Raw genomic sequence first — 56073 nt, 5'->3', positions numbered from 1 at the left:
GGAGGCCGGCTACCGCTACCTCCTCGACTGGTGCCACGACGACCAGCCGACCTGGTTCTCCACCCGTGGCGGCGGGCGCATCCTCTCGGTGCCCTATCCGCAGGAGCTGAACGACATCCCCTCCATCGTCGGGCGCAAGGATTCGGGCGCGCAATTCGCCGAGATGATCGTCGACACCTTCGAGGAGATGCGCGCCGCGGCGTCGGCCGCGCCGCTGGTGATGGGCATCGCGCTCCATCCCTACCTCGTCGGCCAGCCGCACCGGCTGCGGCCGCTGCGCCGGGCGCTGGCGCATATCGCGCAACACCGCGACGGGGTGTGGATCACCCGCGCCGGAGACATCGCGGAGCACGCCGCCGGGCTGCCGGAGGGGATCGTGCCGGGGTGAGGCGCGGCCGCCTTCGGTCGCGCGTCGCCCGCATCGCCGCTCGCACCGTGCGACCGGACCGCCATGGGGCGGAGCGGAGTCATTGAGGCGGGGTGGCGCCGGCTTCCCCTGACCACGGCAGCGTGATCGAAGTCGGGAACGTGCTCACAACCTGAAATTGCGGTATCCACGCCATCCGTCGTAGCGTTAAACGCCAGGTCATGTCTTAACCAGCAATTAGTAATATTTACATACACCACACGAATATAATTGCATTCGGGTAATGGTATGTTGCGCAGGCTGACCGTCCGATCCCGCCTCTACGTCGGGTTCGCGTCCTTGATGATCATCGCCGCCTCCTTGGGCGGCTTCTCGATCTACCAGCAGGCCGGCCTCACCGAGCAGTACGAGCGCCGGGCGCTGCTCGACGACCTGTCGCGCTCCGCCCTCGCCGTGACCGGGTCGACGAGCACGATGTCGGGCCTGGCCGAGCAGTACCGGCTCTCGCCGCGGCCGGAGCTGATCGCGGGCATCGACGGGGAGCGCCGCTCGATCGAGGAGGCCGGCGACCTCATGGCCAGCCGGGCGATCGCCGAGGACCGCCGCCGGCTCTACGGCGAGATCCGCGACCGGGCCCGCGACCTGAAGCCCGACCTGCAGCGCCTGGAGGCGGCGGGGCGCAGCATGGCCGAGGCCAAGGACAAGCTGTTCAAGGGCGGCGACGAGCTGACCCGCGCGAGCACCGCGATGGTGGCCGAGATGCGCGCCCGCGCGAGCGAGGCGCAGGTGCTCCAGGCCGCCGCGACCGAGAGCGCCGTGCTGCTGGTCCGGGTCGCCAACTGGCGCTTCCTGGCGACGCAGGACCCGAACGGCCCGGCGACCTTCGCGACCAATGCGGCCAAGGCCGAGGCCGCCCTCAAGACCCTGCGCGGCGGCGACGCCGCCGGCGCCTTCGCGCCGGCGATCCGGGCGACCGAGCAGGCGCTGGCCGCCTACGTCACCGCCTTCCAGGCCTATACCGCCGCCGCGGGCGAGAGCCGGCAGGCCTACGACGCCGGCATCAAGCCGCGGGTGACGGCGATCGACCAGGCCACCCGGACGGTGCGGGCCAAGGTCGAGGCCGCGGTCCGCGAGATCGCCGCCGAGACCCAGGCGATGACGGCCCGGACGCGGACGATTCAGCTCGTCCTGATCGCCGTCGCCCTGTCCCTCGGCGCCGGCCTCGCGATCCTGATCGCCCGCAGCATCGTCGGGCCGATCGGCGGGATGACCGCCGCGATGAAGCGGCTGGCGCAAGGAGAGACCGACCTCGCCGTGCCCTCCCGCGATTCCCGCGACGAGATGGGGGAGATGGCCGAAGCCGTCGAGATCTTCCGCCAGAACGCCATCGCCCGCGAGCAGCTGGAGGCGCAGCAGCGCGACGAGCAATCCGCCCGCCAGCGCCGCGCCGACCGGGTCGACCAGCTGGTGCGGGGCTTCCAGCACCGGGTGGCGGGCTCGCTCGAGATCGTCACCTCGGCCGCGACCGAACTCGACGTCACGGCCCGCACCATGACGGGCGTCGCCGACGCCACCAGCGCCCAGGCGCAGGCCTCCAGCGCAACCGCCGAGCAGACCTCGGCCAACGTCCAGATGGTCGCGGCCGCCGCCGAGGAGATGGTGAGTTCGCTCCAGGAGATCGAGCGGCAGGTGCTGCGCTCGAACGAGGTCGCGGGCAACGCCACCCGCGAGGCCGCGGCGACCGATGCCGCGATGACGAGCCTGAGCGCCGCCGCCACGCAGATCGGCGCCGCCGTCGCGACGATCACCGCCATCGCCGACCAGACCAACCTCCTGGCGCTGAACGCCACGATCGAGGCGGCCCGCGCCGGAGCCGCCGGCCGCGGCTTCGCGGTGGTCGCCGCCGAGGTGAAGGAGCTCGCCGCCCAGACCTCCCGGGCGACCGTGGAGATCGGCGGGCAGATCAACGCGATCCAGGCGGCCACCGGCCAGGCGGCGGGCGCCATCGGGCAGATCGGCCAGACCATCGCGACGATCAACGAGATCAGCGGCATGATCGCCGCGACGGTGACGGAGCAGACCGCCGCCACCGCCGAGATCTCGCGCAACGCCTCGCAGGCGGCGCGCAGCACCCAGGACGTGACCGCCGCGATGACCGACGTCCTCGGCTCCGCCGGCGAGACCGGCAGCGCCGCCTCCCAGGTGCTGATGGCCGCCGCCGACCTCGCCACGCAGTCCCTCACCGTGAAGCAGGAGGTCGACGGCTTCCTGCGCGACATCCAGGCGGCCTGACGCTGGCAGCGGTCGGCGAGCACCGATCCTTGATCACCGGCCCCGCCGCGGCGACGCGGCGGGGCCGTTTTTGCGTCCGCCTCCGGGCACGGCATCCCGCATCGGACGATGATCTCCGATCGATCCTCTCGGGTTGGCGGACCGAACTGCAACCCTCCGTGTCATCCCGGGGCCGCGCAGCGGAACCCGGGATCCATAACCGCTGACAGTGCAGGATGAAGAGGTAACCGAACTGACTTTTTCTCCAACGTCAACGGCTATGGATCCCGGGTTCTCGCCTTCGGCGAGCCCCGGGATGACGATGGAGAGCGTTGATACCGTTGGGGCAATCAGACAGGCTCTCAAGCGGCCGGCTCCAAACATCCATCCTTGCGGACACTCGGGACCCGCGCCGCATCGGGAGACGCGCCAGATGCAGGGATACATCGCCATCATCCAGCCGCCCGACAGCAGCGGGGAATATGCGGTCGTCTTCCCGGACGTACCGGGCTGTGCCAGTTGCGGAGAGACCTTCGCGTCAGCTGTCGAGGCGGGCCGGGAAGCTCTCTCGCTCCATCTCGGGTCCATGCGGGCGGACGGCGAGGCTCTCCCGGTCGCGCGCAGCTACGAGACCATCCTGGCCGATCCGGACTGGGCCGAGGAGCGGCAGGGAGCGACGCTCCAGCTCATCACCCCGCGCGCCCTGACGGGTGAGCGGGTGCGAGTCAACATCACGATCGACAAGGGCTTGCTGCGTCAGGCCGACGAGGCCGCCCAGGCACGGGGCCTGACCCGCTCGGGCCTGATCGAGGACGCGCTCGCGGCAACGATCGGGGCTTGATTATTTCTCTCGCGACAGATCGACGGCGGACGGCCCGTCGCCGGGACGTTCCGTCTGCGAGACCTGATGCGGGGGTCGGCAGGTGTCGAGACCCGCCGACCCGCGAGCCTCGGCAGCAATGGCGTCGAACCTCGGCCGTATCCGCCGCAACGTCACAGCGAAGAGTCCGATATTTCCGCCGCCGACCGGCTCCATGGACCAGCCCGGTGAGCGCCGCCGACATTCAAGAGCAAGAAATTGGAAAGATTTGAATACGAAACGACTTTGTGCGCTGGCGCACACCGGGCACCATCGGGGCGCTGCTGGCGAGTGACGAATGTTGACATTCATCACCCCTCCGGTAGGTTGCTGGACATGCGGCCGGGCCGGCCGCGACCTTGAGTTGAGCTCCGCCCCCTCGCTCCGCTCAAGGCCGTGGATCGGCCCGGCCGTACCTGTTTTCGCGGTGGCTGCGCGGACGGGTCGCTGCGAGGAGGCCGCTTTACGCCGGACGGCGTTTCTGGCACCCCCCCGCCATGTCCCCTTCCATGTCGCTGCGCGCCTGCCTCGTCCTCGCCATCCTCACCGGCCTCGCGGGCCTGGGTTTGCGGCTTGCCGTGCCGGTCGCGCCGGTCGATCAGGATTATCGCGACGTCGTCGCGTTCTACCGCGCGATGCCGGCGGGCAGCGGGCACTGACCGTTTAGCCGATCTCCCGCTCGGCCGCCTCGGCCAGCGCCCGGAACCGCTCCCCGGTCGGGCCGGCGCCCGAGGCTCCGTAGAGCAGCCGCCCGCCATTCGGCAGCACCCCGAACCCGCCCTCCGGCGCCTCGCGAAAACGTTCCAGCGCGATCGGGATCTGGTTCAGGGTCGCGGCCTGGCTGGCATGGGCGGCGAAGAGCGCGGCCTTGAAGGCGCAATCCTCCGGATCGAGATGGAGCGCGATCGCCCGGCGCGGCGGGTCGGTGGCCAAGAAGTCGGTGGCCAAGAAGTCGGTGACCAGGAAGCTGCCGGCGTCGAACCCGTCCGGGCCGGCATGGTAGAACGGCATCTCGATCACCGCGAGGCGCTCCGGCCCGACGAGCCGGCGGGCGCCCCTGAGACCGAGGGCCACGGCGTCGTGGTCCGGGTGGCCGCCCTCATGGGCGTGCGTCAGCGCCACGGTGATGCCGCGCGCCGCGAAGAGATCGGCCAGCTGCCGGGCGAGCGGCGCGATCGCCTCCGCCACGCCCCCGTCGGGGTAGCCCAGCGCGATGCGCCGCGCCGGCGGAATCCGCGCGAGGGTCAGGGCCGCGTCGAGTTCCCGGGCGCGGGCGGCCGCGTAGGCAGCGGGATCGGGAAAGCCGCGGCGCGCGGCGTCCCGCCCGTCGCGGGGCGCGCCGTCGGTGGCGTGGATCACCGTGAGGCCGGAGAGGCGCGGCAGCTGGGCGCCGCAGCCGATGCTCTCGTCGTCCGGGTGGGCGACGACGAGCGCGACGTGATCCGCCGGAACCGGCCCGCAGGCCGGATCGGCGAGGGCCGCCAGGAAGCTTTGAGCGGCCGGCGAGGTCGGGGCGAGGGCCGTCATCGCGGGTCAGATCGCCGGCTGCGGCCCAAGGGCCGGCCCGGGCCGGATCATCCCGGCATAGCGCCGGACCATCGCGGCGCAGAACTCGGCGAATTCCTCCTTCACCTGGGGCGGGCTGGTGTGGTGGGGGGCGATGCCCCGGTGCTCGGGGGTGAAGCAGAAGGTCACGGTCACGTCGAACTCCGCGAGGGCCTCCATCTGCCGGTCGAACCAGTCGAGGGCATCCGGCCGGAACGAATCGGCCCAGGACAGGCCGGTGCGCAAGTAGGTCACCCCGAGCCGCCGCATCCAGGCCACCGCCTCGTCGAGGCGGTGATCCTGGTAGTGGAACCACTGGCAGAGGCCCAGCGCCGGGGTGTGGCGGGCGAAATGCTCGAGCGCCGGCTTCGGCGTGCCGTCCTCGCGCAACAGCCCCATATAGAAGTGGCGGTAGTAGGAGGAGCCCTCCGCCTCCCGGTGCCGGGTGGTGGCGCCCCAGGCCTGCGGCAGGTCGTAGAGGCTGTACCAGTGGATCCGCGGCGCCCGGCCGACGAGCAATGCGGCGGTGCGGTCGAGCCCGAAGACCTGGACCTCCTCGGCCCCGAAGGTCGAGACGCCGACCTCGGTGACCCAGATCGGCTTGTCCGTCACCGCGCGGATCTCGGCGATCTTCTTCGGCCACTCGTCGATCTGCCAGAGGTTCCAGTCGAGGGGAAAGCCGTGCACCGCCACCACGTCGACGTGGTCGAGGGCACGCCGCTCGTCGAGCATCCGGATGAAGGTCGGGTCGATCGGCGAGATGCCGCCCAGCACCGTCGGCAGGTGCGCCGCCTCCGCCTTCACCGCCCGCGCCGCGCAAGCCAGCGTCTCGGAAAAGAGCGACCAGCCCGGATCGATCTCGGGATCCCAGTGCGACTTGTTGTTGGGCTCGTTCCAGATCATCGCCGCTTCGATCATGCCGGCCTCGCCGCAAAGAGGGGGTGGGGAGTATAGGCGCCCGTCATGGCGGCAGGCCGGTCGCGGTGCAAGCCGTCTGCCGCCGGGCGCCCGCGACCGGGACGGCGTGCATGCATCCCGGAGGTCTTGCCTGGCGCGAACACGCTGGAAGCATTCCGAAGAACAGCCGGTTGTCCCTGCGGCGTGACGGCCACGCAGACCTCGCTTGTGCGGCGACGCCTTGACGGCGATGCCGCACCTGCGAGATGACCTCTCCCAAATCGAGAACCGCCGACCCGTCGAACGCCTTCAGGATTCCTGGCACGATGAGCAACTTCAACGAGGAGCGCGTCCTGTCCGTCCATCACTGGACGGATTCGCTCTTCAGCTTCCGCACCACCCGCGACCCGTCGTTCCGTTTCCGCAACGGCGAGTTCACCATGATCGGCCTCAAGGGCGAGGGCGCGAAGCCCCTCCTGCGGGCCTACAGCGTGGTCAGCGCCAATTACGAGGACGAGCTGGAGTTCTTCTCCATCAAGGTGGCCAACGGCCCGCTCACCTCGAAGCTGCAGCACCTGAAGGTCGGCGACCCGATCGTGGTCAGCCGCAAGGCCACCGGCACCCTGGTGCTCGACAACCTGATGCCCGGCCGGCACCTCTACCTGCTCGGCACCGGCACCGGCCTCGCGCCGTTCCTGGCGATCATCAAGGACCCGGAAACCTACGAGCGCTTCGAGAAGGTGATCCTGGTTCATGGCTGCCGCCACGTCCAGGAGCTCGCCTACGGCGAGACGATCACCGAGACGCTGCCGAACCACGAGCTGATCGGCGACATGGTCCGCGACCAGCTGATCTACTACCCGACCGTGACCCGCGAGCCGTTCCGCAACCGCGGCCGCATCACCGACCTGATGACGTCCGGCAAGCTCTTCGCCGATATCGGCCTGCCGATGATGACGCGGGAGGCCGACCGCTTCATGCTCTGCGGCAGCCCCGACATGATCCGCGACACCCGCGACCTGCTGGCGGGCGCCGACTACGTCGAGGGCAACCACGGCGAGGCCGGCCACTACGTGATCGAGAAGGCCTTCGTCGAGAAGTAGCGGCGTGATAGGCGGGATGCGCCGGGAGACCGACCGCATGCGCATCCTGCTCATCAACCCCAACACCACCGAGGCCGTCACCGCGCAGGCGGCCGCGCATGTGCGGCGCCTGATCCCGGCCGAGATCGTGCCGGCCACCGGCCGGTTCGGCGCCCGCTATATTTCCAGCCGCGCCGCGGCGGCCATCGCCGGCCACGCCGCCCTCGACGCGCTGGCGGCGCATGTGACGGGGTGCGACGCGGTCTACCTCGCCTGCTTCGGCGATCCGGGCTTGCTCGCCCTCAAGGAGGTCTCGCCGGTGCCGGTCGTCGGCATGGCGGAGGGCGCGCTGCACCTCGCCTGCACCCGGGGCCGGCGCATCGGCATCGTCACCGGCGGCGTGCTGTGGAAGCCGATGCTGACCGAGTTCGTGGCGATGCTCGGCCTCACCGAGCGCCTCGCCGGCATCCGCACCGTGGCCCCGACCGGCGGCGAGATCGCCCGCGACCCCGACGCCGCCCTCGGCCGCCTGGCCGAGGCCTGCCGCTCCTCCGCCGAGATCGACGGCGCCGACGTGGTGGTGCTCGGCGGCGCGGCCTTGGCGGGCCTCGCCGAGCGGGTGCAGCCGCAAGTGGACGTGCCGGTGATCTGCTCGGTCGAGGCCGGGGCGCAGGCGGTGATGGCCGCGGCGGGCCTCGCCGGCGCGCGCGCGACGCTGCCGCGGACCGAAAGCGTGGGGCTGTCGGAGGAGCTGGCGGGGTTGCTGCGCGGGGTTTGAGGGGTGCGGGTCCTCGCCGCGCAGAGATGTCTGAAAAGATTGAAGCGCGGGCTTCTTCCCTCCCCTCTCTGCGGGGGAGGGTGCCCCGCGGATGCGGGGCGGGAGAGGGGCAGCGCGACGCTGATTCAGCCCGCGCGCTTCAAAACGGCTCAGTCCTCTCCGAAGCGGCGTCCCCTCTCCCGGCCTGCTCCGCAGGCCACCCTCCCCCGCAGAGGGGGGAGGGGAAAAGCCCGCGCCATTTCTTTCCCCGGACGGCCCTGGTCTGCACCGGCCGGAAGACCGAACCACCGTTCGCCCTGCCCTCACGCTTCCGACGGCGCCTCAGACAAATCCCCCACCGGCCGGAAGCATGGCACCGGCGTCCCGTTCTTCGACGCCGCGAAGACCAGCCGCACCGGCTGCCCGATCGCGAGCCCGTCCGCCTGGCACTCGACGAGGCTCGTCAGCAGCGTCGGCCCCTCCGCCAGGGTGACGTAGGCGATCGCGCGCGGCGGGTCCTCGCGGGCGAGGACCGTGTAGCTGTAGATCGTGCCCTCGCCCGAGGCCTCCTCCCAGGCGGTCTCGCCGAGGCAGAACGGGCAGAGCGTGCGCGGATACCAATGCGCCTTGCCGCAGGCCGTGCAGCGGCGCAGCAGGAACCGGCCTTCCTTCGCCGCCGCCACGAAGGGCGCGGCTTCGGGGCTGGCGGGCGGATCGGGCCAGTCGCCGTCGCGCAAGGGGATCAGGGTCATCGTCTCACTCCCTACCCAGCACCAGGGTCGCGGCGCCGTGGCGGCTGCCGAGCAGGCCGCCGATCCCAGTTGCGACGGCGAGGTCGCAGTTCTTCACCTGCACGGCCGGATGGGCCTCGCCGCGCAATTGGCGCACCGCCTCGATCACCTTGGTGATGCCGCCCCGGTTCGCCGGGTGGTTGTTGCACAGGCCGCCGCCATCGGTGTTGAACGGCAGCTTGCCGGTCCCGGAGATCAGGTTGCCGTCGGCGACGAAACGGCCCCCCTCCCCCTTCGCGCAGAAGCCCAGATCCTCGAGCTGCATCAGCACCGTGATGGTGAAACTGTCGTAGATCGAGGCGTACTTGATGTCGGCCGGCGTCACCCCGGCCTCCGCGAAGGCCGCGGGGCCCGAGTGGCGCGCCGCCGAATAGGTCAGGTCGACCTCGCCGCCGAGCTGGCCCTTATGGGCCTCGCCCGCCCCCATCACCCGCACCAGCGGGCGCTTCAGGCGCCGGGCGATCTCCGGCCGCACCACCACCAGCGCCCCGCCGCCGTCGCTGACGACGCAGCAATCGAGCCGGTGCAGCGGATCGGCGACCATCGGTGAGGCCAAGACATCCGCGACGCTCACCACGTCGCGCAGCATGGCGTGGGAATTGTGCTGCGCGTGGTGCGAGGCCGCGACTTTGATCCAGGCGAGCTGCTCGGACGTCGTGCCGAACTCATGCATGTGCCGGCGCGCGCACAAAGCGTAGAGGTTGACCGTGGTCGGGCCGAACGGGGTCTCCCACGGGCTGTCCGGCGCGTCGGCGATGACGGGCCGGGCGGCGGTGCCGGAATGCCCGGCGCTTCGCGGACGGCCGGCGAGGGTGATCAGCGCGACGTTGCACTTCCCCATCGCGATGGCCTGCGCCGCGTGGGCGACGTGGGCGATGTAGGAGGCGCCGCCCAGATCGGTGCTGTCGAGGTGGCGGAGCTTGAGGTTCATGTAGTCGGCCATCGCCAGCGGCCCGAGGCCCGGCGCATCGCCGGCGCAGAAATAGCCGTCGACGTCGTCCTTGGTGAGGCCGGCATCCGCCAGCGCGCCGGCGGCGGATTCGGCATGGAGCTGGGCCACGGACTTGTCCGGGGCCTTGCGCGTCGGGTGCTCGTAGGCCCCGGCGATGTGGGCGCGTCCGTTGATCGTCATGGTCACACCGGGTCCCAGGAAAACACGTCGGGGCTGCGGTCGAGGGGGGCGAGGTGGCCCGACAGCGCCGGCATGCCGTGCTCGGCGATGGTCTCCGGCGTCCAGCCCTCAGAGCGGTGCACGCCGCGCACCGGGCGGGGATGGTTGAAGACGAACAACTCGTTGTGGCGGGCGGCGAAGATCTGGCCGGTGACGTGGTTCGCCTCATCGGAGGCGAGGAAGACCGCGAGCGGCGCGTTCTTCTCCGGCCCCATCGCCTGGAGCTTGGCGACGCGGGCCTTCTGCTCCGGGGTCTCGGCGGGGATCGAGCTCGTCATCCGGCTCCAGGCGAAGGGCGCGATGCAGTTCGAGCGCACGCCGAACCGGCCCATGTCGAGGGCGATCGACTTCGACAGGGCGGCGACGCCGAGCTTGGCCGCGGAGTAATTCGCCTGTCCGATATTGCCGATCAGCCCCGAGGTCGAGGTCATGTGGACGTAAGCACCCCCGTTCTGGCGCCGGAAAATCTCGGCGGCGGCGCGGGAGACGAAGAAGCTGCCGTTGAGGTGGACGTTGATGACCGACAGCCACTCCTCGGGGGTCATCTTGTGGAAGATCTGGTCGCGCAGGATGCCGGCATTGTTGACCACGATGTCGAGGCGCCCGAAGGCGTCCAGCGCCGTGGCGACGATGCGTTGCGCGGCGTCCCACTCGGCCACCGTGTCGGTGTTGACCACGGCTTGCCCGCCGCGCTGCTCGATGATGGCTCGGGTCTGCTCGCCCGGCGTCGCCGAGGTCTCACCGAGGCCGCTCAAGCTGGCGCCGACGTCGTTGACCACCACCTTGGCGCCGGCGAGCGCCATGGCGAGCGCGATCTCCCGCCCGATGCCGCCGCCGGCCCCGGTGACGAGCGCGACCTTGCCGTCCAGCATGCCCATGGGGTTTCTCCCTTGCTTCACCGCCCCGTCCAACGCGGCGGGCGCTTCTCGACGAAGGCCCGCGGGCCCTCGCGATAATCCTCGGAGGCCTGGACCCGGGCGCGGGCGGCGGCGCTCGCGGCGCGCAATCCCGCCTCGTCGGTGTCGGGCGCCAGCCGCGCGACGGCGAGGCTCTCGCGCACGGCGAGCGGGGCGTTGCCGGCGATCGTGTGCGCCAGCGCCACCGCCTCGTCCCGGGCCGCGCCCGGCGCCGCCAGCCGGTTGACGAGGCCGAGCGCGTGGGCGCGGGCCGCCTCCAGCCGCCCGCCGGTCAGGATCAGTTCGAGGGCGACCGCCCGCGGCAGGGCCCGCGGCAGCCGGTAGAGGCCGCCCGCCGCCGCGACGAGGCCGCGGGTCACCTCCGGCAGGCCGAAGCTCGCCCCCTCCCCGGCGACGATCAGCTCGCAGGCGAGCGCGATCTCGCAGCCGCCGGCAAGCGCAGGCCCGTCCACGGCGGCGATCCAGGGCTTGGCCCGCGCCGCGTGGACGAAGCCGGCGAACCCGCCTGTCTCCGTCCAGAGATCGTCGGCGCCGCCCGCGGCGACGACCTTCAGGTCGGCCCCGGCGCAGAAGACGGGGCCTGACCCAGCGAGCACCACGGCGCGGACCGCGTCGTCGGCCTCGGTCTCGGCCACCGCCCGCGCGAGGGCACGGGCGAGGCCCGGGTCGACGGCGTTGCGGGCCGCCGGCCGGTTCAGCGTCACGACCGCGACGTGATCGCCGTCGCGCTCGACGAGGACCGGATCCGCCATCACGCCGCCTCCCATTCGAGGAGCCCGTCGGGGGCCGTGCGCAGGGTGCCCTCGCGCCCGACGGGAGAGCTTTCGAGGTCGGTCAGTAGGGCCAGGCTCGCGCGGTCGGCCGCGGGCACCCGGGCCAGCAGCCGCGCTTCGCCCTGGCGCAGCACCACGACGCCGCGATCGGGCGCGCCCGCGCGGTCGAACAGCACGGTGTGGGTCTCGACGATGGCGCGGCCCGTCGCCGCTTCGAGGACCGGCGGCACGGGCCCGCGGCGGCGATCCGCCTCATCCTGGACCGAGACCGGCGCCTCGTCGGGCGCGCGGGGAGGACCGCCGAGCACCAGGGCGTGGTGCTTGGTCACGAACTCGCCCTGGCCGTAGAGCAGCCCCGACGCCCCCGGCGCGTCACGCAGGCGGCGGACCATCGCGCAGGCGGCGTGCGCCATGTAGCCGTTGAGCGGCGCGCCGAAGAAGGTCAGCCCGCCCGCCACGGTCGGCACGGTCTCCGCCGGCAGACCGAGGCTGCGGCGTGCCATCTTGGGCACGCAGGGAAAGCAGCTGTAGAGCTCGATCGCCGCGAGGTCGGCGGGGGTGAGGCCGGCCCGGCGCAGGGTCTCGGCCAGCACCGCGTCCTGCGCCGGCGCGTGGTCGAAGCGGTCGCGCGACAGCCAGTCCCGCGGCTCGCTCGCAGAGGTTCCGGGGCCGATCGGGACCAGGCGGTGCTCGGGGAGGCCGGCGGCGCGGGCCAGCGCCAGGCTCGTGACGATCAGGGCGGCGGCCTGGTTCACCACGGGGTTCGCCACCATCAGCTTCGGATAGGGCCAGGCGATCGGCCGGTTGGCGGCGGACGGGGTCGCGATCTCGTCGGCCGTGAACGGGCGGCGCAGCCACCCGGACGGGTTCTCCGCCGCGACGCGGGACATCGCGGCGCCGAGAGACGCCGATTCGTCGCGGCCCTGGCGCGGGGTCTGGCCCCAGGCGGCCTGGAGCGCGGTCTCGTAGAGGGGATAGACGACCACCGGCTGCGACAGGCCGTGGCGCAGGGCCTGGGGATGGAGATAGTCGCGCGCCCGCGGGTTGGTCCAGGCGGGATCCGGCGCGGTCCAGGGCGGGGCGGCGTCCCGTTCGGGCTTCAGGCCGGCCCGGCGCGCGGCGCCCGCGCTGTGCTCCGCCTCGCCGCTGCACAGGGCCGCGACCTCGGCCTCGCCGCAGGCGATGCGCCGCGCCGCCTCGTGCAGGAAGCGCACCGGCGTCTCGCCGCCGACCGGGCCGTAGGCGAGGCGGGCCGGGCGGTGGCCGATCAATTCGGCGACGCGGGCGGGCAGGTCGGCATAGGGCCAGGAGACCGCGTTGACGACGTCGAGGGAGGCGACGCGGGAGAGCCAGCCGCCGCCGGCATCCGCGTCGGCGCGGGCCAGGGCCTCGGCCATCAGGGCGGCGGGCTCGGGGCCGATCGGGTGGCGGCCGGGGGCGTCGGGCCGGTCGGCGACCTCGCCGACGCCGACGATGACGGGGATGCGGGTGGGGTCGGTCATGGCGCACCTGCGGAGGCACCGCCGCCTACCCCCTCTCCCCTCTGCGGGGGAGGGTGGCCTGCGGAGCAGGCCGGGAGAGGGGCAGCGCGACGCTGAAGGACATGGCGTCCTTCACGTCGGTCGCGACCTCTCCGGAAGCGTGGTTCCCCTCTCCCGCCCGGCATCCGCCGGGCACCCTCCTCCGCAGAGGGGGGAGGGGTCGGGGGCGCGCTCCAGCTCAAGCCCGCCAGCCCCATTACCCCGCCTCCCCCACTTCGATCACCGCGTCCGCCGCAAAAGCCCCCTCCGGCAGGGCGAAGACCGGGTTGAGGTCGATGGAGGCGAGCCGCGGCCCGGCTGCCGCCGCGAAGACCGAGAGGCGCGACAGCATCCGGGCGAGCGCCGCGATGTCGCAAGGCGGCCGGCCGCGGGCACCGGTGAGCAGGGGTGCGGCCTTGATCGAGCGGATCATCGCCTCGGCGACGTCCTCGCCGAAGGGGCAGCGGCGGAAGACCACGTCGCGCATCACCTCGACGAAGACCCCGCCGAGGCCGACCATCGCCACCGGGCCGAAGACCGGGTCGCGCTGGATGCCCATGATGCACTCGACCGCGCCCTTGATCTGGCGCGCCACCAGCACGCCCTCGATCCGGGCCGCAGGGGCGTGCCGGGCCCCGCGCGCGAGAAGCGTGGCGTGGCCGCGCCGGACCGCCTCGGCATCGGCGACGTCGAGGAGCACGCCGCCGATCTCGGTCTTGTGCAGGATGTCCGGCGACAGGATCTTCATCACGACCGGGAAGCCGAACGACTCCGCCGCCGCCACCGCCGCCTCGGCATCGGCGCACACCGCCTCCGGCACCGTGGCGATTCCGTAGGCGGCGAGCAGGCGCTTGGCCTCGGCCTCGCTCGGCGTCGCCTCGGGCAGCCGGACGGGCTCGCCCACCGGCGGTACGGCCGGCTCCGACTCCGAAAAGCTCGTGCCGAGGCGGCCCATCGCGTCGAGGGCGACCACCGCCCGGGCCGGGTCCTCGTAGAGCAGGTAGCCGTCGGCCTCGTATTCCCGGTTGCGCTCCTCGGGGGCGAGGACCGACAGGGCGTAGAGCCGGTCGGGGTGGCGCGCCTTGACGGCGTTGAGCTGGGTGCGGATCGCCGGCGCCATGCTGGGGGCGCCGCCGATCTGGGTGAAGAAGGCGAGGATCGAGGAATAGCCGCCGTCGGCGATCATCGATTCGGTGAAGCGGCCGATCAGCGACAGGTCGTTGAAGGCCTGGGCGGTGCAATCGACCGGGTTGAGGGGCGAGGCGATCGGCAGGATCGCCTTGAGGCGCGCTTGCGCGTCCTCGGGCATCGGCGGCATCGGCAGGCCGGCGGCCTCGGCGGCATCCGAGATCAGCACGCCGGCGCCGCCCGAGATGGTGATGACCCCGAGGGTATTGGGCACCGGGTAGATCCGCCGCGTCGCCGCGTAGGCGATGTCGATCAGTTCCTCCGTCGAGCGGGCCCGAATCGCGCCGTGCTCGGCGAGCACCGCGGAAAAAATCGCGTCGTTGCCGGCGATCGAGGCGGTGTGCGACTGCGCCGCCGCGCTGCCGACCGCGCTGCGCCCGACCTTCATCAGGATCACGGGCTTCTTTGCCCGCCGGGCCGCCGCCAGGGCCCCGGCGAAGGCCGGCCCGTCCTGCACCCCCTCGACATAGGCCATGATGACGTCGAGGTCGTCGTCCCGGGTCATCCAGCCGATCGCGTCGGCGACCGCGAGGTCGGCCTCGTTGCCGGTGGTGATCAGCATCCCGGTGCCGATGCCCCGCGCCCGGCAGGCGGCGAAGAGGTGGGTGCCGTAGGCCCCCGACTGGCTGGCGATGCCGATCCGTCCCGGCAGCGGCAACCCGCCCTCGAGCGAGGCGGTGAAGATCGGGTAGAAGCCGGACGCCGCGTTGAACAGGCCGAGGCAGTTGGGACCGAGAAGCCGCATCCCGTGCCGCCGCGCCGCAGCGACGAGGGCCGCTTGCGCCCCCACCTCCCCGACCTCGGCGTAGCCCGCCGTGAACATCACGGCAAAGCGCGTGCCGCGGGCGCCCAGTTCCTCCACCGCTTGGAGCGCCGCCGCGCCCGGCACCGCCACCACCGCGACGTCGGGCACAAGCGGCAGGGCCGCCACCGAGGGGTAGCAGGGCAGGCCCTGCACCTCGGCCCGGTTCGGGTTCACCGGCAGGATCGCGCCCTGAAAACCCGCGCGCAGCATGTAGGCGATCGGCCGGCCGCCGATGCGGGTCGGGTCGGCGGAGGCGCCGATGATCGCGACCGCGCCGGGGCGGACGAGAGGAGCCAGATCGGCGTCAGTTCTGGACATACGGGCATCCGCCTTCGCTGAGCGGCCGGAACGCCTCGTCGCCCGGCACCGTGGCGACGAGCTCGTAGAGGTCCCACTTGCCCTTCGACTGGGACGGCTTCTTGAAGCGCATCAGGTACATGTCGTGGACCATGCGGCCGTCGACCCGGACCTTGCCGCCTTGCGCGAAGAAGTCGTTGACGGGTGTGGCGCGCATCTTCGCCATCACGGTGGCGGAGTCGGTGGTGCCGGCGGCCTGCACCGCCTTCAGGTAATGGGTGAGCGCCGAGGTCACCCCGGCCTGGTAGGCGGTCGGCATCGCCTTGCGGCGGGCGTAGAACCGCTCGGCATAGGCCCGGGTCTCCGGCGTGCGGTCCCAGTAGAAGCTGTCGGTGAACAGCGCGCCCTGCACTACCTCGAGGCCCAGCGAGGCGGAATCGGTCAGCGTCACCTGGAGCGCCGCCATGATCTTGTCGGACTGGGACAGGCCGAATTCATGCGCCTGCTTGATCGCGTTGGCGAAATCGCTGCCCGCATTGGCGAGCGCGACCACCTGCGCGGGCGAGGATTGCGCCTGGAGCAGGAAGGACGAGAAGTCGGGATTGTTGAACGGGTGGCGGACCTTGCCGACCACCTTGCCGCCTGCCGCCTCGACCGCCCGGGTCGCGTCGCGCTCGAGCGCGTGGCCGAAGGCGTAGTCGGCGGTGAGGAAATACCAGGACTTGGCGCCGCGGGCGACCAGCGCCTTGGCGGTGGCGTTCGACGAGGCGTAGGTGTCGTAGGTCCATTGCACGCTGGTCGGCGAGCACGACTTGCCGGTGAGGTCCGAGGAGCCGGCACCCGAGATCAGGAAGATCTTGTTGCGTTCGCGGGTCACCGCCTGGACCGCGAGGGCGACCGCGGAATTCACCCCCTCCGCCACCACGTCGACGCCCTTCGTGTCGATCCAGTTGCGCACGATGGTGGAGGCGATGTCGGGCTTGTTCTGGTGGTCGGCCGAGATGATCTCGATCCGCTTGCCCAGAACCGTCGGGCCGAAATCCTCGACGGCGATCTGGGCGGCGGCGACCGAGCCCTCGCCGTTGCCCTCGCTGTACTGGCCGCTCATGTCGGTGATGATGCCGATCCGCAGCACGTCGCCCTCGGCGCGGGCCGCGGAGGCGAGAGGGCTGAGAAGCGCGGTCGCGGCGCAGAGCGCCCTCAGCGTCGCGCCGGCGCGGCGCATGCCGGCACCGGGCGCCGTCCGGGCCCGTCGGGTCCGTGCCATCCTGGTCCTCCCATGATGTGCGTGCCCGGTCTTCGCGGGCCGCGCGCGGATCATCGTTTTCATTCCGTCCGCTGAACGCTATTCTGTACCGTAAACGCCAGACACGGCAAGGGGGTCGGGGGTGCAGGGCAGCGGTGCGAACGAGCGGGGCGAGGCGGCCGGCGAGCGGGTGAGCGTGATGGAGGTCGGCCGCGAGGTCGGGGCGGTGGCGCAGGCCGCGGCGATCCTGCGGGCGGTCGCGGGCGCGCGCGAGGCGCTGGGCGTCACGGCGATCGCGCGGGCCGCCGGGGTCAGCCCCTCGACCACGCTCAACATCCTGCGCACCCTGGTGCACGAGGGCTTCGTCGCGCTGGTGCCGGACACCAAGACCTACCGCCTCGGCCTCGGCCTCTTGGAGGTGGCGCGCCCGCTCCTCAACCGCTCGGACGTGGAGCTGCTCCAGCCGCGCCTGCAACAGGTCGCGACGGAGTTCGAGGCGACGGCGACCGTCTGGCAGGTGGCGCCCGACGACAAGGCGCTGCTCCTCGGGCGGATCGTGCCGGCGAGCGGCATCCACATCGAGTTCCGCCTCGCCACCCGCATCCCGGCCTATGCCGGCGCGATCGGCCGCGCGGTGGCGGCGGCCGGGCAGAGTGCCGGCCAGTTGCCGCGCGCCACCCTGCGGGCCCGGTTCGGGGCGATCCGCTGGCACGTCCCGGTGGCGTTCGAGACCTTCCTGGCGGAGATCGAGGAGGCCTCGGCCAACGGCTACGCCGTCGATCTCGGCCACCTCATCCGCGGGGTCACCTCCGCCGCCGCCGCCCTGTGCGACCGCTCCGGGCGCCCGCGCCTCGTCGTGGCGGCCCACCTGTTCCAGGGGCAGTTGACGGAGGAGCGGCTGGAGGCTCTGGGCGTGGCGTTGCGCGGGCTGGTCGAGGCGGCGCAGCCGGCGATGTTCGGGGTGGCGGAGGGGGCGGTGCGGCGGGGTGGGGGGCGGTGAGGCCTCCCCCATCTCGGAGGGGCCGCGACGGACGGGCAGCCCTGCTCCGGCAGCTCCGGGCGGGATTTCGCCCGCACGGACCCGCTACTTGCGGAACAGCATCTTCGACAACCCGGACTGCCGGATGATCGATTGCAACGTCCCGATCGCAACATCGTCGGACGGCTTTCCGGCGATCGTCACGAGGTGGACTTTCCCGCCGATCACGGCCCGGTACTGCCTGTGGCTCGTTCCGTCATGGCGCGTCAGGATGAAGCCATTCGCTTCCAGGATCGCGATGACCTCCGCGAACGTGCAGGTCAGGCGGGGCAAGGAAGCTCGTAGCTCGCCCTGTAATCGCCCCGGTCGCGGCGCGTGAGAGCGTGCCAGAGGAAGCCGATGACCAGACCCGCACGGACATGCCAGGGCGCGCGGCGGCGCAGGAGCCGGGCACGCACGGCAGGCTCTTCGGCATTCACCGCTTCGAGATAACTCGCGATGGATGTCTGCATGAGGGTGAGGACCTCCTGCTGGGTCTCACCCTGAACGGCGATATCGAGATCGACGCAGATGGCCTCCCACCGGCCGGGGCGGCCCTTGGCGAAGCAGAGCAGGCGCCGGTCAGTCACGGCTGCATCCCTGGAATTCATGCTCATAGGGGTGTGTACGAGCCTCGGACGCGCGCTGACAACCGATGCCGTTGACGAACCGGGCCGAGTGTCACTCCGGGACAGGGTCACTCCGGGATCGCCACGGATGGAGAAGCCCGGGCTGCGGCGGGCGTGCCGCACCTCCGTGCGGGGAGGACGATGGGGCGACGCCGCCGCGAACCGCAGTTCCGAAACCCCCGGTCAGGTTCGAGGTTGCCCGTCAGGCGTCATGGCGACTGCCACGTCCCTCTCACCCGACAGGAGCAACCCCGACACCATGAGCGAACAGCGCGACGTGACCACCCCGGACGGCACCGCCTGGACCTGCATCGAGGCCCTCGCCGACCTGCCGGATGCGGCGAAAGACAAGCTCGCCGGCGAGGGGCGCCGGGCCGTGGTCTGCACGCCGTCGGGCGGCGCGCAGTCGGTGCGGCTGTCCCTGGCCGAGGACTGGCGGGACATGCCGGAGGCCGAGCTCGCCGCCGCGATCGAGGCGGGGCGCGCGGGCGGCGGCCGGTGAAAGCCGCGCCTGGTCAGGCCCCAGCCGCTCGCTCGTGGTGAGACACCTCCGCAGCCCTCACGCGCGACCGAGCCGGTAGAACGAGACCGCGTTGCCCCCGAACACCGCATCGTGATGGGCCGGAGGCACCAGGGCCCGGCACGCGTCGAGCCAGTCGCCGTAGGCGCCCGCGAGGTTCAGGACGGGCCAGTCGCTGCCCCACAGCACCCGGGCGGGCCCGAACAGGTCCAGGATCGCCTCGGCGTAGGGGCGCACGGCCTCCGTGCCGCCCTCCCCCGCCTCGGTCAGGAGGCCGGAGAGCTTGCACCACACGTTCGGCCGGGCGGCGAGCGCAGCCATGGCCTCCCGCCACCCGGGCGTGCCGCCCGCCCCGATCTCCGGCTTCGCGCCGTGGTCGACGACGATGCGCAGGTCGGGGTGGCGCAGGGCGAAGGTCAGGAGGGACCCGAGCTGGCGCGGGCGGACCAGGGCGTCGAAGGCGAGGCCGTGCGCCACCATCGCGTCGATGGCGGGCGCAAGCGCCGGGTCGGCGATCCAGGCGTCGTCGGGATGGTCCTGGAGCATCGGGCGCAGGCCCTTCAGGTGCGGGTCGCGGGCGAGCCGCGCGATTTTCTCCGGCGCGTCCGGCGCTGTCAGGTCGGTCCAGCCGACGACGCCGCGGATGACGGGAGCGCGCGCGGCGAGCGCCAGCATCGCGGCGGTCTCGGCCTCGTCCTCCAGGGTCTGGACCAGCACCGTGCCGTCGATACCGGCCGCGGCGAGGAGCGGCGCCAGGTCGTCGAGGGTGAAGTCGCGGTGAATCGCCGCGAGGGCCGGCGGCGGCCATTGGCCGGCCCGGTCGGCGAGGCGCCAGAGGTGGTGGTGGGCGTCGATGCGCGGGGCGGTCTCGGTCATCACGGCCTCAAACCGGGGCGGCGTCATGGACGAGGCCGCGGGCCTTCAGCCGGGCCCAGAACCCGTCCGGGACCGGCTCCGCGAACCAGGCGGCGTTGGCCTCGACCTGCGCGGCGTTGCGGGCCCCGGTGACGAGGGTGAGTGCGGCCGGGTGCAGCAGGGGGAATTGCAAAGCCGCCGCCTCCAGCCGCACGCCCTCCTCCTCGCACGCCGCGCGCAGGGCCTGCGTCCTCGCCACGAGGGCAGGCGGCGCGTCGGCGTAGTTGAACTTGGCCTTGCCGGCGAGGAGCCCCGAATTGAACGCGCCGGCGACCACGATCCCGACGCCGCGGCGGGCGCATTCGTCCATCAGCGGCAGGCTGTCCTGTTCGAGGAGGGTGTAGCGGCCGGCCAGCATGCACAGGTCGAGATCGGCCACTTGAATCGCCTCCGCGACGATCTCCCACTCGTTGACGCCGAGCCCGATCCCCCGCACGGCGCCCTCCTCGCGCAGCCGCATCAGGGCCCGGAAGCCGCCGCCGGTCGTCAGCTGCTCCCAGGTCTGAGCGTGGCGCTCGCCGTGGGTCACGCGGCCGATGTCGTGGACGTAGAGGATGTCGGGCGCGAGAATGCCGAGGCGCTGCCGGCTCGCCTCGAAGGAGCGCAGGATGCCGTCGTGGCTGTAATCGAAGGTCGGGCGGAACGGCAGCGGATCGGCGTAGCCCTCCTCCATCGCGCCGACGGTCGGATCCGGCACCATCACGCGGCCGACCTTGGTGCTGACGACGTAGTCGCTGCGGGGCTCCTCCGTCAGGAACGTGCCGAGGCGGCGCTCCGAGCGGGTGAAGCCGTAGAACGGCGCGGTGTCGTAGTAGCGGATGCCCCGGTCCCAGGCCGCCCGGAACGCGCCGGCGGCCTCTTCGAGGCTCGTCGGCCGGTAGAGGCCGCCCATCTGCGCGCAGCCGAGCCCGAGGGCGGTGACAGTGAGGCCGGTGCGGGCGTGGATGCGGGGGGTAGCGGGGTGCATGGGGGTCCTCGGGGATCGGGGCAGCGGCTACGGTCGCGCGATGGAGGCCGACCGTTCTCATCCTCTACCCCATCCTGGGGCTGCGAAGGCGAAAGCCGGGATGCCGTGGGGGAGATGTCGACGGATGGGCCAGATCGAGCGGCACACCGGTCATCCGATTTCCGCTTGATCCGGTCAGATAAGATTGAGCGCGTCTCCCCTCTCCAGGCGATGCCGGGCTTGCCAGAGATCCTTGCCCGGTAGCGCGGTAAGGTGTGGGAGAGGGGATTCCGCGCTCTACTTGCTTCGGAACGGATCAAACGGAGACGGTATCACTCCCCCGACGCCTCCGGCAGATACCCCGCCATCCGCAACGCCGCCTCGACCGCGTCGCACAGAGCCCCCTCGGGATCGTCGTTGACCGCTGCCGGCGGCGTGAGCGGCACCATCGGCGCGAACCGCGCGACCTCCTCGGGTGGAGCGGCCAGGACCGTCTCCTCCGGCGCCGTCTCGCGGTCGTCGGGCAGCCTGTGCGGACGCAAGGTGGAGATCAGCCGTCCGATCATTCGGGTCCCTCACGTCCTCCAGTTTATCGATGGCCGATATACAAGCCAAGCGTGCAGCATCGGTCGGGGCCGGGATGCAACGGCACGCACGCAAGAAACGTGCGCGCGGCCGGTTTCGATCCGCGCCCGGTCCCTGCCTTCTCACCCCCTGCCCTCTTCTCACGGGGACGCGCGCGCCCATCTCGGAACTCTCCCGAGACGTCAAGGAGCGCGCCGATGCCCTGGACCCCCGCCCTGATCCCGCCCCAGGCCGGGCGTCGCGCCATCGTCACCGGGGCGACGAGCGGCATCGGCTACGAGGCGGCCCTGGCGCTCGCCGGGGCCGGGGCCGAGATCGTGATCGCCGCCCGCGACCTCGCGAAGGCCGGGGCGACGGAAGCGGCGATCCGCCGGGTGCACCCGGCGGCCCGGATCGAGAGCCGCGCCCTCGATATCGCGCGCCTCGCCTCGGTGCGGGCCTTCGCGTCGGCGTGGGCGGCCGAGGGGCGGCCGATCGACATCCTGCTGCTCAATGCCGGCATCGCCGCGGTGCCGCGGCGCGAGGAGACCGAGGACGGGTTCGAGCGCCAGCTCGCCACCAACTACCTCGGCCACTTCGCCCTGACCGGGCTGCTGCTGCCGATCTTGCGGCCGCAAGCAGGGACGCGGGTCGTGGCGGTGGCGAGCATCGCCCACCGCTCAGGGCACATCGCCTTCGACGATCCGCATCTGCGCCGTACTTACGGCCCGCAGAGCGCCTACCGGCAGACCAAGCTGGCGATGCTGATGTTCTCCCTCGCGCTCGACCGACGCCTGCGCGCGGCCGGCTCCCCGGTCCGGTCGATCGCGGCCCATCCGGGGATCGCGGCGACGGCCATTGCCCGGCGGGGCGACCGGGCCGGGCGGCTCGCCGAGCGCATCGGGGCGGGTCTCCTCGGGCTCGTCGGACAATCCGCGGCGCGCGGCGCCCTGCCGCTGCTCTACGCCGCCGCGGCGCCCGAGGCGGAGGGCGGGCGCTATTACGGCCCGGACGGCGTGTGGGAGATCCGCGGCCAGGTCGGCCCGGCGCGGATCGCGCCCCATGCCGCCGATCCCGCGGCGGCGGCGCGGCTCTGGGCCCTGTCCGAGACGCTGACCGGCGTGACCTATCCGCTCTGACGCGCCGCCTACTCGTCGTCGTCCTCGTCGATCGACGGGGCCGGGAAGACCGGCGCGATGGAGGGCGCCACGACCGTCGGTCCCGTCGCGACCTGCGGGCGCGAGGGCATCATGCCGGCCGCGAAGGCGACGAAGCCCGCCGCGTCACGCAGGTCCCGGGGCTGGTGCGGATCGCGGGAGATCAGCTCGGCCTCGCGCTTCAGGCGGGCGTTGCAGGCTGGCGTGGCCATGCCGCCGCGGGGCGTGCAGGCGTCGTGCCGGGCACAGGCCGCGTCGAGGGCGTCGATCGGCGGCAGGGGCGCGTTGTTGCCCGGGCCGCAGTAATTGCCGTGGATGAGGAGGGCCGGCGGACGGCCGGACTGCGCCAAGGCAGGTGCGACGAGGACAGGTGCGACGAGGGCGGGCGCGGCGAGGCCGCAGGCGACGACGAGCGGAACGGCGAAGCGCATCGATCTGATCTCTCCGGTTGCCCCCCGCCAACCTTAGCGCAAAAGTCGAGTTCCGTCTTGCGTCCAACCGTCCCGCTTTCCGCCCGACGACTGGCATCGGGCGCGGACAGCCTGGACCATGGCAGGCTTTGTTTGAGTCGAGGGAGGCTTGCCTCCGGCCTCCGCCTGCCAAATGTAGGGCCGATGATCGCATCCGAATCCGATACGTCCGGGTCCCGCGAGCCGTCGGACGGCGGCCCGACCCTCGACGCGGCGAGCCGGGAGCGGCTCGGCCGCTACCTTCAGGCCCTCTACGAGCCCGTCCTCGACGAGGGTCTCGACCCGCGCCTCGCCGAGCTGATGCGCCAGCTCGACCGCGACCGGGCCGGGCTGGACGACGAGGGCCCGCCCCAGGGACCGGACCATTGAGGACTGCCCGCGCGGCTCCTGCCCTCGCGGCAAACCCACCCTAGTTTCACCCGCCGGGATCCGCGGAGGGGCATGGGCAGATGGGCCGCTGGGCGTGGGTGGGGAAGCGGGTCGTCCGGCAGGTCTGGTTCCGGGCGGCGCTGATCAGCCTGTTCGGCGTTGCCCTCGCGGTCGTCGCCGCCCTCGTCGGGCCGTTCCTGCCGGGGGACGTGCACGGCCGGCTCGGGCAGGACGCGGTCGGGACGATCCTCCAGATCATGGCCTCGAGCATGCTGGCGGTGACGACCTTCTCGCTCACCGCGATGGTCAGCGCCTACGGCTCGGCGACCCAGCTCGCGACGCCGCGGGCGACGCAGCTCCTTATCGGCGACCCGACCTCGCAGAACGCGCTCTCGACCTTCCTGGGCGCCTTCGTGTTCTCGGTGGTCGGCATCATCGGGCTGCAATCGAGCCTCTACGGCGACAGCGGGCGCGTCGTCCTGTTCGGCGGCACGGTGCTGGTCGTCGCGGTGGTGGTGGTCACGCTCCTGCGCTGGATCGGCCACATCACCGGCTTCGGGCGCATGGGCGACGTGATCGACCGCGTCGAGGAGGCCGCCGCCGAGGCGATGCGGGCCTTTTCCGCCGATCCGCGCCTCGGCGGCCGGCCGGCGATCCCGGTGCCCGCGGGCGCGAGGCCGGTCTTCGCCGACGAGACCGGCTACGTCACCCATATCGACGTGGCCTCCCTCGGGGCGGCCGCGGCGCGGCGGGGCCTCGTTCTGCACGTCGCGGCCCTGCCGGGCACCCTCGTCCACCCGACCCGGCCCCTGCTGCACGTCGAGGGCGACCTCGGAGAGGAGGGCAAGACGCTCGCGCACGCCTTCGCGATCGAGCGGCACCGGCGCTTCGACCAGGATCCGCGCCTCGGCCTGATCGCGCTCTCGGAGATCGCGAGCCGGGCGCTGGCACCGGCCACCAACGATCCCGGCACCGCCATCGAGGTGCTGAACGCGCTCCTGCGCGTCCTCCTGCACCTGCCGCCGGACGATCCGGAGGGCGAGGAGCTGGCCGAGCGGCCGCCGGTCCACGTGCCCCGGCCGATGCTCGACGACATGCTGACCGACGCCTTCCGGCCGCTGATCCGCGAGGGCACGGCCGAGATCGAGGTGACGATCCGGCTCGCCAAGACGCTGCAGGCCTTAGCCGACGCCCGGCCCTACGCGGCACCGTCGGTCGCCCGGATCGCCGGGCGGCTGGACCGGGCCGCCCGCGCGGCGATCACCGATCCGGCCGACCTCGCCGATTACGAGACGGCTCAGCGGTAGCCGGCCGCCTGCAATTCGAACAGCTCGGCGTAGCGCCCGCCCCGCGCCACCAGCGCCGCATGCGTGCCTTCCTCCAGCACCCGCCCGCCGGCGAGGACCACGATCCGGTCGGCCCGGCGGACGGTGGAGAAGCGGTGCGAGATCAGGAGCGCGGTGCGACCCGCCGCGAGGTCGCCGAAGCGGCGGAAGACCTCGGCCTCCGCTCCCGCATCGAGGGCCGCCGTCGGCTCGTCGAGGACCAGCATCGCGGCGTCGCGCCGGTAGGCCCGGGCGATCGCCACCTTCTGCCACTCGCCGCCCGACAATTCGACCCCGTCCTCGAAGCGCCGGCCGAGGCGCTGGTCGTACGCGCCCGGCAGCCGCTCGATCACCGCGTCGGCGAGCGCCCGCCTCGCTGCCGCCGCGATCCCGTCCCGGTCGGCCCGCGCCTCGATGCGCCCGACCGCGATGTTGTCGCCGGCCGTGAAGTCGAACCGCATGAAGTCCTGGAAGATCACGCCGATGCGGGCGCGCAACGAGTCGATGTCGTATTCGGCGAGGTCGCGGCCGTCGAGCAGGATGCGCCCTTCCGTCGGCGCGTAGAGGCGGGCGAGCAGCTTGACGATCGTGGTCTTGCCGGCGCCGTTCTCGCCCACCAGCGCCACCACCTCGCCGGCCCGGATGTGCAGGGACAAGTGGCGCACGGCCCAGCGGCTCTCGCCCGGATAGCGGTAGCCGACATCCTCGAACACGAAGCCCTGGTGCAGGCGCTCCGGCACCGCCCGCGTCCCGGAGCGGATGGTCGGCGCGATGGTGAAGAACGAGAACAGGTCGTCGAGATACTGCGCCTGGCCGAGGAGCTGCGAGGCGCCGAGCAGCAGCCCCTCGACGAGGCCGCGCAGGCGCAGGAATGCGCCGCCCAGGAAGGTGAGGTCGCCGACGGTGAGCGTGCCGGCGAGCGCCTCCCCGGCGATGACGAGGTAGGCGGCGTAATAGGCGAGCGTGCCGAGGCTCGCGAAGGCGCCACCGGCGAGCGCCCGGTGCCGGGCGAGCTCCCGGTTCTCGGCCAGCAGCCGTCCGGCGAGTTCGCGAAAGCGGTCCGAGAGGTGGGAGGCCAGGCCGAACAGCTTCACCTCCTTGGCGCTGTGCGCGTCGGCGCCGAGGTAGCGCAGGTAATGGGTCTCGCGCCGGTCCGGGCTGCGGCGCCAGGCCAGCCGATAGCCGCGGGCGTTGAAGTGCAGCTCGTTGAGGAAGGCCGGGATCAGGGCCAGCACCAGGAGCAGCACCAGCCCCGGCAGCATCGTGCCGACCGCCACCGCCAGGGTGATCGCCGTGACGAGGTCCTGCGCTTGACCGAGCAGCTGCCCGATCAGGTTCGAGCGCCAGGCGACCTGGCGCCGGGCCCGCTCGAGCTGGTCCTGCACCGCGCTGTCCTCGAACTGCTCGAGGTCGAGGGCGGCGGCATGCGCCATCAGGCGCAGGGTCGTGGCGTTGCCGACCTTTTCCGCCAGCACCCCGTCGACGTAGGAGGTCGCGCGGCCCAGCAGGTCCGAGACGAGAGCGAGCCCGAGCTCGATCCCGACGAGGAGCCCGACATGGTGCAGCCGCGGATTGGCGAGCCAGCCCTCCGCCGGCGGCGGACCCGCGCGCCCCGCCACCACCGCATCGACCACGAGCTTCGCCACGTAGAGCATCAGGGCGGGCAGCCCGGCACGCAGGAGGCGCAAGGTGAGGCTCGCGAGGGTGAGCCGCGGATCGGTCGCGAAGGCGAGGCGGAACAGGGCGGGGAGATGGCGCAGAGGCCCGAGCCGGGTCACGGCGGCGCGGCGCCAGGCGGTCAGGCGGCTGTCGGCGGGGATGTCCATGGGGGAGATATAGGCTCGCGAGGCTATCCGGCTGCGCCGACGTCAACCCTCCCCCCTCTGCGGGGGAGGGTGGCGAACGGAGTGAGCCGGGAGAGGGGAGCGCGACGCCGATCCAGTGGGCGCCCGTCATCATACGCGCGACCTCTCCGGAAGCGTCGTCCCCTCTCCCGGCCTGCTCCGCAGGCCACCCTCCCCCGCAGAGGGGGGAGGGTTCTCGCACGCGCCTCCAGCCCTGGTCATGAAAGGGATGCCCTTCCGCGAAGCGCGAGCCCGTTCCCCGGGAACTTCGCCGTTCGCACCGCGTCGACTCCCCGACAGAGCTTCACTGCCCCGAAAGGGATCCGACCATGGCCACCCGCCTCCTCACCCCCCTCCTCGCCCTCGCGCTCCTCGCCCCTCTCCCGGCCCTCGCCCAATCCTCCGTGAGCGAGACCGGCACCGGCGGCGGGCCGGCCTCGACGATCCGGGCGCCCAACACCAGCGCCGTCGGCCAGACCGTGCCGAAGCCCGGCAGCCTCGGGCCGGACGAGACCGGCACCGTCACCCCGCGCAACCGGCAGGAGGAGAAGCGCGAGGACCAGATCATGAAGGGCATCTGCATCGGCTGCTCGAAGTAGCGGCCGGAGCAGACCAGTCCTGCATCAGGGGACTTCCTCGCAGGATGGGACTTGCGGCGGGCGGGGTCGCGGCGGCATGACGCCGTGGCGCCTCTCTCAAGAAGAGTTCCAATGCCCGCCTATCGCTCCCGCACCACCACCCATGGCCGCAACATGGCCGGCGCCCGCGGCCTGTGGCGCGCCACCGGCATGAAGGACGCCGATTTCGGCAAGCCGATCATCGCGGTGGTGAACTCGTTCACGCAATTCGTGCCCGGCCACGTCCACCTGAAGGACCTCGGCCAGCTCGTCGCGCGGGAGATCGAGGCGGCGGGCGGCGTCGCCAAGGAGTTCAACACCATCGCGGTCGATGACGGCATCGCGATGGGCCATGACGGTATGCTCTACTCGCTGCCGTCCCGCGACCTGATCGCCGATTCGGTCGAGTACATGGTCAACGCGCATTGCGCCGACGCCATGGTGTGCATCTCGAACTGCGACAAGATCACCCCCGGCATGCTGATGGCGGCGCTCCGCCTCAACATCCCGGTGGTCTTCGTCTCCGGCGGGCCGATGGAGGCCGGCAAGGTCCACCTCTCGACCGGGATCAAGAAAGTCGACCTCGTCGACGCGATGATCGCCGCCGCCGACGACCGCGTCACCGACGAGGACGTGCAGGTCATCGAGCGCTCGGCCTGCCCGACCTGCGGCTCGTGCTCGGGCATGTTCACGGCGAACTCGATGAACTGCCTCACCGAGGCGCTCGGCCTCTCGCTCCCCGGCAACGGCTCGGCGCTGGCGACGCATGCCGACCGCAAGCGCCTCTTCGTCGAGGCCGGCCACCTCATCGTCGACCTCGCCCGGCGGCACTACGAGCAGGACGACGCCTCGGTGCTGCCCCGCGCGATCGCCTCGATGACGGCGTTCGAGAACGCCATGACCCTCGACATCGCCATGGGCGGCTCGACCAACACGGTGCTGCATCTCCTCGCCGCCGCCTACGAGGGCGAGGTGCCCTTCACCATGGCCGACATCGACCGGCTGTCGCGCCGGGTGCCGGTTTTGTGCAAGGTCGCGCCGGCGGTGGCCAACGTCCACATGGAGGACGTGCACCGCGCCGGCGGCATCATGGCGATCCTCGGCGAGCTCGACCGGGCCGGCCTCATCGACACGAGCGTCGGCAACGTCGCCGCCGGCACGCTGAAGGACGCGCTGGCGCGCTGGGACGTGCGCCAGACCGGCAGCGAGAGCGTGCGCGAGTTCTACCGCGCGGCGCCCGGCGGCGTGCCGACCCAGGTCGCGTTCAGCCAGGCTTCGCGCTTCGACGAGCTCGACCTCGACCGCGAGGCGGGCGTGGTGCGCGACGCCGCCCACGCCTACTCGCAGGATGGCGGCCTCGCGGTCCTCTACGGCAACCTCGCCGAGGACGGCTGCATCGTGAAGACGGCCGGGGTGGATGCCAGCATCCTAGCTTTCTCCGGCCCGGCCCACGTCTTCGAGAGCCAGGACGCGGCGGTGGACGGCATCCTGGGCGGCAAGGTGAAGGCCGGCGAGGTGGTGCTGATCCGCTACGAGGGCCCCCGCGGCGGCCCCGGCATGCAGGAGATGCTCTATCCGACGAGCTACCTGAAGTCGAAGGGCCTCGGCAAAGTCTGTGCGCTGGTCACCGACGGGCGCTTCTCGGGCGGCTCCTCGGGGCTCTCGATCGGCCACGTCTCGCCGGAAGCCGCCGAGGGCGGCCTCATCGGCCTCGTCGAGCAGGGCGACCGGATCGAGATCGACATCCCGAACCGGCGCATCCACCTCGCGGTCGATGCCGCCGAGATCGAGCGCCGGCGCGCGGCGCAAACGCCTAAGGGCTGGCAGCCCGCCACCCCGCGGAAGCGCAAGGTGAGCGCCGCGCTCCGGGCCTTCGCCAGCATGACCACCAGCGCCGCCCACGGGGCCGTGCGGAAGATCTGAGCCCGTGACGGTCGTGCGGCTGACGCCTCAAGAAGCCCGCCGGGTCGCCCTGGCGGCGCAAGGGTTTCATGCCGCACGGCCGGCCACAGTCGGGCACCGGCACCTCGCCGGCACGATCGACCGGCTCGGCCTGCACCAGATCGACAGCGTCAATGTTCTGGTGCGGGCGCATTACCTGCCGGCCTTCTCGCGGCTCGGCGCCTACGACACGACCCTCCTCGATCGCCGGGCCTGGGGCCCCAGGCGCGACCGGCGGCTGTTCGAGTACTGGGCGCATGAATGCTCGCTGCTGCCGCTGGCGCTCCACCCGCTGCTGCGCTGGCGCATGGAACGGGCCGACCGGGGGCAAGCCGGCTATACCGGCATGCGGGTCTTCGCCGGCGAGCGCCGGGCGGAGGCGATGACGCTGCTCGCGCGCCTGCGCGACGAGGGCCCGCTCTCGGCCTCCGATATCCAGACCGGCCGGGCCGGCTGGTGGGAGTGGAGCGAGCCCAAGCGCATGCTCGAATGGCTGTTCTACGCCGGCCACGTCACCACCGCGACCCGGCGGCGCAGCTTCGAGCGGGTCTACGACCTCACCGAGCGGGTGATCCCGCCGGACGTTCTTTCGCTGCCCGACGTGCCGGAGGCGGAGGCGCAAAGACAGTTGGTGGACCTCTCCGCCCGGGCGCTCGGGATCGCCACGGCCGCGGAACTGCGCGACTATTTCCGCCTCGATGCGTCCGATGCTGCGGTGGCAATCGCGCGGCTCGTCGAGGAGGGCACCCTCCTCCCGGCGGAGGTGCCCGGCTGGCCCTCCGCCTATCTCCATCGCGACGCGCAATGCCCGCGCCGCATCAAGGCTCGGGCGCTCCTTGCCCCCTTCGACCCCCTGGTCTGGGAGCGCGCCCGCACCGAGCGCCTGTTCGGCTTCCGCTACAGGATCGAGATCTACACCCCGGCGGCCCAGCGGCAGTACGGATATTACGTGCTGCCGTTCCTGTTCGGGGAGGAGCTGGTGGGGCGGGTGGATCTAAAGGCGGATCGGGCGGGGTCGCGGCTCGTAGTGCATGCGGTGCATTGGGAGCCGGGGGTGGTGGAGGGGGCGCTGGAGGCGTTGGAGGTGGAGTTGGGGGTTTTGGCGAGGTGGTTGAGATTGGAGACTGTGAACGATGGTTTATAACCTGGAATGTCAATCTAGAATAACTGCTTTACAAATCACTTTATCTTGTAAATAATAATTACCGATGCCAATTTAATTCGATAATTACGGCATTCATTTCGTAAACAGACTCAAATTTGTTGAATTGTATGAATACAGTACATTGATATAATATATAAAACTATGTTAATTAGTCCGATCAATAGAGTTACTGATAATATTTATTAATATAACGACTGCTCATATAATTATTTAATTATAAAGTCAAAATTTTTACCTTCTAGATATTATCTGTGTTGTAACATCCTCAATATCTGAAAGCACGTCACTCACCTTGCCAAGCATAGAAATTAAAATATCATAAAGACTTTCTCCATTAAAAGGAGAAAAATTATCAAACAAAACACGCACGCCAATATCTATTTTTGGCGCTTTAATTATACTTCCTGATCTAAAAAGATCTAATCGTTTTTCTCTTTCATTCCACCTTGGCTGCTCAATGGACAATGTTGAGCTATTAGAATCTCCAACGAAATGCGCGCTCGAAACGGCCAAATTCTGTACTCCTAAAGTGAAATCCAAAATTATCCTGTGATTTTTTATATTCCTCACCGTATCCAATCCATGGAGTAGCCTATCACCACCAGAGTAAGGCTTGAAGCGTAATGCTGCTTCAAATACCTCTGGGTGCACTTCGCTTTTGCTTCTTAACTTTCGCCTCGCATCTTTTTCATCTTTTCCAAATGGAAATTCTATTGCGTTGGGGTACGTCGGCTCGCGAGCACGAAGCGCTCGAACACTTGCATACATTGAGTGATCTAAGCTTGAACGAAGATTGTTGATGGCATCGAAGGCTATCACACCAATATCTTCATCCGGACCTCGGATTTGGCGAACGGCGTGAACAAAAGTACCCGGCGCGTCATCTTCGACAATAAAATATTCATAAGGCTTGCTCTCTGAAAAATTTCTTATAATCCTGCCTATAGTGTTGATGTGGCGATTCGCATTTCTAAAACTCCTCGCAGGAATCTCGAACGCCTCGTCTACACCTACCATATCATCCTCTATCGTATTCATACACAAGATTACTTTGGAGCCAAAATGGATACGAAAATAAAACATTAATTAAAAGATTATTTGTTATAAATTCCTAAACTCCAAATTAGTTGGCGCTTTCATTAAATTATTACTCGCCAGATGAGCTCTGAACACACGCTTCGGAATTTACGCTGACGTGACCATAAGGTGCCCTCAACTCACCTCCACCTGCACCACCCCCGGCACTGCCCGGAGCGCCCCCGCAATCTGCGGCGTCGCCTGATACTTCCCCCCCAGCTTCACCTCCACCTCCCGCTCCCCGCCATCGAGGATCAGGATCAGCGACACCTCCCCCTCCCCGCGCACCTGCAACCGCTGCTGCACGCTCGAAATCGGCCGCTCGTCGCGCAGGTAGATCCGCATGCCCTTCTGGTGGCGGGAGGCGGCCTGATCGAGGGGTTCGCAGGTCTGGATGCGGGCGCGCACGTCCTCGCCCTCGGTGCTGGCCTGGAGCTGGAGCACCAGGGCGGCGCCGGGCTCCAGCAGGTCGCGGTAATGCGAGAGCCCCTCGGAAAAGATGATCGCCTCGAAGTGGCCGGTCTGGTCGGAGAGCGTCACGATGCCGAGCTTGTTGCCGGTCTTGGTGCGGCGCTCGGCGCGGTCGAGCACGCTCGCCGCCACCCGGCCGACCGTGGAGCTGCCGGCGCGGACCGAGCGGCAGAACTCGGCCCAGGTCTGGACCCGGAGTTTTTGCAGCAGGTCGCCGTACTCGTCGAGCGGGTGGCCGGAGAGGAAGAAGCCGACGGCGTCGTATTCGCGCTTGAGCCGGTCGGCCATCGGCCAGGGCTCGTAGGGCGGGATGCGCAAGGACACCTCGGCCGCCGCGACGCCGCCGAACATGTCCATCATGCCGACGGTCTCGGCCTCGGCGGCGCCTTGGGCGAGGCGCATCATCGGCTCGACGGCGGCGAAGGCCTTGGCCCGGTCGGGCTCGATCGCGTCGAGGGCGCCGGCCGCCACCAGGTTTTCGAGCGTGCGCTTGTTGACGAGCTTCGGGTTGAGGCGCCGGGCGAAGTCGCCGAGATCGCGGAAGGGTCTGTCGCCGCGGGCCTGCACGATCGCCTCGACGGCGGCGCGGCCGACGCCCTTGATCGCGGCGAGCGCGTAACGGATCGCGCCGTCATGCACCTCGAAGGTGACGCCGGAGCGGTTGACATTCGGCGGCTCGACCTTGGTGCCGAGGCGCTGCGCGTCCTGGCGCAGTTCGGCGAGCTTGTCGGTGTTGTCGATGTCGAGCGACATCGAGGCGGCCATGAACTCGACCGGGTAATTCGCCTTGAGGTAGGCGGTCTGGTAGGTGATCAGCGCGTAGGCCGCGGCGTGCGACTTGTTGAAGCCGTAATCGGCGAACTTCGCCAGCAGGTCGAAGATCTCGTTGGCCTTGGCCTTGTCGAGGCCGCGCTCGACCGCGCCCTTCACGAAGCGGTCGCGCTGGGCGTCCATCTCCGCCTTGATCTTCTTGCCCATGGCGCGGCGCAGGAGGTCGGCGTCGCCGAGCGAGTAGCCGGCGAGGACCTTCGCCACCTCCATCACCTGTTCCTGGTAGACGATGATGCCGAAGGTCTCGGCGAGGATCGGCTCCAGCTTTTCGTGCGGGTACCAGTTCTTCTCGTTGCCGGCGTCGCGGCCGAGCTTGCGCTCGCAATAGACCGGGATGTTCGCCATCGGGCCCGGGCGGTAGAGCGCCACCAGGGCAATGATGTCCTCGAACCGGTCGGCGCACATCTCGACCAGCGCCTTGCGCATGCCGGCCGATTCCACCTGGAACACGCCGACCGTCTCGCCCTTGCGCAGGCGCTCGTAGGTGCGTTCGTCATCGATCGGCAGCGAGGGGAGATCGACCTCGATGCCGCGCAGCTTCAGCAGGTCGGTCGCGGCGCGCAGCACCGTCAGGGTCTTGAGGCCGAGGAAGTCGAACTTCACCAGCCCGGCCTGCTCGACCCACTTCATGTTGAACTGGGTCACCCGCATCCCGGTCTTCGGATCGCGGTAGAGCGGCACCAGTTCTTCCAGCGGCCGGTCGCCGATCACCACGCCGGCGGCGTGGGTCGAGGCGTGGCGGTGCAGGCCCTCGAGCTTCTTGGCGATGCTCATCAGCCGCGCGACGACCGGCTCCTCCTCGATCGCGCTCTGGAGCTTCGGCTCGCCCTCGATCGCCTGCGCGAGCGTCACGGGGTTGGCCGGGTTCTGCGGCACCAGCTTCGTCAGCTTGTCGACCTGGCCGTAGGGCATCTCCAGGACCCGGCCGACGTCGCGCAGCACGCCGCGGGCGAGCAGGGTGCCGAAGGTGATGATCTGGCCGACCTGCTCCTCGCCGTAGCGCTCCTGCACGTAGCGGATCACCCGCTCGCGGCCCTCGACGCAGAAATCGATGTCGAAATCCGGCATCGAGACGCGCTCGGGGTTGAGGAAGCGCTCAAACAGGAGGCCGAAGCGGATCGGGTCGAGGTCGGTGATGAGGAGCGACCACGCGACGAGGGATCCGGCGCCCGAGCCGCGGCCCGGCCCGACCGGGATGTCGTGCTCCTTGGCCCACTTGATGAAGTCCGAGACGATCAGGAAGTAGCCCGGGAACTTCATGTTGGTGATGACGCGGATCTCGTATTCGAGCCGGTCGCGATAGTCCTTCTCGGTCAGCCCCTCGGCCGGGCCGTGCTGACGCAGGCGCTCGGTCAGGCCCTCTTCCGCCTGCCGGCGCAGCTCGGCCGCCTCGTCGGGGGCGATCTCCTTCGCCACCGCGGTCGTGGCCGCGGCAGCGAGCGCCTGCTGGGCCGCGCCCTCCGGCGTGCCCTGCGCCGGGGTGGTGAGGCTGGGGGCGCCGAAGCTCGGCAGGATGGGTTTCCGGGTGCGCGCCCGGCAGGCGCAGCGCATCGCGATCTCGACGGTGGCCTGCAGCGCGTCGGGCAGGTCGCGAAACAGCTCGGCCATCTCGGCCCGGGTCTTGAAGGCGTGGCGCGGGGTCAGGCGCCGGCGCTTGTCGTCGGAAACGAGGCGGCCTTCGGCCACCGCGAGCAGCGCATCGTGCGCCTCGTAATCCTCGGGCTTGGCGAAATAGGGCTCGTTCGTCGCCACCAGCGACAGGCCGTGCCGGTCGGCCAGCCGGATCAGTTCGCCCTCGACCATGCGCTCGTCGGGCAGACCGTGGCGCTGCACCTCGACGTAGAGCCCGTCCTCGCCGAAGGCGGTCTTCAGGGCTTCGAGGCGGGCCAGCGCCAGCTCGGTCCGGCCGGCGCGCAAGGCCGTATCGACCGGGCCGCCCATGCCGCCGGTGAGCGCGACGAGCCCGCCCGCGCATTCGGCCAGCGCCTGCGCGGTGACGCGGGGCGATTCGCCGATCTCGTTGTCGAAGTAGGCCCGGCTCGCGAGGCGCAGCAGGTGGCCGTAGCCGGTCTCGTCCTTGGCGAGCAGCACGATGTGCGGGTGGACGGCGCTGAGCTTGGCGCCGGCCTCCGGCGCCTCGAAGGCGACGCTCAGCTGCATCCCGGCGATCGGCTGGAGGCCTGAGCCGGCCGCCTTCTCGGAGAATTCGAGCGCGCCGAACAGGTTGTTGGTGTCGGTGAGCGCCAGCGCCGGCTGCCGGTCGGCGCAGGCGGCCTTCACGAGGTCGCCGATCTTCAGCGCCCCCTCGAGCAGCGAGTATGAGGAGTGGACGTGCAGGTGGACGTAGCCGACGGGCTTCAGGATCTGCAAGGCGACTCACTCCGACGCGTAAGCGGGGAAGGATTCCCGCCCGAGCCCGGAGAGTCACGACCCGGAGCGCCTCACCGGGCCGAAAATCGCGGGGGATTCACCGCGGAATCGATGGAACCTCCCTTGCCGTTGCCGTGCGGCAACGCGCTGCGTCAGTGCATCGGCGACAACGCCACCGCCCACATCACGATCGCGCCGGTGAGCAGGCCCATCGAGGCGACCTCCGTGACAGCGAGGAGGATCTTGGGTATGTTCATGGTCTGTCCCCTTTCGTCGGCCCGATGTTTGTTCTTGTTTTGTTCCATGTCAAAGGGGGATCGGCCCGGATCCGCTCGCGGTGGTGAACGGTTGGTTGACAGACCGGGACGCGGGGCGCCCCGGGGTGGGGCCCGGGGGTATGTCGCAGGCGCGTTGCGGGTCGGTCGCCCACGGCCTATCTAAGCGCAACCTTGACGGTGGGTCGCCGGCCCGCCGGGAGTCATCGGTTTTCTAATTCAAGCACGAGGTGGCGCATGGCGCGCGACGTGTCCGACGCGACCCCGCTCAGCGCGCGGTCCGAGCTGATCGAGTGGTTTGCCGCCGGCGAGAAGCCGCACGACGCCTTCGCCATCGGGACCGAGCACGAGAAGGTCCCGTTCTACCGCGCTGACCTCTCGCCGGTGCCCTACGAGGGCGAGCGCGGCATCGAGGCCCTGCTGGAGGGCCTGCGGGCGATCACCGGCTGGGAGACGATCGAGGATGCCGGCCAGGTGATCGGCCTCGCGGCGGTCGAGGGCGGGGGCGCGATCTCCCTCGAGCCCGGCGGCCAGTTCGAGCTCTCGGGCGCGCCGCTGCCGGACGTCCACGCCACCGCCCACGAGCTGAGCCAGCACCTCGACGCGGTGGCCCGAGCCGCCGACCCTCTCGGCATCGGCTTCCTCACCCTCGGCATGAGCCCGAAATGGACTCAAGGCGAGACGCCCGTGATGCCGAAGAGCCGCTACCGCATCATGAAGGGCTACATGCCCAAGGTCGGGAGCCTGGGCCTCGACATGATGCTGCGCACCGCCACCGTGCAGGTGAACCTCGACTTTTCGTCCGAGGCCGACATGGTGACGAAGATGCGGGTCGGCCTCGCGCTGCAGCCGGTGGCGACCGCGCTCTTCGCCAACTCGCCCTTCACCGACGGCAAGCCCAACGGCTTCCTGTCGCGGCGCTCCGAGATCTGGCGCGACACCGACCGCGACCGCACCGGCATGCTGCCCTTCGCCTTCGACGACGGCTTCGGCTACGAGGCCTACGCGGACTGGCTGCTCGCCATGCCGATGTACTTCGTCAAGCGCGGCGAGACCTATCACGACGTCAGCGGCGCCTCGTTCCGCGACCTGATGGCGGGGCGGCTCGATGCCCTGCCGGGCGAGCGCGCCACGGTCTCGGACTGGGCCAACCACGCCTCGACCGCCTTCCCCGAGGTGCGCCTGAAGCGCTTCCTCGAGATGCGCGGGGCGGATGTCGGCGACGCCAACATGATCGCCGCGCAATCCGCCTTCTGGGCCGGGCTCTACTACGACCCGGCCGCCCTCGACGGCGCCTGGCAGCTGGTGCGCGAGCTGACGGCGGAGGAGCGCGAGACGATGCGGGCCGAAGTGCCGCGCCTCGGCCTCGACGCGCCGGCCGGCAAACGGCGCCTGCGGGATCTCGCACGCGACGCGCTGGCGCTCTCCGAATCGGGCCTGCGGGCGCGGGCGCGCCGCGACGCGCAGGGGCGCGACGAGACGCTCTACCTCGCCCCGCTCCAGGCCATCGCCGCCTCGCAGAGCCGCGCCGAGGACCTGCTTGCGCTCTATGACGGGCCGTGGAACCGCTCGGTCGATCCCGCCTTCGGCGCCTGCGCGTTCTGAGGGTTCGCTCGTCCTGGCAATTGCAGGGCGAGCGATTGCCGAAGACGAGAATGAGACCCTCCTGGTCATCCCGGGGCCGCGCAGCGGAACCCGGGATCCATAACCGCCGACGCTTCAGGATGAAGCGGAGCGCCTGAAGCGAGTTCTGCACGGTCAGCGGTTATGGATCCCGGGTTCTCGACTTCGTCGAGCCCCGGGATGACGCGGAGGATGGGAGTTCTGCAAGAGTTCAGCGATCGGGCGCCCGGGCGGAAACCGGCGCCGCTCGCCCTATCGGGCCGGTCACGCGGGCGGCGATCCGGCGAATGCTCAAGCTTATCCGTGGCGCGCAAGCGTAGCCGCTACCGATTGACCATCCGTCATTTCGCACCGAATCTTGGAACAGAGGCCGGCCCTTGCCCGTTCTTGAGGCCTACGGGACATGGTCCTCACACGATCGGAGACATCTTTTATGTCGCGCATCACCACTCTCGCCCTCGCGGCCGGCGCCGCCGCCGCCCTGACCGCCGGCACCGTCGGGGCGCAGGCCGCCCCGCTGCCGGCCGCCACCTCGGCCGCCATCGCCGGCTCGGGCGCGACCGTCGACCAAGTGCGCTGGCGCGGTGGCGGCTATTACGGCGGCGGCTACCGCGGCTATCGCGGCTACGGCTATCGCCGCGGCATCGGCGCCGGCGGCGCGCTCGCAGCCGGTGCGGCGCTCGGCATCATCGGCGGCGCCATCGCGGCCGGCTCGGCGTCGTCCTACGGCTACGGCGGCTACCCGGCCTACGGTGGCTATTACGGCGGCGGCTACGCCCCGGTCGGCGGCTATGGCTACGGCTACAGCTATCCGTCCTACGGCTACAGCTACCCGGCCTACGGCGGCTATTACGGCTACGGCTACTGATCGCCGGACGTCCTGACCTGATGGAAGCCCGGCGCGGGACGCCCCCGCGCCGGGCTTTCTCGTTCGCGCCGGATGTGCTCAACCGGTCGACGGCGAGTTGTATTCAGGCGACCATGCGACACCACGACCTCGACCTGCGCGGGCTGAAATGCCCCCTGCCGGTCCTGCACACCGCCAAGGCCCTGCGCGGCCTCGCGCCGGGCGACGGCCTGTCGGTGCGCTGCACCGACCCGATGGCCGCCATCGACATCCCCAACCTGCTGCGCGAGCGTGGCGACCATCTCGACCGGATGCTGCGCGACGACGGGATCCTGACCTTCGAGATCCGCCGCGGCGCGGAGCCCGATGCCGAGGAGAGGACAGCGTGAGCCGAGACGAGACCCCGCCGCGCATTCTAGGCGCCCGCACGGTCTACGAGGGCTGGGCGCGCTACCTCGTGGCCGAGGTGCAGCTGCCGGACGGCACCCGGATCGGCCGCGAGGTCGAGGATCACGGGCCCGCCGTGGCGGTGCTGCCCTACGATCCCGAGCGCCGGGTCGCCATGCTCGTGCGGCAGTTCCGCACGCCGCCCTGCTTCGTCGACGGCACGGCCTCGGTTTTGGAAGCCCCGGCGGGCCTGCGCGACGAGGACGATCCGGAGACCTGCGCCCGGCGCGAGGCTTTCGAGGAAGTGGGCCTGCGCCTGCCGGTGCTGGAACCTGCCGGCCGGGTCTGGTCGCTGCCGGGTCTCTCGACCGAGCGGATGGACCTCTTCCTCGCACCCTACCGGGCCGCCGACCGCGAGGGCGCCGGCGGCGGCCTGGCGGAGGAGCACGAGAGCGTCGAGGTGGTGGAGGTGGCGCTCGCGGATCTCGCCGCCCTGGCAGAGCGGGGCGAACTCGCCGACATGAAGACGCTCTGCCTCGTCCAGACCCTGCGCCTGCGGCATCCGGAGCTGTTCGCGGAGCCATCCCGGCGGTGACCGGGCGGAGGGCATCGCCCGAAGGGCGATCTTGAGGCGAGCAGGCGGTGCCGGCATCCTGGCTCGCATCCTGAACGGACGGTGTACAAGCACCACCGTTCACGGTTTCGTGATCAGGGCTAGCGTCTCGTTCAGCAGCTGTTAACTTTGAGCGGTTCCGATAGCCCTCCGTCGCAGGGGCCTCGACAGGAGACGCCGATGTTCAGCATTGGACCCTTCCACCGTCCGACCGGCCAGCCCGCTGGTTACTACAGCTCGCTCCTCCCGCTGGAGCCCGAGCCGCTGGATCTCGCTCCGGCCGCGCCGCACGCCCCCGGGGCAACTCCCGCAGCAATTCCGGCGGAGCCGAGCATGACGCGCCACGCCGTCTCGATGCTGGTCCTGCTCTGCCTCACTCTCGCGGTGCATTCGGCGGTGGGCTGGTGGACCCTGCCCGGCAAGGCCCCGCTCCTGGCGCCCTCCGCCCAGACCGCGCCGACGATCCACGTCTCGAGCGTCCGATCGCCGTCCTGAACCCGATTCCTCTGACCTCCCCCTGCGGCACTTTTTCCTGAGATCCTGAGCCGGCGAAGCCGGATCCCGGGGCCGACCAGCACGTTGCCGGTCCGGTACGGGGAGATGGCGCGGCGCCCTTCCTCCCCCGACTGTACTTTGGTCAAGATCGTGTCGAGAAGCCGGCGGTTTCGCGGTCACCCCTCTTGCGCGCGTCCGCCGTTTCGTTAACGTCACGTTCAAATCCAAGAAAATCAGTCGTGATTCGCGCAAGGGAGCCAGCGCATGTCCCAGGTCATTCGCGTCAAGCCCACCCAGGACGGCACCTACACGGTCTACCGCGGCGCGCTCGTGCTCGTCAGCGGCCTGACCCGTGCGCAGGCCGAGAGCTACGAGGCCTCGCTCGCCCAGAACGAGGGCAAGGACCAGCCGCTCCACTGACCCGCGACGCGCCGCACGACGGCGCGTTCCGAATCCGGCGCTCGACGCGCCGGCCCGCGCCGACGACGCCATGCGCCGTCGGCTTCATCATGTGACGGCGTCGGGTGTTCTGTAGACTCTATCAGAGCTACGCACAGCGCAGGGCTGCATCGGCGATCCATAGATTGATGGAACTTTCGGCGTCTGCTCAGTCCTGTCGACACACGTGACATCCTTTGCCATTCGGGCCGCGCTGTAGAGCCCAGCGTGTCGAAGGCAAATCTGAAACCTTGGATGGATCAGGACTGAGCGGCTGGCGTGCCGCTCTGTCCTGCGCCGTCCGGGAGCCTGTTCGATCAAAAGCGTCAAACGGTTCACCGCACAGGCCGATATCCCTCGGCGTCATCCCGGGGCTCCCCGCAGGCGAGAACCCGGGATCCATAACCGCTGATGGTGCAGAACACGGCTCGACGCGTTCCGCCTCATCCTCAAAATTCGGCGACTATGGATCCCGGGTTCCGCTGCGCGGCCCCGGGATGACCCTGTGGGTATCAATAACGTCGAGTCCAGTCGATCGAGCCACATCGAAACAGATCTGAGCAGTCTCGGCTGCGATTTCATACTGAGATCGTCGCTGAGACAGCCCACCACTTCTCGCGACCTGTCATCCTCGATACGGGCACGGACGACATCTCACCGCCCGGTCCATTGCGGCGGACGCTTGCCCAGGAAGGCCTCCATCCCCTCGCGGAAATCCGCGCTCGTGTAGCATTGCAGGATCAGGTCGTCGCCGGACTCGGACGGCGCCCCGTCGCGCACCCGGCGCAGGCCCTCCTTGGTGGCGGCGAGCGTCAGCGGCGCGTGGCCGGCGACCAGGCGGGCCAGCGCCGTCGCCCGCTCGGCAAGGGCGCCCGCATCCTCCACCACCTCGCTCACCAGGCCGATCGCCCGGGCCTCCTCCGCCTCGACCAGGCGGGCGGTGAAGATCATCTCCTTGACGCGCGCCGCGCCGACGAGCGCCGAGAGCCGGCGCAGGTTGCCGACCGAGAGGCAGTTGCCGAGGGTGCGGGCGATCGGGAAGCCGAACCGGGCGTCCCGCGTGGCGATGCGCAGGTCGCAGGCGGCGGCGATGGCCGCGCCGCCGCCGGTGCAGGCTCCGGCCACCGCCGCGATGGTCGGCTTGGCGCAGCGTTCGAGCGCGCCGAGCACCCGGTCCATGAAGCGCTCGTAGCCGAGCGCGTCCTCGGGCGTCGAGAAGGCGCGGAACTGCGCGATATCGGTGCCGGCCGCGAAGGCGCGCCCGCCCGCCCCCTGGATCACCACCGCGCGGATCGCCGGATCGGCGTCGATCGCCTCGGCCAGGCCGTGCAGGCGCTCGTACATCGCGAAGGTCAGGGCGTTGCGCGCCTGCGGCCGGTTGAGGGTGATCCGGGCGATGCCCTCGGCATCGACCGCGTAGAGCAGTTCGTCGGTCTCGGTCAAGGCGGGCTCGGTCATGGCGTTGATCCGTGCGGCGGGTCTCCGCGACCCTAACGCCCGCGTCGCGTCCCGTCTTCCACCGGCGTGAGCCGAACGCGAACGCCCGCGTGACGTTGATGCGCGACGTGAATCAGGGAGACGGCGCGTGAGCAAGCAGCACGAATCCAAGACCGGCGACCACACCGACGACCACGAGGAGACCTACGCGGCCTTCCGCGAGGCGGTGAACATGGCGCCCGGCGAGCTGGAAAAATGGCTCGACACCGAGGAGAGCCGGTCGGTCGGCTGGAGCGACGGCGCCAAGAAGGAGAGCGCGAAGGGCGGCGAATCGGTCGGCCACCACCAGGGGCGCCGGATCGTCGAGATCAAGCACACCAAGAAGGCGGACCTCACCGACGACGACTACGCCGACATGCGCAAGGTCGCGGCCTACGTGAAGCGCCACCTCGCGCAAGGAGGGCCGAAGGAGGACGTGAAGACCTCGCGCTGGCGCTACTCCCTCATGAACTGGGGCCACGATCCGCTCAAAGATTGAGGCAATTCCACCGCCGCGACACGGTGGCGCGGGGCGGAGCGCAAGTTTCTCCCGCGCCGCTTCCCGCGCGAGAACTGTTTCCACGACCGGACCCATTGGCGAAACGAACCATGCTCCGGCCCCAGTTCGGCCCGGATCTTGCTGACCCTTGGCCGTACCCCAACGTCTTCGCATCGCCCCGGCGATGTGGCTGAGTGGGGTCAAGGACAAAGGGCGAAGCCCGGCCAGGCATGGGGGACCGGAATGAGGGGAGCGGGTGTGCGGCGGGGCCGTGGATGGGTCGGCGCCGGTGTCGTGATGGCGTGCCTCGGGCTCGCCGGGATGGCGGGGGCCCTGACCCCGGCCTTCGGGGGCTTGTCGCGCAACCTCGAGGCGGTCCTCGATACGAGCCCCGACGGGCCGCCGGCCCGCGTCACCCTCGGCCCGGGCGGCCGCGACGCGCGGCTGTGGGGCGACCTCAACGACGGGACCGCCGAGCGCCTGCGCCGCCTGCTCGACGCGAATCCGGGCGTGACGCGGCTGCACCTGACCAGCGACGGCGGCCTCGTCGACGAGGGAACGGCGGTGGGCGCGCTCGTCGCCGCGCGGGGGCTCGTCACCTACGTGCCGGATTACTGCGTCTCGGCCTGCACGCTCGCCTTCGTGCGCGGGCGCGAGCGGCTGATCGTGGCCGACAGCCGCCTCGGCTTCCACGCCCCCTACGAGCCCGGGCTGTTCGGGCAGATGATCCCGGTCGATGCCAGCGACGAGCGCGGCCGCTACCTCGCGGCGGGCCTGGAGCCCGCCTTCGTCGAGCAGGCCCTCGCCACCCCGTCGCGGGACGTCTGGATTCCCGATTCCGCCCGCCTGCAGGCCGCCGGGGTCGTCACCGGCGTGGTCGGGCCGGGCGACCTGCCGGATTCGACCCTCGACGACGACGATTCGCCGGGCGGCGCCCGGGCGGCGGTTTTGCGCGCCGTCGATCTCCTCGCCGCCTTCGCGGGCCAGCGGCCGGGCGTGCTCGACGGCATCGCTGCCCGCTACCGCGAGGCCTACCGGCAGGGCCGCAGCGAGAGCGACGGCCTCGACCTGATTCGGACCGAGGCGGCAGGCGCCCTCAGGGCGGCCTTCGCGGGCGCCGACGACGCGACCCTCGCGGCCCTCGGCCGCCTCGTCCTCGACGCCATGGCGGCGAGCGGAAGCGAGGAGAGCTGCCGCACGATCGGCCGGGACGGCGACCTGCTCGCCGCCGCGGAAGCGCTGCCGGGCCGCCGGGGCGGCGTCGCGCGGATGCGCGCCCTCCTCGACCGGGCGCTCGCCGGGCCGGCGCCGATCGTGCCGGACGCCGCGCCGCATGCCCGCGCGCCCTCCCCCGGCTGCGCCGAACTGCGCCGGCGCCTCGCCGAGACCCTGGCCCGGGGCGACACCCTGCGGCTGCGGGAGGCCCTGTTCGGCCGCCATGCCCGGCGCCTGGAGGCCTCGGCCCTGCCGGGAGAGCCGTGACGCCGCGACCGATCGGCTCAGGGCCCGGATGAACCGGCTGCCGCCGCTGCCCGAGCCCGCGGCCGGCCTAGATCCGGGTCATGCCCCATTTCCCTCGCCTGACCCGCGCCGCCGGCCTCGACGCGCTCTCCGCCTTCCTGGCCGGCCCCGGCGCGGATTACGCCGCCGCCCGCAACACCGACCGCGGCCGGGCCGCACCGACGACCTCGGCGCTGTCGCCCTGGCTGCGCCGCCGGCTCCTCACCGAGGAGGAGGTCGCCCGCGCGGCGATCCGGGCGCTCGGCGAGCGCGGCGCGGAGAAGTTCGTGTCGGAGGTCTTCTGGCGCACCTACTTCAAGGGCCATCTCGAGACCCATCCCGAAGCCTGGGCGCGCTACCGCGCCGGGCGCGACGCCGCGCATGAACGCCTCGCCGCCGAGCCCGGCCTGCGCCGGACCTACGAGCGGGCGATCGCAGGGCAGACCGGGATCGACGGCTTCGACGACTGGGCGGTGCAGCTCGTCGAGGAGAACTGGCTGCACAACCACGCCCGGATGTGGTTTTCCTCGATCTGGATCTTCACCCTGGGCCTGCCCTGGGAGCTCGGGGCGGAGTTCTTCCTGCGCCACCTCCTCGACGGCGACCCGGCGAGCAACACCCTGTCCTGGCGCTGGGTCGCGGGCCTGCACACCCGGGGCAAGCCCTACGTCGCGCGGCGCAGCAACATCCGCGAGTTCACCGACGGTCGTCACGACCCCGCCGGCCTGAACGAGGGGGCCGCGTCCCTGGAGGAGGCGATGCCGCCCCGGGAGGTGCCGCCGGACTCGGTGGATCCCGCGCCGGAAGGCCCGGTCGCCCTGCTCCTCCACCTCGACGACCTGCATCCGGAGAGCCTGCCCCTCGGCGGGGCCCGGGTGACGCGTGTGGGCGGCCTGGTCGCCTCGGTCGAGGAGGCGGCGGAGCCGGTGCGCGCGGCGGACGAGGCGGCGATGGCGGATGCGCTGGAGCGCGCCGCCGCGCATTTCGGTTGCCCGGCGGGGCCGGTGCGGGAGGGCTGGGCCGGAGAGCTCCCGGTGGTGACGGCGTGGGCTCCCGTCGGTCCCTCGGCGGATGCCCTGCCGGCGGGGTGTCATCGCCTCCGCCGGGGCTGGGACGCGCGGGCCTGGCCGCTGTCGAATCGGGGGTATTCGCGTTTGCGCGGGGCAATTCCGAAGGTGATGGCAGGTTGAGGGTGCGGGGTTGCGCACTCATGTGCTGAGTTCACGGTCACCAGGGACCGGCTTTACCTGGCCAAACGGTATGAACACCCTCTGCATCATCCCGGGGCTGCGCAGCGGAACCCGGGATCCATAACCGCTGAGGTGCCCTGAAGAGGCGGGCAGCGTTCCGCTTTGTCCTGAAACGTTGGCGGTTATGGATCCCGGGTTCTCGCCTTTCGGCGAGCCCCGGGATGACATCGAGGGTTTCAAATCTCGGCAGCGGATCGAAACAGGCCATGCGAATCGCGCTTCCCCTCTCCCACGGGAGAGGGGAAGCCTATCATTCCCGAAGCAGCGTCCTCACGCCGCCGTGGTCATCCCCGCCTCGTTGCGCTTCACGTCGTAGCGGTCGAGCATCATCAGCTTGTGCCAGACCTTGACGAAGTCGCGCACGAACCGGTCCTGCCCGTCGCGGCCGGCATAGATCTCGGCGACGGCCCGGAGCTGCGCGTTCGCGCCGAAGACGAGGTCGCAGCGCGTCGCCGTGAACTTCGTCGCGCCGGTCTGCCGGTCGTCGAGGGTGAAGGCCAGGCCGGCCGCGTCCGTCTTCTTCCACTCGTAGTCCATGCTGGTGAGCACGGTGAAGAAGTCGTTGGTGAGCACGCCGACGCGGTCGGTGAAGACGCCGTGGCGTCCGCCGTCATGGTTCAGGTTGAGCGCCCGCAGGCCCCCGGTCAGCGCCACCCATTCGGGGGCGGTGAGCGCGAGCAGGTTCGCCTTGTCGAGGAAGACCTGCTCGGGGGCGACGCGTCCTCCCGTGATCTCGGCAAAGGACGGATCGACGTAGTTGCGGAAGCCGTCGACGACGGGCTTGAGCCACTCGAAGCTGTCCTCGTCGGTGAGTTCCGGGGTCGTGTCCATCCGGCCCGGGACGAACGGCACCGCCACGGGCGTACCGGCGTCCTTGGCCGCCTGCTCGACCGCGGCGCAGCCGCCGAGCACGATCAGGTCGGCGAGCGAGACCTTCTTGCCCCCGGCCGCCTTGCCGTTGAACCCCGCCATGATGCCGCGCAAGGCCTCGATCACCGGCAGGGTGCGCCGGTTGACGGCCCAGCCCGATTGCGGGGCGAGCGCCAGCCGGGCGCCGTTGGCGCCGCCGCGCTTGTCGCTGTTGCGGTAGGTCGAGACCGACGAGAACGCCGTGAAGGCGAGGTCGGAGACCGACAGGCCGGCGCCCAGAATCTCCGCCTTCAGGGCGGCGATGTCGGCTTCGTCCACCAGCGGGTGGTCGACCGGCGGGATCGGGTCCTGCCAGAGGAGGTCGTCCTCGATCCTGGTCTCCGGCCCGACGTAGCGCTCCTTCGGGCCCATGTCGCGGTGGGTCAGCTTGTACCAGGCCTTGGAGAATTGCAGCGTGAAGTAGTCGAAGTCGGACAGGAACTTCTCGCAGATCGCGCGGTAGACCGGGTCGGTCTTGAGCGCGATGTCGCTCGTCATCATCATCAGCGGGTGGGACTGGCCCGGGATGTGGGCGTCGGGCGTCCTCGGTGCGTCAGGATCGACCGGCTCCCATTGCAGGGCGCCGGCGGGGCTGCGGGTCTGCTTCCACTCGAACTTGAACAGGTTCTCGAGGTAGCTGTTGTCCCAGGTCGTCGGATCCTGCGTCCACGAGCCCTCGATGCCGTTGGTCATGGTGTTCTCGGCGGCGCCCGTCCCTTGCGGGTTGTGCCAGCCCAGCCCCATCGCCTCGATCGGGGCGATCTCCGGCGGCGGGCCGATCCGGTCGGCCTTGACCATGCCGTGGCTCTTGCCGAAGGCGTGGCCGCCGGCGATCAGCGCCACGGTCTCCTCGTCGTTCATCGCCATGCGGGTGAAGGTGACGCGGATGTCGCGGGCCGAGCCCATCGGGTCGCCGTTGGCGTAGGGCCCTTCCGGATTGACGTAGATCAGCGACTGGTGCGACGCCGCGAGCGGGTTCTCGAGATCGTAATCGGCCTCGCCGTTCTTGCCCCGCCAGCGCTTGTCGCGGTTGACCATCTCGTCGAACGACTTGACGTTGGTCGGGTCCCACAGCTCAGGGCCCCAATAGGTCGCGTTGTCGGCCTCCCAGGCATCCTCGCGGCCGCCGGCGAAGCCGTAGGTCGGGAAGTTCATGATCTCGAGGGCGATGTTGCCGGTCAGCACCATCAGGTCGGCCCAGGACAGGGCGCTGCCGTATTTCTGCTTGATCGGCCAGAGCAGGCGGCGCGACTTGTCGGTGTTGCCGTTGTCCCACCAGCTGCTGATCGGCGCGAAGCGCTGCAGGCCCTGGCCGGCGCCGCCGCGCCCGTCGGCGATGCGGTAGGTGCCGGCGGAGTGCCAGGCCATGCGGATCATCTGCGGGCCGTAATTGCCGTAATCCGACGGCCACCAGGCTACCGATGTGGTCAGGAACTGCTTGATGTCGCTCTTCAGCGCCTCGTAATCGAGCGACGCGAAGGCCGCGCGGTAATCGAACTCGGCCCCGAGCGGGTTCGCCTGCGGGCCGTTCTGGTGCAGCGTCTCGACGCGCAGGCGGTCCGGATACCAGTTCTCGAGGGTGGGCGGCGTGCCGAGCGCACCGCCGACGCGGTCGCCGCCGAAGGGGCACTTGCCCGACAGGACGTCTTGATAGGTTTCCACGTCGTCGCTCCTCCTGAGCCGATCGCGCGCCGCGATCGCGATGGGCCAGCATGCGCCGTCCGGCTGCGCAGGGCGCGCCGTTCAGGCAGCATCCGCCGATCCGGAATGGCGCACTATACTCATGCTGAGTATCTGAACATGGTCGCAATGTCCGGCTGTGGACGGATCGATCCACGGCGCCGACTTGGACAAGCGACCCTTCATCCCGAACTCGACACGATCATACGGTGCGCCGACGCAGATAGGCGCCGCTTCCGCTGCGACCACTCCATTCGCATTCACCGCGTCACGGCGTCTCGGAGGGGGTGGTTCGGGCACGGGCCTTCGTGCGCGAGGGCGTCGCAGCCTGTGATCGCTCACCCTGACGGCCTGTCAGATTGGCCCGACCGGTCGTGACACCCGCCCTGTCATCCCGGCGCCGCGAAGCGGAACCCGGGATCCATATCCGCTGACGGATCAGGATGAGAGAACGCGATGCGCTCACTTCTCCAGCGTCAGCGGCTATGGATCCCGGGTTCTCGACTTCGTCGAGCCCCGGGATGACGTGGAGAGTTGGCAGCCGGTGGGCCGAATCAATTGACGCCGTCCATCAAACAAGCACTCACCCCTTTGCCACCGTGAACCCCGCCCGCGGGAAGTGCAGGTGCAGCGCTCCCACCTGCGGGTCGTCGCGGCGGATGACGATCTCGTCCGCGCTCACGGCGACGAGCCGGCCCTCGACCGGCACCCGGGCGAAGTCGTCCGGCGTCACCGTCACGGCGTCGCCGGGGGCCGCCGCGACGAGGTCCGGCACCGCGTTGACCGCCTCGACCGGGGCCGGCTCCGCTTCCCGCGCCGCCTCCAGGGCCGCCTCGGCGCTCGTCTCCCGCGGTCGGCCGTGCCCGAGGCCGGCGACCCGCTCCATCCAGCCGTGAATGGTCTGGAGCCCGAGCAGCCGGTCGACCGCCCCGGCCCGCTCGCCGCCGCGCATCAGCCAGAGGAGATGGTAATGCGCCAGGTCCGCCGCCCCAGGCTTGTCCCCGCCGAGGAAGCGGCGGCCGTCCGCCAGCGCCTGCGTGAGCCAGGCGGCCCAGGAAGCGACCCGCTGGGCGTTGCGGGCGAAGTCCGGCTCCATCGCGGCGTGGCTGATGTCGACGTAGAGGTAGTCGTCCTTGCGGTCGCGCAGGAAAGCCTCCGGCAGGTCGCCGGCGAAATGCACCGTGATGCCGATGACTGCGAGCCAGAGGTCCCGTTCGAGGCCGTAGGTCAGGCCCTCCGTCAGCGCGGGACCCAGGGTCGGGTACAGGCTGGGCTCGGGGTGCAGACGCTCCAGCGCCGGCAGGATCGCGTGGGTGTCGCAGTAGATGTCGGCGCCGACCTGCAGCACCGGGATGCGCCGGTAGCCGCCGGAGAGCGGATCGAGGAGCGGGCGCGGCGGCATCATCGCGACGTCGACCGAGCCCCAGTCGAGCCCCTTGAGCCCGAGGGCGAGGCGGACCTTCTCGGCGTAGGGCGAGAAGGCGTAGTGGTGCAGGATGATCTGGGGCGTGGACATGCGGACATCTCCGGGGATGGAGGACAGGGGTCTCACGCCGGGAGGGCGCCGACCTGCTTCAGGAGGCCGAGATTGTCGAGGAGCCCCCAATGCTCGATCAGGCGCCCGTCGACGATGCGAAAGAGGTCCATCACCGCGATGTCGATGCTCTTGCCGCTGGCGGGAAGCCCCATCAGGTCCCCCGTATGGCGGCCCTGGAAACGCAGGCGGACCAGCACCCTGTCGCCCTCGGCGATCACCTCGTCGATCGGCAGTCGCATCTCGGTGACGCCGCCATGCAGCACCTCGCCGAGGCGGCGCACGCCCTCGGGGCCGTGCACGGCGAAGGTCAGGCCCGGATCGTGGCGCACGAATTCGGGCGCGATGTGCCGCCGCCACCACGCCTCGTCCCGTTCGAGGAAGGCGGTGAAGTAGGCGCGGGCGAGGTCCTTGTTGGCGTCGGTCGGCATGGCGTTCTCCCCGGATGCGCGTGCGCCGTCGAGGCGCTGCGGCATACATGATTTATTTGTGCGCAACCGATCGGGTCGGGATCCGTTCCGGTCGGGCGGTCGCATCCTCGCACAGGGGGTGACGAGGAGGAATGCCCCCGGTGCCGGAACGGCGGGTGGGACCTCGAACCCGACGGGCCCCTTTGCCCAGCCCACTCCCGGCCCAATCGGTCACCGCCCCTCGCGACGCATTCGATCCGGCCGGCCTTGTCGGCGCCGACCGGTCGACGCTCCGTCAGGGCCGGGCGTCGAGGAACTCCAGCACCCCGGCCTTGTGCACCTTGTCGCCGACCGCGAGGTTGTGGTCGCGGTTGGGGATGTCGAGGGCCTTGGCCTCCGGGATCAGGGCGGCGAGCGCCGGGCCCGAGCCGGCCACGGTGTCGGTGGTGCCGACGGCGACCAGGACCGGAACCTCGATCTGCGCGACCTCGGCCCGCGACAGGGTCTGGCGCGAGCCGCGCATGCAGGCGGCAAGCGCCCGCAGGTCGCTGCCGGTCTGCTCGGCGAAGACCCGGAACATCCGCGCCGTCGGCTCGGTGACGGCGTCGCGGGAGGGCGCCTCCATCGCCTCCGAGATGCCGGCCGGCAGGCCCCGCCCCTCGACGAGGTGGATGCCCAGCCCCCCCAGCAGCGCCGAGCGGACGCGGCCGGGATGGGCGAGCGCCAGGAAGGCGGTGATCCGCGCGCCCATCGAGTAGCCCATCACGTCGGCGCGGGGGATGTCGAGGTGGTCGAGGAGCCGGCGGGCATCCTCGGCCATCAGGTCCGAGCCGTAGGCCTCCGGGTCGTAGAGCTTGCCGCTGCGGCCATGGCCGCGATTGTCGAGGGCGATCACCCGCCGCCCGGCGGTCGTCAGGCTGCGCACCCAGGAGGTGTTGACCCAGTTGACGGCGTGGTTCGACGCGAAGCCGTGGATCAGCAGGATCGGCTCGCCCGCGCCCTCCTTCGGCGGAACGTCGATATAGGCGATCGAGACGCCGTCCGAATCGAAGGTCTGCATGGCGATGGGGCTCCCGCGCGAGGTCGGACGCGGGCTTAGAGCACGGCCCGATCGCGTTGCAATCGGGCCGTGCTCTCGGTTTTTTATTTTGCCGCATTTTCTTCGACGAACCGGTATCCACTTCGTCGGAAAATGCTTTCGCTCAGGCGCAGGCCGGCCCGCAACGCGGACAGGGGTGCCCGCGTCAGGCGACCACCGCCGCCGGCGCGGCGAGCCCCGGCCGCCGGCCGGCCCGCGGGCCGTCCTCGGCCTCGTCGGAAAACCACGTCACGGTGGCGCGCAGGCCCTGCTCCAGCGGCACCCGGGGGGCCCAGCCGAGCAGGGCGCCGGCGCGGGCGATGTCGGGCCGGCGCCGGCGCGGATCGTCGACGGGCAGGGGATGGTTGACCACCGTCGCGGTCGAGCCGGTGAGGGCGAGCACCCGGCGCACCAGGTCCGACACCGTCAGCTCGACCGGGTTGCCGAGATTGACCGCGCCGATGTCCCGGGCCTCGGCCGGGTGCTCCATCAGCCGGTGGAGCCCGTCGATCAGGTCGTCGACGTAGCAGAAGGAGCGGGTCTGGCTGCCGTCGCCGTAGACCGTGACGTCGTCGCCGGCCAGCGCCTGGCAGATCACGTTCGAGACCACCCGGCCGTCGTCGGCGCGCATCCGCGGCCCGTAGGTGTTGAAGATGCGGGCCACCCGCACGGCGGCCCGGCCGGCCCGGGCGTAGTCGGCGCAGAGCGTCTCGGCGGCCCGCTTGCCCTCGTCGTAGCAGGCGCGGGGACCCGTCGGATTGACGTGGCCCCAGTAGCCCTCGGCCTGCGGGTGCATCTCCGGGTCGCCGTAGATCTCGGAGGTCGAGGCCTGGAGCAGGCGTGCGCCGCTCTCCTCGGCGGCCAGCAGCAGGTGACGGGTGCCGAGCACGCTGGTGAGCAGCGTGTGCTCCGGGTCGGCCTGGTAATGCGGCGGCGAGGCCGGGCAGGCGAGGTTGTAGATCCGGGAAAAGCGCTGGCGCCTGAGCCGGGCCGGCAGGGGCTGCACCACGTCGTGGGTGACGAGGTCGAAGCGCGGCTCGCGCTCGAGATGGCGCAGGTTGCGCCGCCGCCCGGTGCCGAAATGGTCGAGGCAGACCACCTCGTGCCCCTCCGCCAGGAGCCGGTCGCACAGGTGAGACCCCAGGAACCCCGCGCCGCCGGCGACCAGGACGAGCGTGCTCTCGCGGTGTCTCATGCGGTCGATCCTCTCCAGGCTGGCCGGGCGACGACCGCCCGGGGCGCCCGTTCGGCGCCGCGGACCCGGGATCTTCGTTCCTGGATCCGCACCCGCACACAACGCGTCGCTCCCGCGCCTCGTTGCGATACAGGGTGTGAGTATTTTAGGGTGCGGCGCGGAGGCCGCCAGCCCCCGCTTCGTGCAAGGTGGCCTCTTGCAAGGCGGCTTCGAGTTCCGCCGCCCGGCAGGCGGCGGTGTGACGGGACAGGACCCGGGCGCGGGCGGAATCGGCCTGGGCCGTCCGGGTGGCCTCGTCCCGGCTGTTCAGGATCGCCAGCACCGCCTCGGGCCCCTCCGCCACCAGGATCTCGCGGCCGGGGGTGAGCACGGTGTCGAGCCCGTCCCAGGAATCGGAGATCAGCGGCGTGCCGCAGGCGGCGGCCTCGAACAGGCGTACGCTCGGGCTGTAGCCGGCGGCGATCATGTCGGCGCGGGTGACGTTCAGGGTGTAGCGGCTGGCGGCGTAGAAGGCCGGGTGGTCGGCCGGCGCGACGTGGTCGAGGCGCGCGACGTTCGGGGGCCAGTCGATCCCGTCCGGATATTGCGGCCCGGCGACCGCGAAGGCGAGGTGCGGCGCGCGGCGCGCCGGCTCGATCAGGAGCCGCTCCAGGGTCGGCTGCCGGTCGGGGCTGTAGGTGCCGAGATAGCTGAGGTCGTAGCGCAGGAGCGCCGGGACCGGGGCGTAGCGCGCCGGATCGACCGAGCAGTACAGCGCCCGGGCCATCGGGGCGCCGTGCTCGCGCTCCAGCCGCCCCAGGGTCGGGCCGCCGGTGAAGGAGAGGTAGAGGTCGTAGGACCGGATCAGCTCCGGCGTGAGGTATTCGTGGTCGCCGCGGGCGAGCTTGGCCAGCGTCACCGGGGTGTCGATGTCGTAGAAGGCGGCGACGGCGTTCGCCCGGTGGGCGGCCCGGATCGCCATCTGCCCGACCGCGACCCCGTCCGGCACGTAGGAGCCGACCATCACCGCGTCGGCGGCGTCCAGCCGCGGCGCCAGGTCGGCGAGTTCGGCGAGGTCCCGGTAGAGCACGAGGTCGCAGTAGCCCGGATCCGCGAGGTCGCGGTGGGCGGCGTACCAGGGCACGTCGCGCTCCAGGAAGGTGACCCGATGGCCGCGGGCGGCGAAGGCCTTGAGCAGCGCCCGGTAGGTCGTGGCATGGCCGTTGCCCCAGGACGAGGACAGGCTCAGGCCCAGCACCACGAGGTCGAGGGGCCGGCTCACGCGGCACTCCCCCGGCGGGCCGACAGCGCCCGGCGCAGCAGCGCGTCGACCTCGGCGCCGCGGCGCGCATAGGTGTGCTCGGACAGGATGCGCCGGCGCGCCGCCGCCCCGATCGCCCGCGCCCGCTCCTCCGTCAGCGCCTCGACATGGGCGGCGACGTCGCGCCCGTCGCGGGCGACCAGCACCTCGGTGCCCTCGTCGAGGAACATCTCGAGGCCGGTCCAGGCATCGGTGATCAGGCAGGCGCCGGCGCCGGCGGCCTCGAACACCCGGGTCGCCGGGGACCAGCCGGTGGCGGCCATCGAATCGCGGGCGATGTTGAGCACGGCCCGGGGCGAGGTGTTGAAGGCGTTGTGGTCCGCCGTCGGCACGTGGCCGATGCGGCGCACGTTGTCGGGGAGGCTTCGCCACTCCCAGCCGTTGCCGCCGATGAGGAAGCGCCGCTCCGGCAGGCTCGCGGCGGGATTGAGGAAAAACTCCTCCACCCGCGCCTCGCGGTCGGGCAGGCGGTTGCCCAGGAAGGCGAGGTCGGCGGAGAACCGGCTTTGCGCCGGCACCGGGTGATGGGTGTCGGGATCGAGCGCGTTGTAGATCGGTACGCAGGCCCTGGCCCCGAAGCCGCGATAGGCCTCCACCACCGGCGGCCCACCGCCATAGGTCAGCACGAGGTCGAGGTCCGGCAGCACCCGCCGCAGCGGGTGGTCGGGGGAGGCGCCGATCTCGGCGAGCGTCGCCGGCGCGTCGACGTCCCAGAACAGCCGCACCGCGTCGGGCCGGGCCGTCCGCGCCAGCTCGACGAGCAGCAGGTCGTCGAAGACGCCGACGCCGGAGGCCTTGACCACCACGTCGGCCGACGCCGCCTCGGCGATCACGCCCCGAGCCGCCGCCTCGGTGGCGGGGTAGACGACCACCCTCGCCCAGTCCGGCGGGTCGATGTCGCGGTGCTGCTGGCGCTCGAAGGCGTCGGGCTCGTAGAAGGTCGTGCGCCAGCCCCGGCCGGCGAGATCGCGGATCAGGCCGCGGTAGTAGGTGGCGGCGCCGTTCCAGTAGGCGGAGAGCAGGCTGGAGCCGTAGAAGGCGAGGCTGGGCATGCGGCGCGGGGGTCTCCCTCTTGCGCATCGCGCACCCGCGATGCTCCCTGTCTGTATGTCCAGATGGCGGAGCGGCGTCGTTTGGCAAATCCCGCCGCCCGAAAGAAACCCGGCGTCCCCGCCGCGTTGACACCGCGGGAGCCCCGGCCGATACCGCGCCCGGCTCCCGATGCGCAGACAGATCCTCAAGACCGCGACGATCATCGTCCACGACCTCGTGGCGACGGCCCTCGCCGTGCTCCTCACCTTCGTGATCCGGTTCGACGGGCCCCTGCTCGCCGAGCGGCTCGCCCATCTGCCGGTGCTGCTGCCGCCCTTCGTGGCCTGCGCCGGCCTGGTCTATCGCGCCTTCGGGCTCTACCGGACCAAGTGGCGCTTCGCCTCGCTGCCGGACCTCGCCAACATCGTGCGCGCCGTGGCGGTGCTCACGCTGCTGCTGCTGGTGCTCGACTACGTGCTGGTCTCGCCGGTCGCGTTCGGCATCTACTTCTTCGGCAAGATCGCCATCGGTCTCTACTTCGTCCTGCAGGTTTTTCTGCTCGGCGGGCCGCGACTGGCGTTCCGCTACCTGAAATACAGCCGCTCGCGCCAGAGCGCGGCGCGCGCCGCCAGCACGCCGACGCTGCTGATCGGGCGCGGCCACGACATCGAGGTGGTGCTCCGCGCGATCGAATCGGGCGCGGTGCGCAAGCTCGACCCGAGGGGCATCCTCTCGCCCCGGGCCGAGGAGCAGGGCCAGACCATGCGCGGCGTGCCGGTGCTCGGGGCCGTCTCCGACCTCGACGCGGTGGTGGCGGGCCTCGCCGCCCGCGGCGTGCCGATCCGCCGCCTCGTCGCCACGCCGAGCGCGCTCGCGCCGGAGGCCGAGCCCGAGGCGCTGATCGCGAAGGCGCGCCGCCTCGGCCTGCCGCTCGCGCGCGTCACGAGCCTCGGCGTTGCCGGCCGCGGGGCGGAGCTCGCCCCGATCGAGATCGAGGACCTGCTGCTGCGCCCGACCGTCGCCATCGACCGGCCGCGGCTGGAGCACTTCCTCACCGGGCAGCGGATCGTCGTCACGGGCGGCGGCGGCTCGATCGGCTCGGAGATCTGCGCCCGCGCCGTGGCCTTCGGGGCGAGCGCCGTGCTGGTGCTGGAGAGTTCCGAGCCCGCCCTGCACGGGGTGCTCAGCCGTCCCGGCCTCTCCGGCCAGGAGGGCGTCAGCGGCGTCATCGCCGATATCCGCGACCGGGACCGGATGATCCGGGTGCTCGAGGACTTCCGGCCCGACTACGTCTTCCACGCCGCGGCGCTGAAGCAGGTGCCCTACCTGGAGCGGGACTGGAGCGAAGGCATCAAGACCAACGTCTTCGGCTCGGTCAACGTCGCCGACGCGACGCTGGCGGCCGGCGCCAAGGCGCTGGTGATGATCTCGACCGACAAGGCGATCGAGCCGGTGTCGCAGCTCGGCGTCACCAAGCGCTTCGCCGAGATGTACGCCCAGGCCCTCGATGCCGGCCGCGGGCCGACCGAGACCCGCCTCGTCGCGGTGCGCTTCGGCAACGTGCTGGGCTCGGTCGGCTCGGTGGTGCCGGTGTTCAAGGCGCAGATCGCCCGCGGCGGCCCGGTCACGCTGACCCATCCCGACATGGTGCGCTACTTCATGACGGTGCGCGAGGCCGCCGACCTCGTGCTCACCGCCGCCTCCCACGCCGACCGCGAGGCCCGCGCACCCGGCGCCGGCGACCAGCGCGCCGCCGTCTACGTGCTCAAGATGGGCCAGCCGGTGCGGATCCGCGACCTCGCCGAGCGGATGATCCGGCTCGCCGGCTTCGAGCCCGGCGAGGACATCGACGTCGTCGTCACCGGCGCCCGCCCGGGCGAGCGGCTCAACGAGATCCTGTTCGCCCGCGACGAGCCGATGGTGAACCTCGAAGGGATCGACGGGGTGATGGCGGCCAAGCCCGTCTTCGCCGACCGCGCCCAGCTCGCCGCCTGGCTCGACCGCTTGGCGGCGGCCGTGGCGGCCGACGACCGGGCGGCGGCCGACCAGGTGTTCGGCGAGGCGATTCCCGACTTCCTGCACCGGGCCGGCCACGCGGGCGAGGCCGCGCCCCTCTCCCGCGCGGGATAGGGCCTCGTCGACGAGGCGGATGCCGGTTCGTCGACGTTGGGGCAAAGCAGAGCCCTTTCGATCCGATCGGCGACACCGATACCCTCCTCGGCATCAGGGCGGCGCAGCGGAGCCCGGAGGCCAGACTCGCGGATGGTTCAGGATAGGGCACGGTACACGACAGTGACGCGAGCGCCTAACTCGCGTGAGGAGGCCGATATGACACCCTCCTCGTCATCCCGGGGCCGTGGAGCGGAACCCAAGATCCATAACCGCTGATGACCGAGGATGAGTCGGAACGCTCTCCGCCTCGTCCTATAACCTCATCGGGTATGGATCCCGGGTTCTCGACTTTGTCGAGCCCCGGGATGTTGGGGTGGACGGCCCCCGCCGGCATCATAAGTGCCAGGTTGAGGTCGTCTGACACCCAACCGAGGAGACCGTCCGTGACGCAGATTAGCATCATCGGCCTGGACATCGCCAAGTCCGTCTTCCAGTTCGAGGCCCAGGACGCGCAGGGCTCCGTGGTGAGCACCGAGCGCGTCTCGCGCGACAAGCTGCTGCCGGCGCTCAAGAAGATCCCCGCCACCATCGTGGCGATGGAGGCCTGCGCCACCGCCCATCACTGGGCGCGCCAGATCCGGGCTCTGGGCCACGAGGTGCGCCTGCTGCCGCCGGCCTACGTCAAGCCGTTCGTCCAGCGCAACA

50 protein-coding genes and 1 pseudogene (1 of these 51 only partly in view) are annotated in these 56073 nt (G+C 70.9%); 25 read left to right on the top strand and 26 right to left on the bottom strand.

Translation table 11 applies throughout. The annotated features are described in order from the left end of the window. The 4 genes from BM430_RS14990 to BM430_RS34720 form a co-directional block, all read left to right on the top strand. Positions 1 to 388 carry the end of a polysaccharide deacetylase family protein gene (locus tag BM430_RS14990; RefSeq protein ID WP_093568065.1) on the top strand. 524 nt of this gene lie to the left of the window's left edge, so only the last 388 of its 912 coding nucleotides appear in the window; its start codon lies beyond the left edge, outside the window; its stop codon occupies positions 386 to 388. Between the two features lie 321 nt (positions 389 to 709). Beyond that, the gene (locus BM430_RS14985; RefSeq protein WP_093568165.1) at positions 710 to 2659 is read left to right on the top strand and encodes a methyl-accepting chemotaxis protein; all 1950 of its coding nucleotides are present in this window, start codon (positions 710 to 712) and stop codon (positions 2657 to 2659) included. 412 nt (positions 2660 to 3071) lie between these two features. Beyond that, positions 3072 to 3479, top strand: a complete 408-nt coding sequence (locus tag BM430_RS14980) for a type II toxin-antitoxin system HicB family antitoxin (protein WP_177303053.1) — start codon at positions 3072 to 3074, stop codon at positions 3477 to 3479. Between the two features lie 515 nt (positions 3480 to 3994). Next, positions 3995 to 4156, top strand: a complete 162-nt coding sequence (locus BM430_RS34720) for a hypothetical protein (protein WP_177303051.1) — start codon at positions 3995 to 3997, stop codon at positions 4154 to 4156. Positions 4157 to 4160: 4 nt separating this feature from the next. Here the strand turns inward: BM430_RS34720 and BM430_RS14975 are convergent, their stop codons facing one another. Both BM430_RS14975 and BM430_RS14970 read right to left on the bottom strand, forming a co-directional pair. Further along, the gene (locus tag BM430_RS14975; RefSeq protein WP_093568063.1) at positions 4161 to 5024 is read right to left on the bottom strand and encodes a PIG-L deacetylase family protein; all 864 of its coding nucleotides are present in this window, start codon (positions 5022 to 5024) and stop codon (positions 4161 to 4163) included. Positions 5025 to 5030: 6 nt separating this feature from the next. Further along, on the bottom strand, positions 5031 to 5960 hold the full coding sequence (locus BM430_RS14970; RefSeq protein ID WP_093568062.1) for a glycoside hydrolase 5 family protein: 930 nt from the start codon (positions 5958 to 5960) through the stop codon (positions 5031 to 5033). A gap of 305 nt (positions 5961 to 6265) precedes the next feature. Here BM430_RS14970 and BM430_RS14965 point away from each other — a divergent pair, with 305 nt between their 5' ends. Together BM430_RS14965 and BM430_RS14960 are read left to right on the top strand one after the other, a co-directional pair. Continuing rightward, complete coding sequence (locus BM430_RS14965) at positions 6266 to 7042, top strand: ferredoxin--NADP reductase (RefSeq protein ID WP_093568061.1); 777 nt, start codon at positions 6266 to 6268, stop codon at positions 7040 to 7042. A 37-nt stretch (positions 7043 to 7079) separates the two neighbouring features. Beyond that, positions 7080 to 7799: an aspartate/glutamate racemase family protein gene (locus BM430_RS14960; protein ID WP_093568164.1), complete on the top strand. Its 720-nt coding sequence runs from the start codon at positions 7080 to 7082 to the stop codon at positions 7797 to 7799. Between the two features lie 302 nt (positions 7800 to 8101). On the opposite strand, the gene BM430_RS14955 is transcribed toward BM430_RS14960, so the two are convergent. The 7 genes from BM430_RS14955 to BM430_RS14925 form a co-directional block, all read right to left on the bottom strand. After that, entirely contained in the window at positions 8102 to 8530 is a 429-nt protein-coding gene (locus BM430_RS14955) for a Zn-ribbon domain-containing OB-fold protein (RefSeq protein ID WP_093568060.1), read from the bottom strand. A 4-nt stretch (positions 8531 to 8534) separates the two neighbouring features. Continuing rightward, complete coding sequence (locus tag BM430_RS14950) at positions 8535 to 9701, bottom strand: thiolase domain-containing protein (RefSeq protein WP_093568059.1); 1167 nt, start codon at positions 9699 to 9701, stop codon at positions 8535 to 8537. Positions 9702 to 9703: 2 nt separating this feature from the next. Further along, positions 9704 to 10618 (bottom strand): SDR family oxidoreductase, encoded by a 915-nt coding sequence (locus BM430_RS14945; RefSeq protein ID WP_093568058.1) that lies wholly within the window; start codon positions 10616 to 10618, stop codon positions 9704 to 9706. A 17-nt stretch (positions 10619 to 10635) separates the two neighbouring features. Next, the gene (locus tag BM430_RS14940) at positions 10636 to 11409 is read right to left on the bottom strand and encodes an enoyl-CoA hydratase-related protein (protein WP_093568057.1); all 774 of its coding nucleotides are present in this window, start codon (positions 11407 to 11409) and stop codon (positions 10636 to 10638) included. Continuing rightward, positions 11409 to 12932, bottom strand: coding sequence for an acetyl-CoA acetyltransferase (locus BM430_RS14935; RefSeq protein WP_093568056.1), 1524 nt, complete (start codon positions 12930 to 12932; stop codon positions 11409 to 11411). Before BM430_RS14935 ends, BM430_RS14940 begins: the two co-directional genes overlap by 1 nt. A gap of 235 nt (positions 12933 to 13167) precedes the next feature. Continuing rightward, positions 13168 to 15261 (bottom strand): acetate--CoA ligase family protein, encoded by a 2094-nt coding sequence (locus tag BM430_RS14930; protein ID WP_093568055.1) that lies wholly within the window; start codon positions 15259 to 15261, stop codon positions 13168 to 13170. After that, entirely contained in the window at positions 15248 to 16465 is a 1218-nt protein-coding gene (locus tag BM430_RS14925) for an ABC transporter substrate-binding protein (RefSeq protein ID WP_093568054.1), read from the bottom strand. The genes BM430_RS14930 and BM430_RS14925 overlap by 14 nt, the downstream gene beginning before the upstream one ends. A 163-nt stretch (positions 16466 to 16628) precedes the next feature. On the opposite strand from BM430_RS14925, the gene BM430_RS14920 reads away from it, so the two are divergent. Next, entirely contained in the window at positions 16629 to 17486 is an 858-nt protein-coding gene (locus BM430_RS14920) for an IclR family transcriptional regulator (RefSeq protein WP_093568053.1), read from the top strand. An 84-nt stretch (positions 17487 to 17570) separates the two neighbouring features. Here the strand turns inward: BM430_RS14920 and BM430_RS14915 are convergent, their stop codons facing one another. Beyond that, positions 17571 to 17798, bottom strand: a complete 228-nt coding sequence (locus tag BM430_RS14915) for a type II toxin-antitoxin system HicA family toxin (RefSeq protein WP_093568052.1) — start codon at positions 17796 to 17798, stop codon at positions 17571 to 17573. Continuing rightward, complete coding sequence (locus BM430_RS14910) at positions 17786 to 18094, bottom strand: hypothetical protein (RefSeq protein ID WP_143132038.1); 309 nt, start codon at positions 18092 to 18094, stop codon at positions 17786 to 17788. The genes BM430_RS14915 and BM430_RS14910 overlap by 13 nt, the downstream gene beginning before the upstream one ends. A 298-nt stretch (positions 18095 to 18392) precedes the next feature. Between BM430_RS14910 and BM430_RS14905 the strand changes: the two genes are divergently transcribed. Further along, the gene (locus BM430_RS14905; protein WP_093568050.1) at positions 18393 to 18635 is read left to right on the top strand and encodes a hypothetical protein; all 243 of its coding nucleotides are present in this window, start codon (positions 18393 to 18395) and stop codon (positions 18633 to 18635) included. 57 nt (positions 18636 to 18692) lie between these two features. Here the strand turns inward: BM430_RS14905 and BM430_RS14900 are convergent, their stop codons facing one another. The 3 genes from BM430_RS14900 to BM430_RS14890 all read right to left on the bottom strand — a co-directional run bounded on the left by BM430_RS14900 (position 18693) and on the right by BM430_RS14890 (position 21080). Then, positions 18693 to 19529, bottom strand: coding sequence for an amidohydrolase family protein (locus tag BM430_RS14900; RefSeq protein ID WP_093568049.1), 837 nt, complete (start codon positions 19527 to 19529; stop codon positions 18693 to 18695). A 7-nt stretch (positions 19530 to 19536) separates the two neighbouring features. Beyond that, entirely contained in the window at positions 19537 to 20535 is a 999-nt protein-coding gene (locus tag BM430_RS14895) for an aldo/keto reductase (protein WP_093568048.1), read from the bottom strand. Between the two features lie 311 nt (positions 20536 to 20846). Next, the gene (locus BM430_RS14890) at positions 20847 to 21080 is read right to left on the bottom strand and encodes a hypothetical protein (RefSeq protein ID WP_093568047.1); all 234 of its coding nucleotides are present in this window, start codon (positions 21078 to 21080) and stop codon (positions 20847 to 20849) included. Positions 21081 to 21296: 216 nt separating this feature from the next. On the opposite strand from BM430_RS14890, the gene BM430_RS14885 reads away from it, so the two are divergent. After that, positions 21297 to 22217 (top strand): oxidoreductase, encoded by a 921-nt coding sequence (locus BM430_RS14885; RefSeq protein ID WP_093568046.1) that lies wholly within the window; start codon positions 21297 to 21299, stop codon positions 22215 to 22217. 8 nt (positions 22218 to 22225) lie between these two features. Here BM430_RS14885 and BM430_RS14880 read toward each other — a convergent pair whose 3' ends face one another. Beyond that, positions 22226 to 22666, bottom strand: coding sequence for a phospholipase A2 family protein (locus BM430_RS14880; RefSeq protein WP_093568045.1), 441 nt, complete (start codon positions 22664 to 22666; stop codon positions 22226 to 22228). 183 nt (positions 22667 to 22849) lie between these two features. Between BM430_RS14880 and BM430_RS14875 the strand changes: the two genes are divergently transcribed. Both BM430_RS14875 and BM430_RS14870 read left to right on the top strand, forming a co-directional pair. Continuing rightward, positions 22850 to 23074: a hypothetical protein gene (locus BM430_RS14875; protein ID WP_093568044.1), complete on the top strand. Its 225-nt coding sequence runs from the start codon at positions 22850 to 22852 to the stop codon at positions 23072 to 23074. A gap of 80 nt (positions 23075 to 23154) precedes the next feature. Then, the gene (locus BM430_RS14870; protein WP_093568043.1) at positions 23155 to 24381 is read left to right on the top strand and encodes a DUF2254 domain-containing protein; all 1227 of its coding nucleotides are present in this window, start codon (positions 23155 to 23157) and stop codon (positions 24379 to 24381) included. Here BM430_RS14870 and BM430_RS14865 read toward each other — a convergent pair. After that, positions 24372 to 26225: an ABC transporter ATP-binding protein gene (locus BM430_RS14865; RefSeq protein WP_093568042.1), complete on the bottom strand. Its 1854-nt coding sequence runs from the start codon at positions 26223 to 26225 to the stop codon at positions 24372 to 24374. The genes BM430_RS14870 and BM430_RS14865 overlap by 10 nt on opposite strands. Positions 26226 to 26572: 347 nt before the next feature. Between BM430_RS14865 and BM430_RS14860 the strand changes: the two genes are divergently transcribed. The 3 genes from BM430_RS14860 (at position 26573) to BM430_RS14850 (ending at position 29945) form a co-directional block, all read left to right on the top strand. Further along, entirely contained in the window at positions 26573 to 26842 is a 270-nt protein-coding gene (locus BM430_RS14860; RefSeq protein ID WP_093568041.1) for a hypothetical protein, read from the top strand. Between the two features lie 111 nt (positions 26843 to 26953). Further along, complete coding sequence (gene ilvD, locus BM430_RS14855; protein ID WP_093568040.1) at positions 26954 to 28783, top strand: dihydroxy-acid dehydratase; 1830 nt, start codon at positions 26954 to 26956, stop codon at positions 28781 to 28783. A 4-nt stretch (positions 28784 to 28787) separates the two neighbouring features. Continuing rightward, on the top strand, positions 28788 to 29945 hold the full coding sequence (locus BM430_RS14850) for a winged helix-turn-helix domain-containing protein (protein ID WP_093568039.1): 1158 nt from the start codon (positions 28788 to 28790) through the stop codon (positions 29943 to 29945). 252 nt (positions 29946 to 30197) lie between these two features. Here BM430_RS14850 and BM430_RS33990 read toward each other — a convergent pair whose 3' ends face one another. Then, entirely contained in the window at positions 30198 to 31004 is an 807-nt protein-coding gene (locus BM430_RS33990) for a hypothetical protein (protein WP_143132037.1), read from the bottom strand. A gap of 174 nt (positions 31005 to 31178) precedes the next feature. Continuing rightward, complete coding sequence (dnaE, locus tag BM430_RS14845) at positions 31179 to 34715, bottom strand: DNA polymerase III subunit alpha (RefSeq protein WP_093568038.1); 3537 nt, start codon at positions 34713 to 34715, stop codon at positions 31179 to 31181. 512 nt (positions 34716 to 35227) lie between these two features. On the opposite strand from dnaE, the gene BM430_RS14840 reads away from it, so the two are divergent. The 6 genes from BM430_RS14840 (at position 35228) to BM430_RS34715 (ending at position 39375) form a co-directional block, all read left to right on the top strand. After that, complete coding sequence (locus BM430_RS14840; RefSeq protein ID WP_093568037.1) at positions 35228 to 36595, top strand: glutamate--cysteine ligase; 1368 nt, start codon at positions 35228 to 35230, stop codon at positions 36593 to 36595. 451 nt (positions 36596 to 37046) lie between these two features. After that, positions 37047 to 37481 carry a hypothetical protein gene (locus tag BM430_RS14835; RefSeq protein WP_093568036.1) on the top strand — a complete coding sequence of 145 codons (435 nt, stop codon included), beginning with the start codon at positions 37047 to 37049 and terminating at the stop codon, positions 37479 to 37481. Positions 37482 to 37594: 113 nt separating this feature from the next. Continuing rightward, on the top strand, positions 37595 to 37849 hold the full coding sequence (locus BM430_RS14830) for a sulfurtransferase TusA family protein (protein WP_093568035.1): 255 nt from the start codon (positions 37595 to 37597) through the stop codon (positions 37847 to 37849). Next, positions 37846 to 38442, top strand: coding sequence for an NUDIX domain-containing protein (locus BM430_RS14825; protein WP_093568034.1), 597 nt, complete (start codon positions 37846 to 37848; stop codon positions 38440 to 38442). The genes BM430_RS14830 and BM430_RS14825 overlap by 4 nt, the downstream gene beginning before the upstream one ends. A 198-nt stretch (positions 38443 to 38640) precedes the next feature. Beyond that, entirely contained in the window at positions 38641 to 38955 is a 315-nt protein-coding gene (locus BM430_RS14820; RefSeq protein ID WP_093568033.1) for a hypothetical protein, read from the top strand. 264 nt (positions 38956 to 39219) lie between these two features. Beyond that, a complete protein-coding gene (locus BM430_RS34715; RefSeq protein ID WP_177303052.1) occupies positions 39220 to 39375 on the top strand; it encodes a hypothetical protein in 156 nt (51 codons plus the stop codon). Positions 39376 to 40047: 672 nt separating this feature from the next. Here BM430_RS34715 and BM430_RS14815 read toward each other — a convergent pair. Next, a complete protein-coding gene (locus BM430_RS14815; RefSeq protein ID WP_093568032.1) occupies positions 40048 to 40851 on the bottom strand; it encodes an enoyl-CoA hydratase/isomerase family protein in 804 nt (267 codons plus the stop codon). Between the two features lie 127 nt (positions 40852 to 40978). On the opposite strand from BM430_RS14815, the gene BM430_RS14810 reads away from it, so the two are divergent. The 3 genes from BM430_RS14810 to BM430_RS14800 all read left to right on the top strand — a co-directional run bounded on the left by BM430_RS14810 (position 40979) and on the right by BM430_RS14800 (position 44058). Next, complete coding sequence (locus BM430_RS14810; RefSeq protein WP_280142277.1) at positions 40979 to 41368, top strand: DUF3140 domain-containing protein; 390 nt, start codon at positions 40979 to 40981, stop codon at positions 41366 to 41368. A 297-nt stretch (positions 41369 to 41665) separates the two neighbouring features. Then, positions 41666 to 42850: a hypothetical protein gene (locus BM430_RS14805; protein WP_093568031.1), complete on the top strand. Its 1185-nt coding sequence runs from the start codon at positions 41666 to 41668 to the stop codon at positions 42848 to 42850. Positions 42851 to 42930: 80 nt separating this feature from the next. After that, complete coding sequence (locus tag BM430_RS14800) at positions 42931 to 44058, top strand: FAD-binding domain-containing protein (RefSeq protein WP_093568030.1); 1128 nt, start codon at positions 42931 to 42933, stop codon at positions 44056 to 44058. A gap of 330 nt (positions 44059 to 44388) precedes the next feature. On the opposite strand, the gene katG is transcribed toward BM430_RS14800, so the two are convergent. The 7 genes from katG to BM430_RS14765 form a co-directional block, all read right to left on the bottom strand. After that, positions 44389 to 46689, bottom strand: a complete 2301-nt coding sequence (katG, locus tag BM430_RS14795) for a catalase/peroxidase HPI (protein WP_093568029.1) — start codon at positions 46687 to 46689, stop codon at positions 44389 to 44391. A 601-nt stretch (positions 46690 to 47290) separates the two neighbouring features. Beyond that, complete coding sequence (locus BM430_RS14790; protein ID WP_093568028.1) at positions 47291 to 48223, bottom strand: glutathione S-transferase family protein; 933 nt, start codon at positions 48221 to 48223, stop codon at positions 47291 to 47293. Between the two features lie 32 nt (positions 48224 to 48255). Beyond that, positions 48256 to 48672, bottom strand: coding sequence for an ester cyclase (locus tag BM430_RS14785; protein WP_093568027.1), 417 nt, complete (start codon positions 48670 to 48672; stop codon positions 48256 to 48258). 274 nt (positions 48673 to 48946) lie between these two features. Continuing rightward, a complete protein-coding gene (locus BM430_RS14780) occupies positions 48947 to 49711 on the bottom strand; it encodes an alpha/beta fold hydrolase (protein WP_093568026.1) in 765 nt (254 codons plus the stop codon). A gap of 184 nt (positions 49712 to 49895) precedes the next feature. Further along, on the bottom strand, positions 49896 to 50924 hold the full coding sequence (locus tag BM430_RS14775; protein ID WP_093568025.1) for a UDP-glucuronic acid decarboxylase family protein: 1029 nt from the start codon (positions 50922 to 50924) through the stop codon (positions 49896 to 49898). Positions 50925 to 51069: 145 nt separating this feature from the next. Beyond that, entirely contained in the window at positions 51070 to 52185 is a 1116-nt protein-coding gene (locus tag BM430_RS14770) for a CgeB family protein (RefSeq protein ID WP_093568024.1), read from the bottom strand. Next, entirely contained in the window at positions 52182 to 53276 is a 1095-nt protein-coding gene (locus BM430_RS14765) for a CgeB family protein (RefSeq protein ID WP_093568023.1), read from the bottom strand. Before BM430_RS14765 ends, BM430_RS14770 begins: the two co-directional genes overlap by 4 nt. Before the next feature lie 169 nt (positions 53277 to 53445). Here BM430_RS14765 and BM430_RS14760 point away from each other — a divergent pair, with 169 nt between their 5' ends. After that, positions 53446 to 55386, top strand: a complete 1941-nt coding sequence (locus BM430_RS14760) for an SDR family NAD(P)-dependent oxidoreductase (protein ID WP_093568022.1) — start codon at positions 53446 to 53448, stop codon at positions 55384 to 55386. Positions 55387 to 55811: 425 nt separating this feature from the next. Next, positions 55812 to 56073: pseudogene (locus BM430_RS14755) on the top strand (IS110 family transposase); the annotation flags it as partial.

The organism is Methylobacterium sp. 174MFSha1.1, from assembly GCF_900116815.1.
Classification (GTDB): domain Bacteria; phylum Pseudomonadota; class Alphaproteobacteria; order Rhizobiales; family Beijerinckiaceae; genus Methylobacterium.
The sequence above is the reverse complement of the archived record's forward strand: the minus strand, read 5'-3'. Positions and strand labels throughout refer to the sequence as shown.

What these genes read in the sequence shown, in the direction of transcription:
- BM430_RS14985 (WP_093568165.1), top strand. Translation starts at nt 710, where the DNA reads ATGATCATCGCCGCCTCCTTGGGCGGCTTCTCGATCTACCAGCAGGCC.
- BM430_RS14980 (WP_177303053.1), top strand. Translation starts at nt 3,072, where the DNA reads ATGCAGGGATACATCGCCATCATCCAGCCGCCCGACAGCAGCGGGGAA.
- BM430_RS34720 (WP_177303051.1), top strand. Translation starts at nt 3,995, where the DNA reads ATGTCCCCTTCCATGTCGCTGCGCGCCTGCCTCGTCCTCGCCATCCTC.
- BM430_RS14975 (WP_093568063.1), bottom strand. Translation starts at nt 5,024, where the DNA reads ATGACGGCCCTCGCCCCGACCTCGCCGGCCGCTCAAAGCTTCCTGGCG.
- BM430_RS14970 (WP_093568062.1), bottom strand. Translation starts at nt 5,960, where the DNA reads ATGATCGAAGCGGCGATGATCTGGAACGAGCCCAACAACAAGTCGCAC.
- BM430_RS14965 (WP_093568061.1), top strand. Translation starts at nt 6,266, where the DNA reads ATGAGCAACTTCAACGAGGAGCGCGTCCTGTCCGTCCATCACTGGACG.
- BM430_RS14960 (WP_093568164.1), top strand. Translation starts at nt 7,080, where the DNA reads ATGCGCATCCTGCTCATCAACCCCAACACCACCGAGGCCGTCACCGCG.
- BM430_RS14955 (WP_093568060.1), bottom strand. Translation starts at nt 8,530, where the DNA reads ATGACCCTGATCCCCTTGCGCGACGGCGACTGGCCCGATCCGCCCGCC.
- BM430_RS14950 (WP_093568059.1), bottom strand. Translation starts at nt 9,701, where the DNA reads ATGACGATCAACGGACGCGCCCACATCGCCGGGGCCTACGAGCACCCG.
- BM430_RS14945 (WP_093568058.1), bottom strand. Translation starts at nt 10,618, where the DNA reads ATGGGCATGCTGGACGGCAAGGTCGCGCTCGTCACCGGGGCCGGCGGC.
- BM430_RS14940 (WP_093568057.1), bottom strand. Translation starts at nt 11,409, where the DNA reads ATGGCGGATCCGGTCCTCGTCGAGCGCGACGGCGATCACGTCGCGGTC.
- BM430_RS14935 (WP_093568056.1), bottom strand. Translation starts at nt 12,932, where the DNA reads ATGACCGACCCCACCCGCATCCCCGTCATCGTCGGCGTCGGCGAGGTC.
- BM430_RS14930 (WP_093568055.1), bottom strand. Translation starts at nt 15,261, where the DNA reads ATGTCCAGAACTGACGCCGATCTGGCTCCTCTCGTCCGCCCCGGCGCG.
- BM430_RS14925 (WP_093568054.1), bottom strand. Translation starts at nt 16,465, where the DNA reads ATGCGCCGCGCCGGCGCGACGCTGAGGGCGCTCTGCGCCGCGACCGCG.
- BM430_RS14905 (WP_093568050.1), top strand. Translation starts at nt 18,393, where the DNA reads ATGAGCGAACAGCGCGACGTGACCACCCCGGACGGCACCGCCTGGACC.
- BM430_RS14900 (WP_093568049.1), bottom strand. Translation starts at nt 19,529, where the DNA reads ATGACCGAGACCGCCCCGCGCATCGACGCCCACCACCACCTCTGGCGC.
- BM430_RS14895 (WP_093568048.1), bottom strand. Translation starts at nt 20,535, where the DNA reads ATGCACCCCGCTACCCCCCGCATCCACGCCCGCACCGGCCTCACTGTC.
- BM430_RS14890 (WP_093568047.1), bottom strand. Translation starts at nt 21,080, where the DNA reads ATGATCGGACGGCTGATCTCCACCTTGCGTCCGCACAGGCTGCCCGAC.
- BM430_RS14885 (WP_093568046.1), top strand. Translation starts at nt 21,297, where the DNA reads ATGCCCTGGACCCCCGCCCTGATCCCGCCCCAGGCCGGGCGTCGCGCC.
- BM430_RS14880 (WP_093568045.1), bottom strand. Translation starts at nt 22,666, where the DNA reads ATGCGCTTCGCCGTTCCGCTCGTCGTCGCCTGCGGCCTCGCCGCGCCC.
- BM430_RS14875 (WP_093568044.1), top strand. Translation starts at nt 22,850, where the DNA reads ATGATCGCATCCGAATCCGATACGTCCGGGTCCCGCGAGCCGTCGGAC.
- BM430_RS14870 (WP_093568043.1), top strand. Translation starts at nt 23,155, where the DNA reads ATGGGCCGCTGGGCGTGGGTGGGGAAGCGGGTCGTCCGGCAGGTCTGG.
- BM430_RS14865 (WP_093568042.1), bottom strand. Translation starts at nt 26,225, where the DNA reads ATGGACATCCCCGCCGACAGCCGCCTGACCGCCTGGCGCCGCGCCGCC.
- BM430_RS14860 (WP_093568041.1), top strand. Translation starts at nt 26,573, where the DNA reads ATGGCCACCCGCCTCCTCACCCCCCTCCTCGCCCTCGCGCTCCTCGCC.
- ilvD (WP_093568040.1), top strand. Translation starts at nt 26,954, where the DNA reads ATGCCCGCCTATCGCTCCCGCACCACCACCCATGGCCGCAACATGGCC.
- BM430_RS33990 (WP_143132037.1), bottom strand. Translation starts at nt 31,004, where the DNA reads ATGAATACGATAGAGGATGATATGGTAGGTGTAGACGAGGCGTTCGAG.
- BM430_RS14840 (WP_093568037.1), top strand. Translation starts at nt 35,228, where the DNA reads ATGGCGCGCGACGTGTCCGACGCGACCCCGCTCAGCGCGCGGTCCGAG.
- BM430_RS14835 (WP_093568036.1), top strand. Translation starts at nt 37,047, where the DNA reads ATGTCGCGCATCACCACTCTCGCCCTCGCGGCCGGCGCCGCCGCCGCC.
- BM430_RS14830 (WP_093568035.1), top strand. Translation starts at nt 37,595, where the DNA reads ATGCGACACCACGACCTCGACCTGCGCGGGCTGAAATGCCCCCTGCCG.
- BM430_RS14820 (WP_093568033.1), top strand. Translation starts at nt 38,641, where the DNA reads ATGTTCAGCATTGGACCCTTCCACCGTCCGACCGGCCAGCCCGCTGGT.
- BM430_RS34715 (WP_177303052.1), top strand. Translation starts at nt 39,220, where the DNA reads ATGTCCCAGGTCATTCGCGTCAAGCCCACCCAGGACGGCACCTACACG.
- BM430_RS14815 (WP_093568032.1), bottom strand. Translation starts at nt 40,851, where the DNA reads ATGACCGAGCCCGCCTTGACCGAGACCGACGAACTGCTCTACGCGGTC.
- BM430_RS14805 (WP_093568031.1), top strand. Translation starts at nt 41,666, where the DNA reads ATGGCGTGCCTCGGGCTCGCCGGGATGGCGGGGGCCCTGACCCCGGCC.
- BM430_RS14800 (WP_093568030.1), top strand. Translation starts at nt 42,931, where the DNA reads ATGCCCCATTTCCCTCGCCTGACCCGCGCCGCCGGCCTCGACGCGCTC.
- BM430_RS14790 (WP_093568028.1), bottom strand. Translation starts at nt 48,223, where the DNA reads ATGTCCACGCCCCAGATCATCCTGCACCACTACGCCTTCTCGCCCTAC.
- BM430_RS14785 (WP_093568027.1), bottom strand. Translation starts at nt 48,672, where the DNA reads ATGCCGACCGACGCCAACAAGGACCTCGCCCGCGCCTACTTCACCGCC.
- BM430_RS14780 (WP_093568026.1), bottom strand. Translation starts at nt 49,711, where the DNA reads ATGCAGACCTTCGATTCGGACGGCGTCTCGATCGCCTATATCGACGTT.
- BM430_RS14775 (WP_093568025.1), bottom strand. Translation starts at nt 50,924, where the DNA reads ATGAGACACCGCGAGAGCACGCTCGTCCTGGTCGCCGGCGGCGCGGGG.
- BM430_RS14765 (WP_093568023.1), bottom strand. Translation starts at nt 53,276, where the DNA reads ATGCCCAGCCTCGCCTTCTACGGCTCCAGCCTGCTCTCCGCCTACTGG.
- BM430_RS14760 (WP_093568022.1), top strand. Translation starts at nt 53,446, where the DNA reads ATGCGCAGACAGATCCTCAAGACCGCGACGATCATCGTCCACGACCTC.